Source organism: Roseovarius sp. TE539, assembly GCF_003298505.1.
Lineage (GTDB): Bacteria > Pseudomonadota > Alphaproteobacteria > Rhodobacterales > Rhodobacteraceae > Roseovarius.
Genome location: NZ_QNGB01000014.1, coordinates 1 through 55,860, shown reverse-complemented (window position 1 = coordinate 55,860; position 55,860 = coordinate 1). Strand labels below are relative to the sequence as shown.

General features: G+C 64.3%; 55 protein-coding genes, 1 tRNA gene and 1 pseudogene (1 of these 57 only partly in view). 33 read left to right on the top strand and 24 right to left on the bottom strand.

Annotated features, from left to right (window positions below):
- From DQW77_RS10585 to DQW77_RS10555, 7 genes are all read right to left on the bottom strand, one after another.
- Positions 1 to 228, bottom strand: partial view of a hypothetical protein gene (locus tag DQW77_RS10585; RefSeq protein WP_113258194.1) — the 5' portion only. 81 nt of this gene lie to the left of the window's left edge; only the first 228 of its 309 coding nucleotides appear in the window; the start codon lies at positions 226 to 228; the stop codon falls past the left edge of the window.
- A 54-nt stretch (positions 229 to 282) separates the two neighbouring features.
- Positions 283 to 834, bottom strand: a complete 552-nt coding sequence (locus DQW77_RS10580) for a sarcosine oxidase subunit gamma (RefSeq protein WP_258523819.1) — start codon at positions 832 to 834, stop codon at positions 283 to 285.
- A complete protein-coding gene (locus DQW77_RS10575) occupies positions 827 to 3,757 on the bottom strand; it encodes a sarcosine oxidase subunit alpha family protein (protein WP_113258192.1) in 2,931 nt (976 codons plus the stop codon). The genes DQW77_RS10580 and DQW77_RS10575 overlap by 8 nt, the downstream gene beginning before the upstream one ends.
- Complete coding sequence (locus DQW77_RS10570) at positions 3,754 to 4,050, bottom strand: sarcosine oxidase subunit delta (RefSeq protein ID WP_113258191.1); 297 nt, start codon at positions 4,048 to 4,050, stop codon at positions 3,754 to 3,756. Before DQW77_RS10570 ends, DQW77_RS10575 begins: the two co-directional genes overlap by 4 nt.
- Before the next feature lie 75 nt (positions 4,051 to 4,125).
- Entirely contained in the window at positions 4,126 to 5,379 is a 1,254-nt protein-coding gene (locus DQW77_RS10565; RefSeq protein WP_113258190.1) for a sarcosine oxidase subunit beta family protein, read from the bottom strand.
- Positions 5,380 to 5,525: 146 nt separating this feature from the next.
- Positions 5,526 to 6,209: a DUF6151 family protein gene (locus DQW77_RS10560; protein ID WP_258523818.1), complete on the bottom strand. Its 684-nt coding sequence runs from the start codon at positions 6,207 to 6,209 to the stop codon at positions 5,526 to 5,528.
- Complete coding sequence (locus DQW77_RS10555) at positions 6,130 to 7,560, bottom strand: Glu/Leu/Phe/Val dehydrogenase (protein ID WP_113258188.1); 1,431 nt, start codon at positions 7,558 to 7,560, stop codon at positions 6,130 to 6,132. Before DQW77_RS10555 ends, DQW77_RS10560 begins: the two co-directional genes overlap by 80 nt.
- Positions 7,561 to 7,906: 346 nt before the next feature.
- Between DQW77_RS10555 and DQW77_RS10550 the strand changes: the two genes are divergently transcribed.
- The 3 genes from DQW77_RS10550 to DQW77_RS10540 are packed head-to-tail and all read left to right on the top strand — an operon-like array spanning position 7,907 to position 10,780.
- Entirely contained in the window at positions 7,907 to 9,685 is a 1,779-nt protein-coding gene (locus tag DQW77_RS10550) for a pilus assembly protein TadG-related protein (RefSeq protein ID WP_258523817.1), read from the top strand.
- A complete protein-coding gene (locus tag DQW77_RS10545) occupies positions 9,682 to 10,218 on the top strand; it encodes a TadE/TadG family type IV pilus assembly protein (RefSeq protein WP_113258187.1) in 537 nt (178 codons plus the stop codon). Before DQW77_RS10550 ends, DQW77_RS10545 begins: the two co-directional genes overlap by 4 nt.
- A gap of 1 nt (position 10,219) precedes the next feature.
- Positions 10,220 to 10,780, top strand: coding sequence for a TadE/TadG family type IV pilus assembly protein (locus DQW77_RS10540; protein WP_113258186.1), 561 nt, complete (start codon positions 10,220 to 10,222; stop codon positions 10,778 to 10,780).
- Positions 10,781 to 10,799: 19 nt separating this feature from the next.
- Here the strand turns inward: DQW77_RS10540 and DQW77_RS10535 are convergent, their stop codons facing one another.
- Together DQW77_RS10535 and DQW77_RS10530 are read right to left on the bottom strand one after the other, a co-directional pair.
- Positions 10,800 to 11,270 carry a hypothetical protein gene (locus DQW77_RS10535; protein ID WP_113258185.1) on the bottom strand — a complete coding sequence of 157 codons (471 nt, stop codon included), beginning with the start codon at positions 11,268 to 11,270 and terminating at the stop codon, positions 10,800 to 10,802.
- A 55-nt stretch (positions 11,271 to 11,325) separates the two neighbouring features.
- Positions 11,326 to 12,270 (bottom strand): NAD(P)-dependent oxidoreductase, encoded by a 945-nt coding sequence (locus tag DQW77_RS10530; protein ID WP_113258184.1) that lies wholly within the window; start codon positions 12,268 to 12,270, stop codon positions 11,326 to 11,328.
- Between the two features lie 338 nt (positions 12,271 to 12,608).
- Between DQW77_RS10530 and murJ the strand changes: the two genes are divergently transcribed.
- The gene (murJ, locus tag DQW77_RS10525; protein ID WP_113258183.1) at positions 12,609 to 14,147 is read left to right on the top strand and encodes a murein biosynthesis integral membrane protein MurJ; all 1,539 of its coding nucleotides are present in this window, start codon (positions 12,609 to 12,611) and stop codon (positions 14,145 to 14,147) included.
- Positions 14,148 to 14,157: 10 nt separating this feature from the next.
- Here the strand turns inward: murJ and DQW77_RS10520 are convergent, their stop codons facing one another.
- On the bottom strand, positions 14,158 to 14,847 hold the full coding sequence (locus DQW77_RS10520) for a rhomboid family intramembrane serine protease (protein ID WP_258523816.1): 690 nt from the start codon (positions 14,845 to 14,847) through the stop codon (positions 14,158 to 14,160).
- 72 nt (positions 14,848 to 14,919) lie between these two features.
- On the opposite strand from DQW77_RS10520, the gene trpS reads away from it, so the two are divergent.
- Complete coding sequence (gene trpS / locus DQW77_RS10515; RefSeq protein WP_113258181.1) at positions 14,920 to 15,966, top strand: tryptophan--tRNA ligase; 1,047 nt, start codon at positions 14,920 to 14,922, stop codon at positions 15,964 to 15,966.
- An 82-nt stretch (positions 15,967 to 16,048) separates the two neighbouring features.
- On the opposite strand, the gene DQW77_RS10510 is transcribed toward trpS, so the two are convergent.
- On the bottom strand, positions 16,049 to 16,897 hold the full coding sequence (locus DQW77_RS10510; protein WP_113258180.1) for an HD domain-containing protein: 849 nt from the start codon (positions 16,895 to 16,897) through the stop codon (positions 16,049 to 16,051).
- A 246-nt stretch (positions 16,898 to 17,143) separates the two neighbouring features.
- On the opposite strand from DQW77_RS10510, the gene DQW77_RS10505 reads away from it, so the two are divergent.
- From DQW77_RS10505 to DQW77_RS10490, 4 genes are all read left to right on the top strand, one after another.
- A complete protein-coding gene (locus DQW77_RS10505; protein ID WP_113258179.1) occupies positions 17,144 to 17,725 on the top strand; it encodes a VOC family protein in 582 nt (193 codons plus the stop codon).
- A gap of 101 nt (positions 17,726 to 17,826) precedes the next feature.
- Positions 17,827 to 18,327: a VOC family protein gene (locus tag DQW77_RS10500; protein ID WP_113258178.1), complete on the top strand. Its 501-nt coding sequence runs from the start codon at positions 17,827 to 17,829 to the stop codon at positions 18,325 to 18,327.
- Positions 18,324 to 19,016, top strand: coding sequence for a sulfotransferase family protein (locus tag DQW77_RS10495; protein ID WP_220124959.1), 693 nt, complete (start codon positions 18,324 to 18,326; stop codon positions 19,014 to 19,016). The genes DQW77_RS10500 and DQW77_RS10495 overlap by 4 nt, the downstream gene beginning before the upstream one ends.
- A gap of 70 nt (positions 19,017 to 19,086) precedes the next feature.
- Entirely contained in the window at positions 19,087 to 19,950 is an 864-nt protein-coding gene (locus DQW77_RS10490; protein WP_113258177.1) for a branched-chain amino acid aminotransferase, read from the top strand.
- A 36-nt stretch (positions 19,951 to 19,986) separates the two neighbouring features.
- Here the strand turns inward: DQW77_RS10490 and ccrA are convergent, their stop codons facing one another.
- Entirely contained in the window at positions 19,987 to 21,276 is a 1,290-nt protein-coding gene (ccrA, locus tag DQW77_RS10485) for a crotonyl-CoA carboxylase/reductase (RefSeq protein ID WP_113258215.1), read from the bottom strand.
- A gap of 325 nt (positions 21,277 to 21,601) precedes the next feature.
- On the opposite strand from ccrA, the gene DQW77_RS10480 reads away from it, so the two are divergent.
- Positions 21,602 to 22,555 (top strand): calcium/sodium antiporter, encoded by a 954-nt coding sequence (locus DQW77_RS10480; RefSeq protein ID WP_113258176.1) that lies wholly within the window; start codon positions 21,602 to 21,604, stop codon positions 22,553 to 22,555.
- 89 nt (positions 22,556 to 22,644) lie between these two features.
- Here DQW77_RS10480 and DQW77_RS10475 read toward each other — a convergent pair whose 3' ends face one another.
- Positions 22,645 to 24,030 carry a 1-acyl-sn-glycerol-3-phosphate acyltransferase gene (locus tag DQW77_RS10475; RefSeq protein ID WP_113258175.1) on the bottom strand — a complete coding sequence of 462 codons (1,386 nt, stop codon included), beginning with the start codon at positions 24,028 to 24,030 and terminating at the stop codon, positions 22,645 to 22,647.
- Positions 24,031 to 24,165: 135 nt separating this feature from the next.
- Between DQW77_RS10475 and DQW77_RS10470 the strand changes: the two genes are divergently transcribed.
- The 4 genes from DQW77_RS10470 to deoD all read left to right on the top strand — a co-directional run bounded on the left by DQW77_RS10470 (position 24,166) and on the right by deoD (position 27,861).
- Positions 24,166 to 26,178 (top strand): protein meaA, encoded by a 2,013-nt coding sequence (locus DQW77_RS10470; RefSeq protein WP_113258174.1) that lies wholly within the window; start codon positions 24,166 to 24,168, stop codon positions 26,176 to 26,178.
- Positions 26,179 to 26,324: 146 nt separating this feature from the next.
- Positions 26,325 to 26,633 carry an H-NS family nucleoid-associated regulatory protein gene (locus DQW77_RS10465; protein ID WP_113258173.1) on the top strand — a complete coding sequence of 103 codons (309 nt, stop codon included), beginning with the start codon at positions 26,325 to 26,327 and terminating at the stop codon, positions 26,631 to 26,633.
- 77 nt (positions 26,634 to 26,710) lie between these two features.
- The gene (locus DQW77_RS10460) at positions 26,711 to 27,157 is read left to right on the top strand and encodes a GNAT family N-acetyltransferase (RefSeq protein ID WP_258523815.1); all 447 of its coding nucleotides are present in this window, start codon (positions 26,711 to 26,713) and stop codon (positions 27,155 to 27,157) included.
- Positions 27,154 to 27,861 (top strand): purine-nucleoside phosphorylase, encoded by a 708-nt coding sequence (gene deoD, locus DQW77_RS10455; RefSeq protein ID WP_113258171.1) that lies wholly within the window; start codon positions 27,154 to 27,156, stop codon positions 27,859 to 27,861. The genes DQW77_RS10460 and deoD overlap by 4 nt, the downstream gene beginning before the upstream one ends.
- Positions 27,862 to 27,957: 96 nt before the next feature.
- Here deoD and DQW77_RS10450 read toward each other — a convergent pair whose 3' ends face one another.
- Entirely contained in the window at positions 27,958 to 28,812 is an 855-nt protein-coding gene (locus DQW77_RS10450; protein ID WP_113258170.1) for a DUF1989 domain-containing protein, read from the bottom strand.
- An 8-nt stretch (positions 28,813 to 28,820) separates the two neighbouring features.
- Positions 28,821 to 29,033 (bottom strand): hypothetical protein, encoded by a 213-nt coding sequence (locus tag DQW77_RS10445; protein ID WP_113258214.1) that lies wholly within the window; start codon positions 29,031 to 29,033, stop codon positions 28,821 to 28,823.
- 603 nt (positions 29,034 to 29,636) lie between these two features.
- Here DQW77_RS10445 and sdhC point away from each other — a divergent pair.
- Genes sdhC through DQW77_RS10420 form a run of 5 tightly spaced genes read left to right on the top strand, consistent with a single transcriptional unit; the run spans position 29,637 to position 33,921 of the window.
- Complete coding sequence (gene sdhC, locus DQW77_RS10440) at positions 29,637 to 30,020, top strand: succinate dehydrogenase, cytochrome b556 subunit (protein ID WP_113258169.1); 384 nt, start codon at positions 29,637 to 29,639, stop codon at positions 30,018 to 30,020.
- Positions 30,021 to 30,033: 13 nt separating this feature from the next.
- Complete coding sequence (gene sdhD / locus DQW77_RS10435; protein ID WP_113258168.1) at positions 30,034 to 30,405, top strand: succinate dehydrogenase, hydrophobic membrane anchor protein; 372 nt, start codon at positions 30,034 to 30,036, stop codon at positions 30,403 to 30,405.
- A 13-nt stretch (positions 30,406 to 30,418) separates the two neighbouring features.
- A complete protein-coding gene (sdhA, locus tag DQW77_RS10430) occupies positions 30,419 to 32,224 on the top strand; it encodes a succinate dehydrogenase flavoprotein subunit (RefSeq protein WP_113258167.1) in 1,806 nt (601 codons plus the stop codon).
- Positions 32,225 to 32,273: 49 nt separating this feature from the next.
- Complete coding sequence (locus DQW77_RS10425; RefSeq protein WP_113258166.1) at positions 32,274 to 33,098, top strand: hypothetical protein; 825 nt, start codon at positions 32,274 to 32,276, stop codon at positions 33,096 to 33,098.
- A gap of 43 nt (positions 33,099 to 33,141) precedes the next feature.
- A complete protein-coding gene (locus tag DQW77_RS10420; RefSeq protein ID WP_113258165.1) occupies positions 33,142 to 33,921 on the top strand; it encodes a succinate dehydrogenase iron-sulfur subunit in 780 nt (259 codons plus the stop codon).
- A gap of 6 nt (positions 33,922 to 33,927) precedes the next feature.
- On the opposite strand, the gene DQW77_RS10415 is transcribed toward DQW77_RS10420, so the two are convergent.
- The 3 genes from DQW77_RS10415 to DQW77_RS18215 all read right to left on the bottom strand — a co-directional run bounded on the left by DQW77_RS10415 (position 33,928) and on the right by DQW77_RS18215 (position 35,447).
- Positions 33,928 to 34,326 carry a hypothetical protein gene (locus DQW77_RS10415; RefSeq protein WP_113258164.1) on the bottom strand — a complete coding sequence of 133 codons (399 nt, stop codon included), beginning with the start codon at positions 34,324 to 34,326 and terminating at the stop codon, positions 33,928 to 33,930.
- Between the two features lie 93 nt (positions 34,327 to 34,419).
- Entirely contained in the window at positions 34,420 to 35,298 is an 879-nt protein-coding gene (locus DQW77_RS10410; protein ID WP_113258163.1) for a DMT family transporter, read from the bottom strand.
- Positions 35,295 to 35,447, bottom strand: a complete 153-nt coding sequence (locus tag DQW77_RS18215; RefSeq protein WP_181711237.1) for a hypothetical protein — start codon at positions 35,445 to 35,447, stop codon at positions 35,295 to 35,297. The genes DQW77_RS10410 and DQW77_RS18215 overlap by 4 nt, the downstream gene beginning before the upstream one ends.
- Between DQW77_RS18215 and DQW77_RS10405 the strand changes: the two genes are divergently transcribed.
- Complete coding sequence (locus tag DQW77_RS10405) at positions 35,447 to 36,025, top strand: carboxymuconolactone decarboxylase family protein (protein WP_113258162.1); 579 nt, start codon at positions 35,447 to 35,449, stop codon at positions 36,023 to 36,025. The genes DQW77_RS18215 and DQW77_RS10405 overlap by 1 nt on opposite strands.
- 341 nt (positions 36,026 to 36,366) lie before the next feature.
- On the opposite strand, the gene DQW77_RS10400 is transcribed toward DQW77_RS10405, so the two are convergent.
- Positions 36,367 to 36,699 carry a hypothetical protein gene (locus DQW77_RS10400; protein WP_181711236.1) on the bottom strand — a complete coding sequence of 111 codons (333 nt, stop codon included), beginning with the start codon at positions 36,697 to 36,699 and terminating at the stop codon, positions 36,367 to 36,369.
- A 157-nt stretch (positions 36,700 to 36,856) separates the two neighbouring features.
- Here DQW77_RS10400 and DQW77_RS18505 point away from each other — a divergent pair.
- The 5 genes and pseudogenes from DQW77_RS18505 to DQW77_RS10380 form a co-directional block, all read left to right on the top strand.
- A pseudogene (locus tag DQW77_RS18505) lies at positions 36,857 to 37,189 on the top strand (DUF952 domain-containing protein); the annotation flags it as partial.
- Positions 37,190 to 37,261: 72 nt separating this feature from the next.
- Positions 37,262 to 37,618, top strand: coding sequence for a DUF1330 domain-containing protein (locus DQW77_RS18500; protein ID WP_309301313.1), 357 nt, complete (start codon positions 37,262 to 37,264; stop codon positions 37,616 to 37,618).
- On the top strand, positions 37,615 to 38,673 hold the full coding sequence (locus DQW77_RS10390; RefSeq protein WP_113258160.1) for a quinone-dependent dihydroorotate dehydrogenase: 1,059 nt from the start codon (positions 37,615 to 37,617) through the stop codon (positions 38,671 to 38,673). The genes DQW77_RS18500 and DQW77_RS10390 overlap by 4 nt, the downstream gene beginning before the upstream one ends.
- Before the next feature lie 121 nt (positions 38,674 to 38,794).
- The gene (locus DQW77_RS10385) at positions 38,795 to 40,429 is read left to right on the top strand and encodes a hypothetical protein (protein WP_113258159.1); all 1,635 of its coding nucleotides are present in this window, start codon (positions 38,795 to 38,797) and stop codon (positions 40,427 to 40,429) included.
- 194 nt (positions 40,430 to 40,623) lie between these two features.
- Positions 40,624 to 42,138, top strand: coding sequence for a YifB family Mg chelatase-like AAA ATPase (locus tag DQW77_RS10380; RefSeq protein WP_113258213.1), 1,515 nt, complete (start codon positions 40,624 to 40,626; stop codon positions 42,136 to 42,138).
- Here DQW77_RS10380 and DQW77_RS10375 read toward each other — a convergent pair.
- The 4 genes from DQW77_RS10375 to rsmI all read right to left on the bottom strand — a co-directional run bounded on the left by DQW77_RS10375 (position 42,125) and on the right by rsmI (position 45,399).
- Complete coding sequence (locus DQW77_RS10375) at positions 42,125 to 43,015, bottom strand: alpha/beta hydrolase (RefSeq protein WP_113258158.1); 891 nt, start codon at positions 43,013 to 43,015, stop codon at positions 42,125 to 42,127. The two genes, DQW77_RS10380 and DQW77_RS10375, sit on opposite strands and share 14 nt — an antisense overlap.
- Positions 43,012 to 43,947: a glutathione synthase gene (gene gshB / locus DQW77_RS10370; RefSeq protein ID WP_113258157.1), complete on the bottom strand. Its 936-nt coding sequence runs from the start codon at positions 43,945 to 43,947 to the stop codon at positions 43,012 to 43,014. The genes DQW77_RS10375 and gshB overlap by 4 nt, the downstream gene beginning before the upstream one ends.
- Positions 43,948 to 44,016: 69 nt before the next feature.
- Positions 44,017 to 44,436 (bottom strand): YraN family protein, encoded by a 420-nt coding sequence (locus DQW77_RS10365; RefSeq protein ID WP_113258212.1) that lies wholly within the window; start codon positions 44,434 to 44,436, stop codon positions 44,017 to 44,019.
- Positions 44,437 to 44,535: 99 nt separating this feature from the next.
- A complete protein-coding gene (rsmI, locus tag DQW77_RS10360; protein WP_113258156.1) occupies positions 44,536 to 45,399 on the bottom strand; it encodes a 16S rRNA (cytidine(1402)-2'-O)-methyltransferase in 864 nt (287 codons plus the stop codon).
- 89 nt (positions 45,400 to 45,488) lie between these two features.
- On the opposite strand from rsmI, the gene DQW77_RS10355 reads away from it, so the two are divergent.
- Both DQW77_RS10355 and DQW77_RS10350 read left to right on the top strand, forming a co-directional pair.
- Complete coding sequence (locus tag DQW77_RS10355; RefSeq protein ID WP_113258155.1) at positions 45,489 to 46,667, top strand: penicillin-binding protein activator; 1,179 nt, start codon at positions 45,489 to 45,491, stop codon at positions 46,665 to 46,667.
- Between the two features lie 56 nt (positions 46,668 to 46,723).
- Positions 46,724 to 49,489: a [protein-PII] uridylyltransferase gene (locus DQW77_RS10350; RefSeq protein ID WP_113258154.1), complete on the top strand. Its 2,766-nt coding sequence runs from the start codon at positions 46,724 to 46,726 to the stop codon at positions 49,487 to 49,489.
- 191 nt (positions 49,490 to 49,680) lie between these two features.
- Here DQW77_RS10350 and DQW77_RS10345 read toward each other — a convergent pair whose 3' ends face one another.
- Positions 49,681 to 50,268 (bottom strand): TetR/AcrR family transcriptional regulator, encoded by a 588-nt coding sequence (locus DQW77_RS10345; RefSeq protein WP_113258153.1) that lies wholly within the window; start codon positions 50,266 to 50,268, stop codon positions 49,681 to 49,683.
- A gap of 106 nt (positions 50,269 to 50,374) precedes the next feature.
- Here DQW77_RS10345 and DQW77_RS10340 point away from each other — a divergent pair, with 106 nt between their 5' ends.
- The 6 genes from DQW77_RS10340 (at position 50,375) to DQW77_RS10315 (ending at position 55,640) form a co-directional block, all read left to right on the top strand.
- Positions 50,375 to 50,674 (top strand): hypothetical protein, encoded by a 300-nt coding sequence (locus DQW77_RS10340; protein WP_113258152.1) that lies wholly within the window; start codon positions 50,375 to 50,377, stop codon positions 50,672 to 50,674.
- 94 nt (positions 50,675 to 50,768) lie between these two features.
- Positions 50,769 to 52,055, top strand: a complete 1,287-nt coding sequence (locus DQW77_RS10335) for a homoserine dehydrogenase (RefSeq protein WP_113258151.1) — start codon at positions 50,769 to 50,771, stop codon at positions 52,053 to 52,055.
- Positions 52,056 to 52,117: 62 nt separating this feature from the next.
- Positions 52,118 to 53,083, top strand: coding sequence for a class II fructose-bisphosphatase (gene glpX / locus DQW77_RS10330; protein WP_113258150.1), 966 nt, complete (start codon positions 52,118 to 52,120; stop codon positions 53,081 to 53,083).
- 78 nt (positions 53,084 to 53,161) lie between these two features.
- Positions 53,162 to 53,722 carry a cysteine hydrolase family protein gene (locus tag DQW77_RS10325; protein ID WP_113258149.1) on the top strand — a complete coding sequence of 187 codons (561 nt, stop codon included), beginning with the start codon at positions 53,162 to 53,164 and terminating at the stop codon, positions 53,720 to 53,722.
- Positions 53,719 to 55,476, top strand: a complete 1,758-nt coding sequence (gene recJ / locus DQW77_RS10320) for a single-stranded-DNA-specific exonuclease RecJ (RefSeq protein ID WP_113258148.1) — start codon at positions 53,719 to 53,721, stop codon at positions 55,474 to 55,476. The genes DQW77_RS10325 and recJ overlap by 4 nt, the downstream gene beginning before the upstream one ends.
- 89 nt (positions 55,477 to 55,565) lie before the next feature.
- Positions 55,566 to 55,640: transfer RNA gene (locus DQW77_RS10315), tRNA-Glu, on the top strand.
- Positions 55,641 to 55,860 lie beyond the last annotated feature (220 nt).

The window sequence follows — 55,860 nt, the reverse complement described above, 5'->3', positions numbered from 1 at the left end:
CCAGTCCACAAGCGGCTTGACCGAAGGCCTGAAACGCGCCTGCACCGCCGTTTCGCCGTCCGTGAGGGCCTCGGTGACAGCGGCCCTGGCTGTCCCCTTGCCACGCAGCGCAACCGCCTGTTCCACGATACCGGCCTGCGCCGCGCAACGCTCCTCGCGCTCGGCGTCCGTTTCGGCCAGCGCAGGCATTGCAGCAAGGCAAAAACCGAGAATTGCAAGACGGATCATGGCGGCACCTCCTGAAACCGGGCTGAAAGTCGGTCCTCTCGTGGCGGAGTGTTGTCAGCCTTCATGCCGCGCGGCAACCCCCTCCATCGCGACCTGCAGATCATGGGCGAGTGTTTGCGCGAAGGCCCGGAAAACCATGATCTGGTAACTCTGCCCACCCAGCCGCGTGATCGAGGCCATCATGTGCCTGAGATCGGTTCGCGCAGTGTGCCCGTTCTTGAAAACCCCATCGCGCAAGTCGATCGGAGTGAGGCGCATGAGAACCTCGCGGGCCTGCGGCCCCTGAAGCCGCGCCACGGCCCAGGCATCCGACTGATCGGTCAGCGCGGCATGCGCCGCCAGCGATGGATCAGGGGCCGGTCCGGCCAGAAGAATCATCCTTTGCCCGAACCAGATCGCCCGCGCGCCCTCGCGCCCGGTAATCCGGCCCGGCCCGGGCGCCGACATTCCATGCGCGGCCTTCAACGCCTCCGACAATGCCGCATCCTGCCCCCGCCAAGGCGCGATCGACGTCATGAATCCGCAATCGGCTTCGGTGACGGTCTGGTCCCCGACGGTCAGCGACAAAAGCCCCTGCAGGGGCGTCCTTGCGGCAAGTCTAGTCACGGGTGCGCCCTCCTTCAGGATCGAACTGCACCGGGGCCTGCACTTCGCAAAGTGTCTCCACCTCGCCGAGGTGGTCGACCATGCGCACCACCTCGCCATGCCGTGCCCGACCGTTTCGGAGAAATCCCAGCCCCAGGAAATGCCCGAAGGTGGGCGAGAACCCGACCGAGGTGATATAGCCCTGATCGTTCTCGCGCACGGCCGATGCATTCTTGTCGAACAGATGGGCACCGGCGATCAGCATCTTCACGGCCCCCACCGGCTTGAGTCCGACAAGTTGTTCGCGCTCCGGGTCGGTCAGCCCCGGCCGCTCGGCGGCGGCCTTGCCGATGCAGTCCTTGTTCGGACTCACCATACGCTCCATGCCGATGTCGAAGGCCGTGGTCCGCCCGTGGATCTCGGCATGGGTGATGAACCCCTTCTCGAGCCGCATCACATTGAGCGCCTCCATGCCGTAAGGTCCGCCGCCCATCCCTTCCGCACGCGAAACCAGATCGCGAAACAGGCTCTCGCCATAGCGCGCCGGCACTGCCAGTTCGTAGGCGTGCTCGCCCGAGAACGAGATGCGGAACAGGCGCCCTTCGATGCCACCGACACGCACCGGACCGCAGGCCATGAACGGCCAGGTCTGCCCGTCGATCGTATGGTCAAGCACCTCGTTGAGCAGGTCGCGTGATTTCGGTCCGGCCACGGCGAACTGTGCCCATTGCTCGGTGACCGAAACAAAGCGCACGTCGCAATCCGGCAGCAACCCCTGGTGGACGAATTCCAGGTGCCGCATCACCTCGCCGGCGGCGGCGGTGGTGGTGGTCATCAGGTAGTGCTGATCGCCCAGCCGCGCGGTGGTGCCGTCATCCATCACGTGCCCGTCCTCGCGCAGCATCAGCCCGTAGCGCACGCGCCCCGGCTTCAGCGTCGAGAAGGTGTTGGTGTAGACGAAATCAAGGAAACGGCCCGCGTCCGGCCCCTGGATGTCGATCTTGCCCAGAGTCGAGACATCGGCAATGCCCACGGCCTCCCGGACCAGGCGAACCTCGCGGTCGCAGGCCTGTCGCCAATGCGTCTCGCCCGGGGCGGGGAAATAGCTCGGCCGGTACCAAAGCCCCACCTCGATCATCGGGGCGCCTCGCCGCCGACTGGCCTTGTCCGAGGTTGTCAGCCGCTGCGGTGCGAACCCCTGCCCCTGCGCGCCCGCGCCAAGGGCCGCGATGCTGACCGGCACGTAGGGCGGCCGGAAGGTCGTGGTGCCGGTTTCGGGGATGCCGCGCCCGGTTGCGTCGGCCAGCACCGCAAGGGCGCCGATGTTGGAATTCTTGCCCTGGTCGGGGGCCATCCCCTGCGTGGTGTAGCGCTTCATGTGTTCGACAGAGCGGAAATTCTCCATCGCCGCTTGCCTGACGTCCTTCACGGTCACGTCGTTCTGGAAATCCAGCCAGGCACGGCCCTTGCCCGGTACATGCCAGAGCGGCGCCAGCCCACAGGGCGCGTCCTCGGCGCGGGGCACGTCCATATGCGGTGCACGACGGCCGAGATCCTTCAGCGCGTCAACTGCCGCACCGATACCGTCAACCAGGCAGGCACGGGTCGAAAATTCACCGCGGCAGGCGCCTGCCGGCCACATGCCGGGCACCGCCCCGTCGGCTGGCACGAACGCGGCAATGTCGGGTTTCCAGACCGGCCGCGCGTTGAGGTGACAGCTCAGATGCACCGCCGGGTTCCAACCACCGGATACGGCCAGGCACTCGGCCTGCAGCTTCTCGGTGCCGGCGGCCGTGGCGATGGTGATCGCCTCCAGACCGTGACGCCCATCGGTGTTGCAGACCTGTCCGCCGGGATAGAACGGCACGTCGAGACCGGTCCGGGCGTGATGTCGCGAGTCGACAAGGGCGCTCACATGAACGCCCGCGGCGATCAGATCCGCGGCGGTACGGTGTGCATCGTCGGAATTGCCGAACACCGCCACGTTGCGCCCCGTTGCGACGCGCCAGCGATTGACGTAAGCCCGCACCGCCGAGGCCGTCATCACACCGGGCCGGTCATTGTTGGCGAACGCCACGGGACGTTCGATGGCGCCCGTCGCAAGCACCGCGCGTCGCGCCACGATGCGCCAGAACGTCTCGAGGGGGGCGCCAGCGCGCGCCGCCACGTCCGGCGGCAACTTCTCCAGCGCCCCGTACGTGCCCTGGTCATGGGCGCCGGTGACGGTGGTGCGTGTCATGACCCGCGCATTGCCGGTCTCCAGCAACTCGTTGGTGATTTCTTCGGCCCATTCGCGCCCCGGCATGCCGTCGATCTCGTGGGTCTCGGCATTCAGCCGCCCCCCGGTGCGCACGTCTTCGTCGACCAGGATCACATCAGCACCGGCCCGCGCCGCCGTCAAAGCCGAGATCAGACCGGCAGGCCCCGCCCCGATCACCAGAAGATCGCAATGCGCGAAGGCCTTTTCGTAGACATCGCGATTGTGCTGTCCCGACAGTGCGCCAAGCCCCGCGGCCCGACGGATCAGTGGCTCGTAACCCCTTTCCCAGAAGGATTTCGGCCACATGAACGTCTTGTAGTAGAACCCGGCCCCCAGGAACGGCGCGGCCAGGTCGTTTATCGCCAGCAGATCCCGCTGCAGCGAGGGCCACCGGTTCTGGCTGCGTGCCTCCATCCCCTCGAAAAGTTCCAGCGCGGGGGCGCGGAGGTTGGGTTCCTGCGCGGCCCCGCTGCCAAGTGTGACAAGCGCGTTGGGTTCCTCGCTGCCGGCGGTCAGGATGCCGCGGGGACGATGATACTTGAACGACCGCCCGACCAACCGCACATCGTTGGCGAGAAGCGCCGAGGCCAGTGTATCACCTGCCAGGCCCTCGTAGCTGCGGCCGTCGAATCGGAAATTCAACCGCCTGTCCCGGTCAATGAGGCCCGCGCCCTCGATCCTCATTTCCGCACCCCCCCGCCACGTTTCCCGGCACCGCGGACAACGTCACTGGCCAGCCGGGTATCGAGCACCTCGTGGCTCACGGTGTTGCGGGTGACCACGATCCAGGCCGCACAGCCGGTTTCGTGATACCACAGATCGCGCGTCTCCCCCGCGGGATTGTCGCGCGTGTGGATATAATCATCCCAGGCAGCATCGCCCGCATCCGGGTCCGGCCGGTTCAGGGCCACTGCATCGCCCTTGTAATGGAACTCGCGCCGATCGCGCTCTCCGCATACGGGACAGGTGATCCTCATTGCCGCCCTCCTCGCCCCGTCGCGGGCTTCATCTTTCCGGAAATACTCATCATCCCGTCCTCCGCCTAGGGCGCCTCAATGCAGGTTGTGCTGGGCACCGGTGCCTTCCTCGTCCATGAGGCCGCGCCCGGTGAGGAAACGGTCCAGCCTGAACCGGGCCGCCGGTTCGTGATGCCGGCCTGTCGCCACCAGATGCGCCATGGAATAGCCCGACCCCGGCACCGCCTTGAACCCGCCGTAGCACCATCCGCCGTTGAAATAGAGCCCGTCAACGTCGGTGCGGTCGATGATCGGGCTGCCATCAGGGGTCATGTCCATGATTCCGCCCCAGCTGCGAAGAAGCTTGGCCTTGCCGATCATCGGCATCAGGGTCATGCCCGCCTCCATGACGTGCTCGGCCATCGGCAGATTGCCTCGGGCGGCATATGAAGCATGAAAATCCAGATCCCCCCCGAAGACCAGCCCGCCCTTGTCGGACTGGCTGATGTAGAAATGTCCCATCCCGAAGCTGACCACGTGGTCGATGCAGGGTTTCAGCCCCTCGGTCACGAAGGCCTGCAGGACATGGGATTCGATCGGAAGGCGCATGCCGGCCATGGCCGCCACCTGGCTGGAGCGTCCGGCGACGACAATCGCCACCTTGCCGGCCCGGATCGCGCCGCGGGTCGTCTGCACGCCCCTGACCTTTCCGGCGTCGATGTCGATGCCCGTCACTTCGCAATTCTGGATCAGGTCCACGCCGCGATCCGACGCGCCGCGGGCGAACCCCCATGCCACCGCGTCATGGCGCGCGGTGCCGGCCCGGCGCTGCAGCAGCCCGCCATAAATGGGAAAGCGCGTCTGCTCGTAGTCGAGATAGGGCAGGACGCGCCTGAGATCGTCCGGGGTCAGAAGGTCCGCATCGTCGCCCTGATTGCGGATCGCGTTGCCGCGCCGGATCGCCGCATCGCGCTGCGCGTCGTTGTGAAAAAGCGCGATCTGTCCGCGCTGCGAATGCATGACATTGTAGTTCAGATCCTGCTCCAGCCCCTCCCACAGCTTCAGGGAGTGCGAATAGAACTCCGAATTGCCCGGCAGGAAATAATTGGCACGGACGATCGTGGTGTTGCGCCCCACGTTTCCTCCGCCCAGATAACCTTTCTCGAGTACCGCGACATTGGTGATACCATGGTTGCGGGCAAGGTAGTAGGCCGTGGCAAGACCATGACCACCGCCACCGATGATCACCACGTCATAGGCATCCTTCGGCGTGGCGTCACGCCAGTGCGGAGTCCATCCCCGGTTGCCCGTCAGGCCTTCCTTGATAACGCGCAGTCCCGAAAAGCGCATTCAATGATCTCCCTGCTGGCCAGCGGCCCGCCCCCGCGGCGGCGCCGCGCGGAGTGAACCAACTCGCATCGGTGATAGCAATGGGGCATTGGCCCTCCACCGGATTTTTCGACAGCAAGAGATCCGGAAAAGCCTGTGAACCGGTGCTAACCCGGCCGCGCCTTGCGCCGCTCCTCCCGCGTGAGAACCCGAACCGGTGCATCGAGCCCGGAAAGCGGGTTGCGCGCGGCCCGTCGCGAAAGCCATGCCATGATCATCCGTGACATGATTCCGGCCCCGGTCCGGGCAAAGCCCTCGTCGCGGGCCGGCGCATCGGGCCCCCGGGCCGACGCGGTAAAGACACGCGCCCGCACCGGCCCGAGGCGTGACTCAAGTTCATCCGCCTGCCCGTCCGTGCCACCGGGCCGCAGCACGACCCCCAGAAAAGGCAGTGACAAGCGTGGCAGTGTGTTGAAAAGCGGCGTCCCGCAACAGCCCGCGTGCCATCGCATGAGTCCTTTCGGCGACAGTCTCAGGATGGCCAGGTGCCGCGCCCCGGCCAGGATCTCCAAGCGGTCCGGCGTGGTCTGGTAGATGTCAGTGCCGCCAGCCGGATCGAGCACATCTTCCGCCACCCCGAGAAAGCCCGCCGCGCTCTGGCAATCGGAACAGTAGCAGACGGCGCGCGCGCCGGCACTTTTTCCCGGCACATGCAGTCGGGCCGACACGGCCCCGCATGAGCAGGTCAGGCCGACCACGCCCGCCAAGAATTCAGAGTCCGAGCGCCCGATAGCTTGCCGCGACCTTGTCGATCGAGACCAGATAGGCCGCGGTCCGCAGGTCTTGCACATCCTCGCGCTCGTGCCAGACCTCGCGGATCTGCTGGTATGCGTTTCGCATCGTGTCATCCAGCCCCGAACGAACCAGTTCCAGTTCACCCGCCCCGCGCAGGTATTTCTGCTTGAAATCGGGCGACATGCCCCATGCATCGCCAAGATGTTCGTCGAGTTTCTCCAGTTCACCGACGATAAGTTCGTGGCGCGCCTCTTCCTGACGCCGGCCCATGCGACCGAAGCGGATATGGCTGAGGTTCTTGACCCATTCGAAGTAGGATACCGTCACACCGCCGGCGTTGGCATACATGTCCGGTATGATCACACAGCCTTTCTCGCGCAGGATTTCGTTGGCACCTGCCGTGACCGGGCCGTTGGCCGCCTCGATGATCAGCGGTGCCTTGATCCGCTCGGCATTCGATATGTTGATAACCCCCTCAAGGGCCGCGGGGATCAGGATGTCGCATTCGTTCTCGAGGTATTTCGAACCGTCGCGCACGTATCGTCCGGAAGGGTAGCCGTCCACGCCGCCATGCTTGGCGATCCATGCGCGCACATCATCCACATCCAGGCCGTCCTCGGACATCAGCCCGCCGTCGCGTTCGATGACAGCGGTAATCTTGCAGCCGTCCTGATCCGCAAGGAACTTGGCCGCGTGATAACCCACGTTGCCCAGCCCCTGCACGATCACGCGCTTTCCGTCCAGCGTGCCCTTCATTCCCGCCGCCTTCACGTCCTCCTTGTGGCGGAAAAATTCCTGCAGGGCGTATTGCACGCCGCGCCCCGTGGCCTCGGTCCGGCCGGCGATTCCGCCGGCATTGACGGGCTTGCCCGTCACACAGGCGCGGGCGTTGATGTCCGTGGTGTTCATGCGCCGGTACTGGTCGGCAATCCACGCCATCTCGCGTTCGCCTGTGCCCATGTCGGGCGCCGGCACGTTCTGGCTGGGATGGATGAGATCGCGCTTGGCCAGCTCATAAGCGAACCGGCGGGTGATCTGTTCCATCTCGTGCTCGTCCCACTCGCGGGGGTCCACGCACAACCCGCCCTTGGAGCCACCGAAAGGCGCTTCGACAAGAGCACACTTGTAGGTCATCAGCGCCGCCAGCGCCTCGACTTCATCCTGATTGACCGCCAGTGAATATCGGATGCCGCCCTTCACCGGCTCCATATGTTCCGAGTGGACACTGCGATAGCCGACGAAGGTATGAATCTGCCCGCGCAGCCGTACTCCGAAACGCACCGTATAGGTGGCATTGCAGACGCGGATCTTTTCCTCCAGCCCCGGCGGCAAGTCCATCAGCGCGACAGCGCGGTTGAACATCAGGTCCACACTTTCGCGGAAACTCGGCTCTTTCACTGCGTTCATCGTATTCCTCCCTTGACCGGCGCACAGCGCCGCCCGGCGGTTCGTTTCATTTTCGCCGGACTTGTGTGAGCATCGTTAAATGATGCGACAATTTTGTCCACCCATTGCCGTAATACTGCCGTATCGCATTGAAATTCATCATCCCGAACGCGGCATCTGACACCAGGGGGAAACAATCCGGCGCACGGCTCCGGATCATTGCCGGGACAACGTGAATCGCCGCAATTTCCCCAAATCCTGCCCTAATTTCGCCATAGCAAACGTTAATCTACGTTCTGCAAGTCCGGCCTGATCTTGCATCCGACTCACACGTTCGGGGGCATCAGAGGCCAGAGAGGTTACAGACGTGAGCATTGAAAAACGCCATACCACCGGACATTTCCCGGCAGCGGGCGGAGCGTTCCGCATATTGCGAAAGCACTCTGCCGCGTTCCTGCGTGGCGAGGACGGGGCGGTGATCGCCCTTACACTCTTTCTGCTCCTGCTGATGCTTGCCGCAGGCGGTCTGGCCATAGACACGATGCGCCACGAGATGAGCCGCGCCAAGCTTCAGAACACGCTGGACAGCGCGGTTCTGGCCGGGGCCGGCGCACCCTTCGGCTCGGACGCCAAGGCAATCGTCGAGGATTATTTTCTCAAGGCCAACATGGCCCAGTACCTGCACGAGATCGACGATGACGGCGAGGGCGAGGATGACATCATCACCACCCTCAATTCGACCAAGGTTTCGGCCAACGCCAGCATGCAGCTGAGTACCTACCTGATGAAACTTTCGGGCGTCAAGACGCTCGGCGCCGCGGCAGCCTCCACCGCGGAAATGCGGGTGCCCAAGCTCGAGGTGGCGCTGGTGCTCGACGTCTCCGGCTCGATGGGCAGCAACAACAAGCTCGGCAACCTCAAGACCGCGGCCAAGGATTTCGTATCCACAATCCTCGGGGCCTCGGAAATCGGCGACACGGTGGTTTCGGTGGTGCCCTTCAGCTGGTCCGTCACCCCGACCGAAACGATGTTCAACGCCCTAGCCGTGGACCAGACGCACACCTATTCAACCTGCCTGCGTTTCAAAACGAACGATTTCGGGCACGCCACGCTCACATCGGGCGCCTCGGCCACCAGCAACGGCGTGCCGGTGGACCAGATGGTGTATACCTCCCTTTACGGCGATTGGCAGGATCTGACATCCGGCTGGCGCTCCTGCTTCACCGACGACTACATGGAGATCCTGCCCTACTCGATCAGCGAATCGGACCTTCACAGCAAGATCGACGCGCTGCGCGCCGACGGCAACACCTCCGGCCACCAGGGCATGAACTGGGGCGCGGCGATGCTGGACCCGACATTCCGCACGGTCAGCAATAATCTTCGTTCCGCCAACGAGATGGACGGCTCTCTGGACGACGTGCCCGCCGACTACGACGAGCCCGAAACGCTCAAGGTCATCGTGATGATGGGCGACGGCCAGAACACCACATCTTACTTCTTCGACAAGAGTTCCCCGCAATACCGCGGCCCGAACTCCGATCTTTACCGCGTGACCCACCAGGAACAGGAATTCGACTACGCGTTCGACATCTACAACCCCTCGCGGGAATGGCACGAAGACTGGGTAGAGCAGTACTGCCACCTGTCCTGGCTCGAATGCGTCTATCGCGTGGACGGGCCGGTGGTTTCGTCCTACTACCTCCGCGATCCCAGCCCGGAACGCTACTATGACCTCGAAGATGACGACTGGATCTCGGCATCGGAATTCGACGACCTCGAGGACCAGAGCGGCTTCATCGACAAGGAACGTCTCGATTGGGAAGAAGCCTGGGGCATGATGTCGCCGCGCTTTTACGGCGAAACCACCGGCAACTGGGGCCCCTGGAACGATTACGTGAGTTCCGAAAGGCTGAACGGCGGGGAAAAGAACAGCCGGATGCTCGATACATGTGCCGCCACCAAGACCGAGGGCGTGGTCGTCTTCACCATCGGCTTCGAGATCAGTCGCGGAGGTACCGCTGAAACCGTGCTGGAAACCTGCGCCTCATCGCACGCGCATTACTACCGCGCCGACGGCATCAACATCACCGACGCCTTCAGCTCCATCGCCGCGAACGTCGTCAACCTGAGGCTGACTCAATGATCGCGCGCATCCGTAAAATGTTTTCAAGGCTCTGGGGCGACGAGGACGGCAGCTTCGCCATGGAGTTCATGCTGATCTTCCCGGTCTACCTGGCGCTGCTGGGGATGTCGCTGGAACTGAGTCTCATCACCCTGCGTCACACGATGCTGGAACGCGGGCTCGACATCGCCGTGCGTGACATCCGCCTCGGTACGGGGACCGCCCCCAAGCATGACGAGATCAAGGCCACGATCTGCGACCAGACCCTGATCATAGCCAATTGCAACAAGAACCTGCGGCTTGAAATGATGCCCACCGACATCCGCAGCCTCGGCGGGCTGCCCGATGGCACGGATTGCACCGATCAGGAGGAACCCACCAAGCCGGTCCGCCAGTTCACGCCGGGCCAGCAGAACCAGCTGATGCTGTTGCGGGCCTGCGTGAAATACGATCCGCTCTTTCCGACGTGGCGGCTGGGACGGGCACTCGACACCGATTCCAGCGGTCAAGCCGCGATCGTGTCTATGACCGCCTTCGTGCAGGAGCCGCTCTGACATGATCCTGAACCGCTTCATAAACCGCCTGCGGGGCTTCCGCGAGGATGACGAAGGCTCGATCATGATCGAAGCCGTGGTCACGCTGCCATTGCTGATCTGGGTGCTGGCCGCGACCTACGAGTTCTTCGAGGTCCACCGCTACAACAGCGCCAGAGACAAGGCAAGCTATACCGTCGCCGACATGATCTCGCGCGAGATGGGCACCGTCACGCCGACCTATATCGACAACACCAAGGAACTGTTCGACAGGATCACCAACGATGACGGTGTCAACCAGTTGCGCATATCCGTGATCAAGTACGATGCCGAGGACGACGAGTACTTCATCGGATGGTCACAGGTGCGCGGATCGGGCGCGATGACGCCGCTGCGCGACGCGGACGTCGAGAACGACCACGCGGAACTGCCCATCATGGATGACGGTGAAGAAGTCATCGTGATCGAATCGGTTTCGTCCTATCCATCCATCTTCGATGTCGGGATCGACGATATCACGGTTGGCACGAGGGTGGTCACCAGTCCCCGCTTTGCGCCGCAGATCCTTTTCGACGACGGCTGAGGGCGCATCACGGCAGACCTCATCGTTGTGCCAAAAGGGCGCCAAGAGCATCGGCCATTGCCTTCGTCTGTGCCCGCGAGGTGACGCCGCCCACCCCAATTCGCCGGCCCAGACACCACCACATGCCCGGCTCCCAGCGTGCGGGCACGGCCTGATCGAGCCTCAGGATGAATCCGTTCGAGGGTTTGAACGCGAACATGCCCCGATCCAGCGACCGGATCCGCCCGATCGGCGCGATGACACTGCCATCCCCGGCATGAAGCCCTTCATCGGTCAGGATCAGCCGGCCCGCCGTCGCACGCCGCATCCGTTCGCCCCCCCAAAGTGCCAGCAACCCGGTCAGGACGAGGAAAGCCTGCCAGACCGGGCCGGCGGGGGGATGTGCCAGTGCCAGCCAGATCAGAAGACCGCCCAGAAGCACCAGCGTGACCACGCCGAAAACGCGCCTCGGCGCCGATGCGCCGATAGTGATCAGCACCTGACCCTGCATTCGTTGTCTCCCTGTCGGCACCCTGTCCGCCATCCGCGTCCCTGGCGCCGTGCCGTCAACGGCGCGGATAAACCTCAGCACCCGCCTCTTCGGGCTCCTCATCGGACAGGATCGGGGGAAATCCCGGTGCTGTCACACTGCGTCCGGTCGCATCCTCCAGACGGCGAATGATGTTCGACGACCATTCCCGCGGACCATACCGGGCAATGCCATCCTGGAAAAGGTCTACGAGAAGCGGGTTCAGCTCCAGCGGCACGCCGGCACGGTCCGCGACGCCCTGAAACAGGCCGATATCCTTGGCGACAAGATCCATCGTGAAGGAAATATCACGGCTCCCGTTCAGGATCACCTGACTCTCGGTCTCGTGCACGAAGGAATTGCCCGAAGATATCCGTATCGCCTCGTAAGCGACATTGAGATCCATCCCGGCCGAGTCCGCAACCGAAAGCGCCTCGGCCACGGCCACCAGATTGGCTGTCGCCAGGAAATTGGTCAGCACTTTCAGGACGCTGGCACTGCCGAGTTCACCGGTATGCAGAACCCGCCGTCCCATGACGGTAAGAAGCGGGAGAATGCGGTCGAAAACCTCCCTGTCACAGCCGGCGAAAATGCTGATATTGCCCGTATCAGCCCGGTGGCACCCGCCGGAAACCGGACAATCCACAGCCGCGCCGCCACGCTCCGATACGAGCGCGCCAAGCCGCCGGACCTCGGTTTCATCGGTGGTCGACATTTCCATCCATATCTTGCCTGGGCCGATCTCGGGCAGCATCTCGTCCATCACCGCCGCGCTTGCCGCGGGGTTTGGCAGACACGTTATGACCACGTCGCAATCTCGCATCATTCGTGCCGGACTGGTGCCGGGTATCGCACCACGCGCCACGAACGTCTTGACGAGTTCGGGGTCCAGATCATGGACGCTTATTCCAATATCGTTGCGAAGCAGGCTGCCAGACAGCTTGCCGCCAACATTTCCCAGCCCTACGAAACCAACCTGCATATGCCTCTCCCTCAATCCGGCGCCGCAATCGGCGTCACCGTTTCGGGATTCGCCCGGGTTGTCACGCCCTTTCGCAATCCTTGCGGTTTAAAGGTTGTTGCATTCAATCCGAAACGGTCCGGAGACGGGCACGCGCCCACCCGGACGGGCGCGTGCCCGTCGCGGGTGCGCCGGGCGGGTGGCTCCGATCCGGCGCAACGTGCTCTTGTCCGAACCGCCAAAAGATCACTCAGCGGCACCTCCCTCGCGCGGACCGGCAAGGATCACCGAACTCTCCCTTCCACCGTCCGGTGCGATCCGCTACTTCTCGATCAGCCACCCCTGTCCGAGGCCGGTCCATGAAACCAATCCGTCTGCTCACGGGCGTGCTCACAGTCAGCTTCTGGACTCTGATGAGCCGGGTTCTGGGGTTTGTCCGCGACGTCCTGATCGCCAATTTCATCGGCCCTGGCCCGGTCATGGACGCTTTCGTGGCGGCATTCCGGCTGCCCAACATGTTCCGCCGTTTCTTCGCCGAAGGCGCTTTCAATGCTGCTTTCGTTCCGATGTTCTCCAAGCGGCTGGAGGCGGGTGAAGACGCCGAAGGCTTCGCGGGCCTGGCCTTCGGCGGGCTGGGCTTCGTGCTGCTGATCCTCACGGCGCTTGCGATGATCTTCATGCCGGCGCTGGTCTGGGCCACTGCCGAGGGCTTCGCGGGGGACGAACGCTTCGGCCTGGCGGTGGAGTTCGGCCGGATCGCCTTTCCCTACATCCTCTTCATCTCTCTGGCCGCGCTGCTTTCAGGAGCCCTGAACGCCGCGGGGCGTTTTGCCGCCGCCGCTGCCGCTCCCGTGCTTCTCAATGTTCTGCTGGTCAGCGCCATGACGGCCGCAGCCCTGACCACCGGGGCGGTCGCGCAGGCTCTGGTCTGGACCATCCCGATCGGAGGCGTGGCGCAGCTGGTGCTGGTCTGGATCGCCGCCGACAGGGCCGGTCTTCGCATCCGCCCCTCGCGCCCGCGCTGGACCCCAGAGATCGCAAGGCTGGTGCGTATCGCCATCCCCGCCGCCCTCGCCGGCGGGGTCATGCAGGTCAATCTTCTGGTCGGGCAGCTGGTGGCATCCAACTATGACAACGCGGTCAGCTGGCTCTATGCCGCCGACCGGCTCTACCAGCTGCCTCTCGGTGCGGTGGGGATCGCGGTCGGGATCGTCCTGCTGCCGGACCTGTCCCGCCGCCTCAAGGCCGCTGACGATACCGGCGCACGCGAGGCGCTGTCGCGGGCCACCGAGATTTCGCTGGCCCTCACCGTGCCGGCTGCCGTCGCGCTGGTGATCGTGCCGCTGCCGCTGGTCTCAGTCCTGTTCGAACGCGGTGCCTTCGGAAGCGACGACAGCGCCGCAACCGCGCTGGCGGCGGCAATCTATGGTGTCGGCCTGCCGGCCTTCGTGTTGCAGAAGATCCTTCAACCGCTCTACTTCGCACGCGAGGACACGCGCAGTCCGTTCCGCTATGCCGTCTTCGGGATGATCGTGAACGCGGTCGCGGCAGTCGGTCTTTCGGTGCTGATCGGATGGGCCGCCGCCGCCGTCGGCACGACCCTCGCAGGCTGGGCGATGGTGGGCCTGCTGGCCCGGGGGGCGCGACCGATGGGCGAAGTGGCACGCTTCGACGACAGGCTGAAGCGCCGGATATGGCGGATCATCGCCGCGGCCGCGTTGATGGGCGTGGTTCTTTGGATGCTCGTTCTGCCGCTTGCCCCTTTTTTCGCCCTGGCCGGACTGCGATGGATCGCGCTGCTCGTGCTCGTGGGCGCTGGTCTGGTCAGCTACTTCGGCGCCGGACACCTTCTGGGGGCGTTCCGGATGCACGAATTCCGCGAAGCGCTGCGCCGTTGAAGCCGGCGCGCTATCGGTGTCGAATCCGTTCGCGCAGGTTGCGCCAGCCGCCGGGCGCCACGAAGACCGACAAAGCGAACCCGGCCACGAAACCCGATACATCGGCGACCCAATTCGTATTGGCGCCGAAAAGAAGCCCGAAGGTCAGTTGCAGGCCCATGAGCACGCCGATCAGGGTGAAGGCGCGCAGCTTCTGCGCACCGGCCTGTCCCAGCTTCAACCACATGAGATAGGTGAATGCCCCGATCAGCCCGTAGACCCCCGGAAAAGCGCCCATCAGCCACGGTTGTGCCGGATTGAGCAGCCCGTAGACCACCGCCCCGGCCATTGCGGACAGGATGAATACCGCCAGCACCGCGAGCTGGCTGAACACGTCGCCCACGAACTTGCCCAGGGCCAGCAACAAGACCCCGGAAAACAGCGCGTGAGTGAAACCACCATGCAGGAAAGGGAAGCTCAGCAACCGCATGACATGCTCGAGGGGATAGATTCCATTCTGTATCATCCAGCTGAAGATATCACTGTTGAAGGCGTAGGTCTGAATCGCTTGCTGTCGCCAGCCGACGGCGCCGGGCCCGCCGATCAGGCCCCGGGCCCCGGCCGAGAAAGCAAGCTCGACTACGACGATCAGCAGAAACAGCGCCGCCACCACTGGCGGAAGCGGATTGACAGGGCTCTGGGGCCGGGGATCGTTCTGCATCTGGCTCTCCTTGACGGGGCAGTGGCCCATGGGTAAGCGAGGCAGGCACGGAATTCCAGACGGAGAAACAAAATGACCGAGGCGGGCACAGGTGCCGGCGGCGCCAAATTCGCACCTAGGGTCTTTTCGGGCATACAGCCCTCGGGCGACCTGCATCTCGGGAATTACCTCGGCGCCCTGAAGCGGTTTGCCGAAACGCAGGACGCGGGTGTCGAGTCGATCTATTGCATGGTCGACCTGCATGCCATCACTGTGTGGCAGGATCCTGCGGAGCTGCGCCATGCCACCCGGGAACTGGCAGCCGGGTTCATCGCCTCCGGCCTCGACCCCGATAAATCCATACTTTTCAATCAGAGTCAGGTGGCCGAACACACGCAGATGGCATGGGTCTTCAACTGCGTGGCGCGGATGGGCTGGATGAAGCGCATGACGCAGTTCAAGGACAAGGCCGGCAAGAACGCCGAGCAAGCGAGCCTGGGGTTGTTCGGGTATCCCGCGCTGATGGCGGCGGACATCCTTGTCTACCATGCGACCCATGTGCCCGTGGGCGAGGATCAGAAACAGCACCTGGAACTGACCCAGGAAATCGCCCGCAAGTTCAACCACGACTACGGGGTCGAATTCTTCCCTGTCACGGAACCGGTTATCGAAGGCACCGCGACCCGGGTGATGAACCTGCGCGACGGCACGAAGAAGATGTCCAAGTCCGATCCGTCGGACATGAGCCGCATCAACCTGACGGATGATGCCGATACGATCGCGAAAAAGATCCGCAAGGCCAAGACCGACCCCGAGCCGCTACCACTCGACGCCGACGGGTTGGCCGAGCGCCCGGAGGCCCGCAATCTGGTCAACATCTACGCCGCATTGGCCGACATGAGCCTCGATCAGGTCATGGCCGAGGCGGGCGGACAATCGTTTTCCGTATTCAAGCCGCGGCTCGCCGATCTGGCGGTGGACAGGATCGCCCCCATCTCGGCGGAGATGGGGCGCCTGATGGAAGATCCCGACGAGATCGACCGCACCCTGTCGGCCGGAGCCGCGCGCGCCCGTGCCATCGCCGCGCCGATCCTCCGCCGCACCTACGATATCCTGGGCATGGTCGGCGCCGGAGCATGACCTCCGCAAGCCCCTTGCGTGGTTGACTGATCCGCTCAGCATCGCAAACGCGACCGATGCAGGCAACACGCACCTGGCGGCCTCAGCCCGCGAACGGCCCGAGGATGGAAGTGCGCCGTTCAACCTGGAAAACCTGGTTGTAGAGCTGTGCCACCCATTGCTTGCCTTCCATCGTCTGCTCCAGGTGCCCGAGTGCCGGCTGGATCAAAGGCTGGACCTGCGACCAGAAGAAATCGGGATAGCGTTCCATCAGGTCCATAGGGTTCTCGTAGCCCAACTTCTCCGCGGCACCGGTCTCGGTGAATTCGTGAAAGAGCGCGTTTATCTTGCGATGATAAAAAGGATCAGCCATCTGCCCAATCAGGTCGGCCGCGCGCACCAGCGCGGCCTCGCTTCGGGTTTCGTGATATGCCGGATCATCGGGCACCGGAAAGCGGGTGTAATCGACAGCGCGCGCGATCCGCTCTTCGTCCACGGTCGCCGAAGGGCCGAAGCGGTGGCGCACGTATATCATGCCGCGGTCCACATGCCACGGCGTCAGCCATGCGTCCGACGCCCCGCGCGGCGGCGTGACGGTGTTTCCGTCGGCGTCGATCACGAGGCTGTCCGGCGTGTCGCCGGGGCAGGCACCGCGGGTGTAGCCTATATCGTGAACCAGCAACGCGAGGATGTAATGCAGCCAGTCTTCGGGTTGCAAAGCCTCCGAAAGAAGCCGTCCGCGCAGAATTTGCTGTCCGACCAGCGTCACCATCATCGTGTGTTCGGCATTGTGGTAAAGCGCGTCGGAATTGCTTTGCCGTTCCAGCCCCAGACGTGCGGCCCCCTTGAGGTAAGCGGCATGCTCGCGGACGCGGCCTGAGAAATATTCAAGGTAGGTTTCGGCCAGGTGATCGCCGAACGCGGCCGCTGTGACCGCCGTTGGATTGAACACGGTGTTACCCCCGTCATTGAGCCCGTTCGAAGGACCGAAATGAGACACTGTAAAACGTCTTGGTTGTTGAAAGGACAGAATGCCGCCCCGACCCCGCGATGGCAACGATTCGCTACCGTGCAATCCGGTCATCCCTGAAGGGACGGGCGTATCACGCGGCACCGCAAACCCGTGCCCGCCCAAGCGCAAGCCTTGCGCATGGAATGCCATCCTTTCCATAATCGCCCGAAATCAAGGGGGGATTCCATGCGCAAACTGCAAAGCCAGGGCCTACATCACGTGACGCTGACCGGAGCCGGACGCCAGACGTCCATCGACTTCTGGGAAGGGGTGCTCGGCATGCCGTTCGTTTTCGAACAGCCCAATCTCGACAACCCGGACGAGGGGCATCTCTATTTCGATCCGGGTGACGGACGTCTGATCACCATATTCACCGACGAAACCCGCAGCCGCGTACACCGCAGCACCCCGGCCGATCCGGGCTGCGTGCATCACCTTGCCTTCGCCGTGAGCCACGCAACGTTCAGTCAAACGGTCGAACGCCTCGATGAGCGCGGTATCCCACATTCCGGGCCCAAGGATCGCGGCTTCATGGATTCGATCTATTTTCGCGATCCCCTCGGACTGCTGATCGAGCTTGCCTGCTACAGATTCGAGCCGCCGACGGGCTGCACCCATGCGGACGTGATGATCGAAGCACACCGCCTGCGCACTGAACGGGGTGATCACAACATCGCCGAGATCCACCTCGCCGACGCCATCGAAAGCCTGATCTCGCACCGGGCGTCCAGCCTCTCGCGGGATCGTGGGCCAGCGGACCCCTACTGAGTTTCAGTGCGCCAGCGCACGAAGCCCTGTGAAATGTTCGCAATTGCGCGGAAAATAAATGTTCGCCTATCGTGGCGTGAAACACTTGCAAAGGCGGCGCCATGACCACCCCTGTCCATCCTGCGACCCGCATCGGCCATGTTCACCTGAAGGTGGCCGATCTCGACCGTGCCATCGCTTTCTATTCCGGCGTTCTGGGGTTCGCACTGCAACAGAAATTCGGCACCCGGGCGGCATTCCTGGCGGCCGGGGATTATCATCACCATATCGGCCTCAACACGTGGGAATCCCTGAACGGCACACCACCTCCCGAGGGCCATACCGGCTTGTTTCACACTGCTTTCCTTTATCCCGACCGCGCTCAACTTGCGGATGCACTGCGCCGCGTGGTCGATGCCGGCATACCTGTGGAAGGGGCCGCCGACCACGGCGTGAGCGAAGCCATCTACATTTCCGATCCGGACGGCAACGGCGTGGAACTCTACCGTGACCGCGCGCAGGCCGACTGGCCGCGCGACGCCGATGGAAATCTCGCCATGGTCAACGACCCGCTGGACCTGGAGGCGCTGCTGGCCGAGGCGCCGGCGCAGGCGCCGCGATGACCCCGACCTGCCCGACCGGGCGGGAACCGCCGCGCGAGGGGCCGCACCCGCAAGGGCACGCGATGAAGCCCGATATCCGGATCATCGGCGCGGGGTTCGGTCGCACGGGAACCGATTCGATGCGCGCGGCACTGGAAATCCTAGGCTTCGGCCCCTGCCACCACATGCGCACCCTGAACGAGGATCCCGGGCAACGGGATGCCTGGCGCCGGTTCATCGCCGGCGGTCCCGCCGACTGGAACAGCCTGCTTGGCGGGTACCGTTCCTGCCTCGACTGGCCATCGGCGCATTTCTGGCCCGAACTGATGACGGAGTTTCCCGACGCGAAGATCGTGCTGACATGGCGCACGCCCGAAAGCTGGTGGACGAGTTTCGAGAGAACCATCCTGCCGGTGCTGCAATCCGATCAGGAGGCCGGGACGGAAACAGCCGGGGGGATGCTGATCCCCCGCCAAGTCTTCTCGGGCAAGCCGATGCAGCGGGATCACGGCATCGCCGCCTACAAGGCCAATGTCGAAGCGGTGAAACGGCACGTCCCCGCCGACCGGCTGCTGATCCACGAGATCGGAAGCGGCTGGGCGCCTCTGTGTGAATTCCTGGGCACCGCGATTCCCGCCACGCCCTTCCCGAGGGACAACAGCACCGAGGAATTTCGCGCCACCGTCCACCGGCATCCGAAGGGGCCGTGATCCGCACGCTTGCTCTGGACCCTTCCGTGCGCCCGGCCTAACCTGCACCCGGATCAACGGGAGGGAAACCATGCCGACGGGCACGAATATCCGCACCTATTTCAACGGCGCCTGGCATGACGGCGACATCGCGGTGATGAACGCCGCCGATCACGGCATGTGGCTGGGCAGCAATGTCTTCGACGGAGCGCGTTACGCGCATGGCCTCACGCCGGACCTGGACCGGCATTGCGCCCGGGTCAACGCCTCCGCCGCGGCGCTGATGGTCACGCCCACCGTGACGACCGAGGAGATGGTCGCGATCATCCACGAGGGGCTGAAAGCCTACCCCGCGGACGCGGCCGTCTATATCCGGCCGATGTACTGGGCCATCGACGGGGGCATGTCCGCGATCGTGCCGAAGGAGGGCGGGGCCACCGGCTTCGCCATCAGCCTCGAGGAAATCCCGATGGCCGCGCCCGAGACCACGACCACCCTCTCCCGAACGCGGTTCCGCCGCCCCACGCTCGAGAACGCGGTGGTCAACGCCAAGGCGGCCTGCCTTTACCCCAACAACGCGAGGATGCTGGCCGAGGCCCGCGACAGGGGTTTCGGCAACGCCTTGGTGGCCGACGCCATGGGCAACGTGGCCGAAACCGCCACTGCCAACGTTTTTGCCGTGAAGGACGGCGAGGTGTTTACCCCGGTGCCCAACGGCACCTTCCTCGCCGGCATCACTCGCGCCCGGCATATCGAGAATCTGCGCGCGGACGGCACGGCCGTGCACGAAACCGTCATGACCTTCGAGGATTTTCATGACGCCGACGAGGTGTTCCTTTCGGGCAACATGATGAAGGTGACCCCGGTCAGCGCCTTCGAGGATACACATTACCAGATCGGGCCGGTCACCCGCCGGGTCCGCGATATGTACTGGGACTGGGCGGCGTCGGCCTGATCCGGGCCGGGCCGGGCCGCGCCGGTCTGTCTTCGCTCAGCCGCGTCCGGCCTCGACCACGTCCTCGACGGTGCGCAGCCCGGTGCGCGGGGCCTGCACGAGCACCGACATGTTGCCGGGCTTGTGCTCGTTGCGCAGCATCTTCATGTGCGCGCCCGGCACCTCGGCCCATGGGAACACCTCTGACATGCACGGATCGAGCCGTCGTTCGATCATCAAACGGTTCGCCGAACTGGCCTGTTTCAGATGCGCGAAATGGCTCCCCTGAAGACGCTTCTGGTGCATCCACATGTAGCGCACGTCAAAGGTGCAGTTGAAGCCGGTGGTGCCGGCGCAGATCACGACCATGCCGCCCTTCTTGCACACCAGCGCCGAAACCGGGAATGTCGCCTCGCCGGGATGCTCGAACACCATGTCGACACTCACGCCCTTGCCGGTAATGTCCCAGATCGCCTTGCCGAAGCGCCGCGCCTCCTTGAGCCAGGTGTTGTATTCCTCGGTATTGACCGTCGGCAGCTGGCCCCAGCACTTGAAATCGCGGCGATTGATCACGCCCTTGGCGCCCAGATCCATCACGAACTGGCGCTTGTCCTCGTCGCTGATCACCCCGATCGCGTTGGCCCCCGCGGTGTTGATGAGCTGGATCGCATAAGAGCCAAGGCCCCCCGAGGCGCCCCAGACCAGGACGTTCTGTCCCGGCTTCAGATCGTGCGGCTCGTGCCCGAAGAGCATCCGGTAGGCGGTGGCCAGCGTGAGCGTGTAGCAGGCGCTTTCCTCCCATGTCAGGTGACGCGGACGCGGCATCAGTTGCTGTGCCTGCACGCAGGTGAACTGTGCGAATGATCCGTCCGGCGTCTCGTAGCCCCAGATCCGCTGGGAGGGGCTGAACATCGGGTCACCGCCGTTGCATTCCTCGTCTTCGCCATCGTCCTGGTTGCAATGGATCACAACCTCGTCGCCGACCTTCCAGCGTGTCACCTTGTCACCAACCGCCCACACGATGCCCGAGGCGTCAGATCCGGCGATGTGAAACTCTGCCTTGTGCACGTCAAAGGGGCTGATCGGCTTGCCCAGCCCGGCCCAGACGCCGTTGTAGTTGACACCCGCCGCCATCACCAGGACCAGCACCTCGTGGCTGTCCGGGCGCGGCACGTCGACCACTTCAAGCTGCATGGATTTGTCCGGCTCTCCATGACGTTCGCGGCGGATCGCCCAGGCATGCATTTTCGCCGGCACGTAGCCCATCGGAGGCATTTCACCGACCTCGTAGAGATCCTTTTCGGGGGCCTCGTATTGGGCAATCCCGGTTTCCGTATCCAGAGCCATCATTAGCCTCCTTGTTCTCCAACCTGTTTCAAGCGCTTCTTGCCGCGATGCAGAATCGCCACATTCGCCCCGATCTATCCAGCTATGCGCAACAATGCAATGCGTTGCGGCCCCAATTTGTAATTTTATGACCGCGCAGTCGCAGAAAAACCACCATGCATGCGCGGCAACCCTCTGATCGAAGGCAACGCGCCGGGTGCAGCAACTTTCACGGGTCGCCACTTTTCGTCGGGTCAACAAGAGATTATCTCAGGGACGGGTGCCCGGCACCGTTTCCGAGTGTACAGACGCCCGCACAGACACACCAAATAGAGATTTTCAACGAATGAACACTGTCGTCCTGGTAATCGCCGGTCTTGCCGGGCTGGTCATTGGTGGTGAGATGCTGGTTCGCGGTGCAGTTTCCGCGGCCAGGTCCTTCAACGTTCCGCCAATGGTGATCGGCCTGACTTTGGTCGGCTTCGGGACCTCGACGCCCGAACTTGTCACGAGCCTTCAGGCCGCCTTGTCCGGCTCGCCCGGGATCGCCCTCGGAAATGTGATCGGAAGCAATATCGGAAACATACTGCTGATACTCGGCTTTACCGCTCTGCTGGCGCCGGTGGCAGTGGATGCTAGGGCGTTCCGGCGCGACGGACTTGTAATGATTGTTGCCACTCTCATGTGTCTTGCCGTGGTTCTGGTCGGCGATGCCGGACATCTGACAGGTGTCGTGTTCGTCCTGACCCTCCTTGCCTATCTGGCGTTCACGTTCTGGTCCGAGAAGGGCAAGACCAACTCGGCCGCCGCAGCGGTTTACGAAGCGGAGGCAGAAGCGGTGCCCGGGCCCGATCACGCGCTCGGGGCATCCCTTGCCATCACCTTGACCGGGCTCGTCTTCACGATTCTCGGCGCGCGGCTGCTGGTTTCCGGGGCTGTATCCATTGCTCAGGCCGCCGGCATTTCAGAGACGGTGATCGGCTTGACGATCGTGGCGATCGGCACTTCGATGCCGGAATTCGTCACATCCATCATCGCCGTACGCAAGGGGCAGGGTGACGTCGCCCTGGGCAACGTTCTTGGCAGCAACATTTTCAATATCCTTGGCATTCTTGGCATTACCGCGCTTGTTCAACCGATGGCCGTACCCCCCGAGATTATCCGCCTCGATATCTGGGTCATGTGTGCTGCGACCGTCCTGCTCCTGGTGTTTGCGCGAACCGGCTGGCATGTCGGGCGGCGGGAAGGCGGAGCAATGCTCGTCTGCTATCTGGGGTATCTCGCCTGGCTTCTCGGCTGATCGCGGGCTGGCAATGTCGTCAGGGCGTACGCTCATCCCTGCTGGAGCCCAGGTTTCCCACCTCATTTCACCGGGCCCGATCGTCGTGATCAAGCCTGGTGCTGCGGGTCTTTCGGGGTTTTGAAAAGATGCGCGATGGAGCCGGAATAGAATTCCAAAAGGGGGCGTGCTTCGTCGGGTACGGTGATCTGTCCCGCCTCTTCAAGGATGAGTCCGCGCACCCGCAGCCCGCGCAGGCCGACTTCCGTGGCATAGGCATTGTCGCCGCGCGGCAAATGGACATGCGCCTGCGGCAATTGCGCGGTCATCCGCACCAGCGCAGCCTCAACGTCATGCACGCCCATCGGAGCTTCGGAAGCCAGCAAAGCGCGGGCCACCATTGGTACCGGCAGCACCGGCACCTCCTCTCCGATCCGGCACATCAGCGCATTTGCCAGATCCTGCACCGATGCGCCGGGATTTTCGCGCCGGAACGTCGCCAAGGACATCGGTGCACCAAAACTCACCGCGGCATAGCCATATCGGTGGAACCGCCCGCGCAGCCGCTTCCATATCTGGCGCAGGATCCGCAGTGCCACAACGCTGATCCGGGCCCGGAAACGTCGGGTGCCCGCCTGTGCCGCGGCGATCAGTATCCGGTCCTCCAGCACCCTGTCGTAGTTCAGCGCCACCGGGACGAACACCACATCGCGACCTTCCAGCCCGCGCCCCTCCACGATGTATTTCAGAATGCCCAGTTTGGGCGGCTGCAATGCCCCGTTCAGGCTCAGCCCGCCTTCGGGAAAGACCGCCTGCGTCACCCCGCCCTCGGTCGCCAGATGAACATAGAGGGCCAGCACCCTGCGGTAGAGCGCGTCGCGCGCCTTGCGGCGAATGAAATACGCCCCCATGGACTTGAGCAAGCCGCTCAGCGGCCAGACCTGCGCCCACTCTCCCACTGCGTAACTCAACGCGGACCGGTCCGCGGCCAGCCATGTCACAAGAACATAATCCATGTTGGAGCGATGATTCATCACGAAGACCACCGTGGCATCGCGATCCACGGCATTCAGTGCCGACTCGTCGAAATGTCCGAGACGGACCCGGTAAAGTGCCTGGCTCAGCCACTTGGACAGTCGGATCGCCACGCCGAAATAGGCACTGGCCGAAAAGCCCGGCACGATCTCCCGCGCATAGCGGCGCGCCTGTTCGAAGGCCACGTTCTCGGGGATGCCTTCGGTTCTGGCATGTTCGGCTATCGCCCGGCTCACCTCGGGGTCGTAGATCAACCGCTGTATCATGTCGTAACGCCGGGCCAGCTTGAAAGGCTCGATGGGCCGGGCAAGCCTTTGGTTGAGGCGGGCGATCACACGTTCGGCCCGTTTGCGAAAGAACCAGCGCACCGAAGGCAACAGGAAATGCGACGCAAAGGTGACCGCCGCGAACGCCACCAGCAGGATCAGTGCCCAAAGCGGCATTTCGACCATCTTGCCCATCGGGGCACCAAAGCAGGCTTCGGTCCCCGGGTAAATGGCCCCATGCCGCAATGCAGCGAATTGACACCGGCACAATATTCCACTTATTAGTCCCGTGACGTAACAAAATTGCGCAACCGATTCACGAGGCCCACCATGTCGCAGAACCAGCAAGACCAGGACCGGGACGGCACGGCCGAGCGGCCAGAACGCAGGGCGGACCGGCCCTGGCTGATCCGGACCTATGCGGGCCACTCAACCGCGGCCGCCTCGAACGCGCTCTACCGCTCCAACCTGGCACGCGGACAGACGGGGCTTTCGGTGGCGTTCGATCTGCCCACGCAAACGGGTTATGACAGTGATCATGTCCTCAGCCGCGGCGAGGTTGGCAAAGTCGGGGTGCCGGTCTGCCATCTCGGCGACATGCGGACCCTTTTCGAAGAAATCCCCCTGGAGCAGATGAACACCTCGATGACGATCAACGCCACCGCGCCGTGGCTGCTCTCGCTCTATATCGCCGTGGCCGAGGAACAGGGCGCCGACATCTCCAGGCTTTCGGGCACCGTACAGAACGATCTGATCAAGGAATACCTTTCACGCGGCACATATATCTGCCCGCCCGAACCGTCGCTGCGGATGATCGGCGACGTGGCCGAGTATTGTTACAAGAACGTGCCCAAATGGAACCCGATGAATGTCTGCTCCTATCACTTGCAGGAGGCCGGCGCGACGCCGGAACAGGAACTGGCATTTGCGCTTGCCACCGCCACCGCAGTGCTGGACGAGCTGCGCCCTCGGGTGCCGGAGACGGATTTTCCGGTTCTGGCGGGCCGTATCTCGTTCTTCGTGAATGCAGGTATCCGCTTTGTCACCGAAATGTGCAAGATGCGCGCCTTCGTCGATCTCTGGGATGAGATCCTGCAAACCCGTTACGGTGTCGACGATCCGAAATTCCGCCGTTTTCGTTACGGCGTGCAGGTCAATTCACTGGGACTGACCGAACAGCAGCCCGAAAACAATGTCTACCGGATCCTCCTGGAAATGCTGGCGGTCACGCTCAGCAAGAAGGCACGTGCGCGCGCCGTGCAACTGCCCGCCTGGAACGAGGCCCTGGGCCTGCCCCGCCCGTGGGATCAGCAATGGTCGATGCGCATGCAGCAGATACTGGCCTACGAGACCGATCTTCTGGAATTCGAGGATCTCTTCGACGGCAACCCGGCAGTGGATGCCAAGGTCGAGGCGCTCAAGGACGGCGCCCGCCACGAACTGGCCAATCTCGACAGCATGGGCGGCGCGGTGTCTGCCATTGACTACATGAAATCGCGCCTCGTCGACAGCAACGCCGAGCGTCTTGGCGGGATCGAGCGGGGTGAAACCGTCGTCGTCGGCGTCAACCGCTGGACGGACTGCGAACCCAGCCCCCTGATGTCAGAGGATGGAGGCATCATGACCGTCGATCCACAGGTCGAGGCCGAACAGATCGCCCGGCTTGACGCCTGGCGGGACCAGCGCGACGAAACCGCCGTGGAGGCCGCGCTCCGGGCGCTGCGCAGCGCCGCTGCCGGCGGGCGCAACATCATGCCTGCCTCCATCGAGGCTGCCCGCGCCGGCGTCACGACGGGTGAATGGGCCGCTCAGATGCGGGCCGTGCATGGGGAATACAGGGGCCCCACCGGCGTTTCCTCCAGCCCTTCGAACCGCACCGAGGGCCTGGACGATCTCCGCGCAGCCGTGGATGCCGCCAGCGACCGCCTGGGCCGCCGCCTGAGGCTCCTGATGGGCAAACCGGGCCTCGACGGGCATTCCAACGGTGCCGAACAGATCGCGGTGCGCGCCCGGGACTGCGGCATGGATATCGGCTACGAGGGCATCCGTCTGACTCCTCAGGAAATCGTGACCGCCGCCACCGAGGACCGCCCGCACGTGATCGGCCTGTCGATCCTGTCGGGCAGTCACATGCCCCTGATCGAGGATCTGATGGCACGGCTGCGCGCCGCGGGCCTCCGCGACATCCCGGTCGTCGTTGGCGGTATCATCCCCGAGGATGACGCCGATCGGCTCAGGGCAATGGGCGTGGCGCGGGTCTACACGCCCAAGGATTTCGAATTGAACACCATCATGACCGATATCGTCGAGCTTGCCGATCCCGGTGCGGTCGCGGCACAATAGACACCCCTGATTTTCCCGCGCGATTTCGTCTCCGCGGTCGTGGAGGCGCCCGATCCATGCGTTGACTGTCTCAAAATGTAACTTGAATGATTCCCGGTTCTGGTCCAGTAAATCCTGATCGGAAAAAACCGGATTGGAAACACGCAATGAACATGGATCTGGACAAGATGTCGAAAGAAGAACTCCTGGCCCTGCGAAAGGATGTGGATCGGGCGTTGAAAACAGTCGAGAGCCGCCGAAAGGCGGAAGCCCTTCGTGCCGCGGAAGAAGCTGTCAAGGAATTTGGTTTTTCTCTCAATGATTTGCAGGCCACCAGCGGAAAAGGCCCGAAAGGCGCCCCGAAATACCGCAACCCCAACGATCCCACCCAGACCTGGACGGGTCGGGGCCGCAAGCCGAAATGGGTGAATGCGGCGCTCGAAAAGGGCATGTCGATCTCCGATCTGGAAATCTGACGCCGGGCATTCTCCCGAAGGACGAAACACGGCGACCGGACTTGCCTTCCGGCATCGCCCCGTTGATCGGAGGTTACGTGACGGAAATCGAAATCCACCCCCTGGCTCCGGAGGATCACGATGACTGGGTCGCGCTTTGGCGAGACTACCTGCATTTCTACGAAACCGAATTGCCGGCCGAAATCTTCGAAACCACCTTCGAACGTCTGACCTCCGCGGACCACCCCGAGCGCGCCGCGTTTGTCGCGCGCGTCGGCGGACGCATCGCGGGCTTGGTGCATTTCGTCTTCCATGCCCACAATTGGCGCATCGAGGACACCTGCTACCTACAGGATCTTTATACCGCGCCCGACATGCGCGGTCTCGGCGTGGGGCGTGCCCTGATCGAAGCGGTCTATGCCGCCGCCGACGCGAACGGCACCCCATCGGTTTACTGGCTGACGCAGGATTTCAACACGCCGGCACGTCGGCTCTACGACCGGGTCGGCAAACTCACCCCTTTCATCAAGTACGCCCGGCCATGAGCCTGCATGTCGGTGCCGCACCGGGCGATATCGCGGAAACCGTCCTATTGCCGGGCGACCCCAGACGAGCCGAGTGGGCCGCGGAACGCTTTCTCACCAATCCACGCCGCGTCAATGACCTGCGCGGGATGTCCGGCTTGACCGGCAGCTGGCAGGACACCCCGGTGACTATCCACGGCAGCGGCATGGGCATGCCCAGCCTCGCGATCTACGCCACCGAGTTGATCCGCGATCACGGCGCCCGGACCCTGATCCGTGTCGGCTCATGCGGTGGTATGCAGGCCGGTCTGGGACTGAATGACGTGATCCTCGCGATGACCGCCAGCAGCACAAATTCCCCTTCCTCGAGCCTCTTCCGGGAAATGCAGTTCGCCCCCTGCGCGGACTGGCCGCTCCTGCGTGCCGCCGTGCGCGCCGCCGAGTCGCGCGGGATCACCCCCCATGTGGGCGGCATCCACTCCACCGACAGCTTTTATGACGAACGCCCCGACCTGACCGAGCAACTCCGCCGCCACCGCACCCTGGCGGTCGAGATGGAAACCGCCGAACTCTATACCATCGCGGCCCGCCACGGCGTGCGGGCGCTCTCCATCCTCACGGTCAGCGACAATCTCGTCACCGGCGCCGCAATGCCACCCGCGGACCGCGAACAGGGATTGTCGGCGATGTTCGACATCGCCCTTGCCGCCGCCTTTGCCGGCTGACGCCCCCCGTTCATCTTTCCAGAAATACTCCCGCCGGAGGCCCTTGAAAGCCGTCCGGGAGGCAATTCCCGGCAGGGTCTTCACGGCCCTTCCCGATCAGGCGCCATCCCCGCGTCCGTGGCTGCGGTCATAGCCATTGACCGGCGGGCTCTGCCATCCTTCCAGCGCGCCCATGCGCGGCGCATGGATCTCGACCAGCAGCGGGTGACAGGCGGCCGCGTCGCTTGAATGCTCCGCCGAGCAGTCCCCACCGGGGCATGCGCTCAATGCACCCAGAAGGTCGATTTCGGCAAAGAACTCCAGATGGTCACCGGGGCGCACCGGGCTCGCCTTCATGAAATACTGCCCGGTGTCCCGGGTGAAACCGGTGCACATGAAAACGTTCAACACGTCATGCACATGGGCTTCGGCCGCCGTCAGCCCGGTGTCCAGCGTATCGGCCACCGCCCGTGTCAGGTTTGAATGGCAGCAGTGGTGATACTGGCTCCCGGCCAGCAGGTTGCCGGTATAGGGATCGCATCGGGTGCCGATCACGTCGTGAACCGCCCCGCCGAACCCGTCGATTCCGTACCAGTCCAGGGTGTCGGCAACGATCGTGGCCATCGGACGCAGATGCGGAAAACAGGACCACATCCTGTCGCCGGTGCTCAGGTGGGTGCCGTGCAGGGCCCGTGTCTTGCCTGAATGGAAGCGTTCCGACAGGTCATGCGCGTTCCACAGGTTGAGATCGCCCACCTGCGGCCCCTCCACGCTGGTGATGCGAAAGAACTGCCCGGCCCGGACCCGAAACGCGGCCGCCTCGCGCGGCGGCACGGTTACCTCGCCGACCCTTTCCGCATCGGCCCGCGCCGCGGCGTATAACGCAAGGTCGGGCTGCGGCAGCGTCTCGGTCGGGTAGCATATGACCGGGGGGACGGCACGGCGGGAATCGGCATCGGCTGGTTCGGACATGGGCCTCTCTACTTGTCTGGCGGCGTCTGGTCGGCCCGACAATCCAAAGGCGGTTTCCCGGTGCTTGTAAAGCCCTCCGCACCGCAGGCCATGCATCTGAACTTCTTCAGCCCGTCGCGGTCACCACGCCGGTCCTCGCGCCACCGGCAGGCCCGCGTCGCGGGGTTCGAGAATACCAGGACCAGAACGAAGGCCAGCAGCAGGCCCGCCACAACAATCATCGGTATCGCCCCCCGGTCCGATGCCGCGGCCACCACGGCCCAGCCGCCATATACCGTCCGTCCGCCGGGCGGGCAACCGCCACCACCAACGGCATCGTGACCCCAAAACCGGGCGCAAGATACCGTCTTTCCCGTGCGCCGGGCCGTCTGACCACCGTCATCAGCCCAATGACGGCACAGGCGCGCAACGGTCACGCTGGTGCTTGACGGACAACGTGACGGACCCGGACGATCGCGCCGGGTGCCGTGCACGGATGCATGGCCTTGCCACCGCCGTGCTGCACCCCGGGACCGGGGAAACATGCCGGCCGGCAGGGGCCGGGCAAAATTGTGATCACGGCCAGCACGTAACCCGAAAATACCGCACCCATGCAGGACAGGCTGCTGCGTGAAGTTGCCCTGCGGATATCCGGAAAGGCGCGCTTCCCTGTTGAAGTGAATTTGTGATCACGGCCTTTCCTACGTGATCACAAACTGGAATTTTCCGGAAAAATGGACCTGGATTGCGGCTTTTGGGGTGTGAAGGCGTGACATGCGCGCTAAAAGATTCCACGAGTGTCGTCGACGAGCAACCAGGGCGAGGCAGCAGAAGGGACAGACCCAATGGCAGACGTGAACAGGGGCAATCGCCCACTTTCGCCACATCTGACAATCTATCGTCCGCAAATGACATCGATAAGTTCGATCCTGACGCGGATTACCGGAAACGCGCTGATCGTCGCCGCGCTTCTGATCGTCTGGTGGCTTCTGGCCGCCGCGACCTCGGAGGCCTATTTTGCTACGGCGGACGCGGTTCTCACCTCCTGGTTCGGCGATATCGTGATGACCCTTTCATTGTGGGCGGTTTGGTATCATTACCTTGCCGGGCTACGCCATCTGCTCTGGGATTCAGGCCGTGGCCTGGAGCTTGCGACCGCCGAGAAGCTGGGCTGGGTCTGCGTCATCGGCTCGGTCATCCTGACCGTGATCACCATCGTCATCATCTGAAGCGAGGCAAGCCATGCGTTTTCTGACCGACCGCAAGCGCGCCGAAGGCAAGGGCGCGGCCCATGCCGGAACCGGGCATCACTGGCACATGATCGTCAGCGGCGTCGGCCTGGCACTCGTTGTGCCGGCCTTCCTCTACATTTTCGGAAGCACCCTCGGACAAGGTCGCGATGCAGTGCTCGAAACCTTTGCCCACCCGGCCGTTGCGATCCTTTCCGGCCTGGTGGTGGTTGTCGGCATGCAGCATTTCCGAAGCGGTGTGCAAACCCTTTTGGAGGATTACACCCACGGGTCCACCCGCAAGGTGACGATCGTCCTGGCCACCGCGCTGAGCTATGCCATCATGGCCACGGGGCTTTTCGCCCTTGCCAAGATCGCGCTTTGAGGAGCTGAATAACATGGCTGCATACGAATTCGAGACACATGATTACGATGTGGTGGTTGTCGGCGCCGGCGGGGCCGGTCTGCGTGCAACGCTGGGCATGGCCGAACAGGGCCTGCGCACCGCCTGCGTGACCAAGGTCTTTCCGACCCGGTCGCACACCGTGGCCGCTCAGGGCGGGATCGCGGCAAGTCTGTCCAACATGGGTCCGGACCACTGGCAATGGCACATGTACGACACGGTCAAGGGCTCGGACTGGCTGGGCGATACCGACGCCATGGAGTATCTTGCCCGCGAGGCGCCCAAGGCCGTTTACGAGCTGGAACATTATGGCGTGCCCTTCTCGCGGACCGAGGAAGGCAGGATCTATCAGCGCCCCTTCGGTGGCCACACAACCGAGTTCGGGGAAGGCCCGGCCGTGCAGCGCACCTGTGCCGCCGCGGACCGCACCGGCCACGCCATCCTGCACACGCTCTACGGGCAGAGCCTGAAGAACAATGCCGAGTTCTATATCGAGTATTTCGCGATTGACCTGATCATGTCCGATGATGGCGCCTGCACCGGCGTGGTGTGTTGGAAACTCGATGACGGGACGATCCATGTCTTCAACGCCAAGATGGTCGTGCTGGCCACCGGCGGCTACGGCCGGGCCTATTTCAGCGCGACCTCGGCGCATACCTGCACCGGCGACGGCGGCGGCATGGTGGCCCGCGCGGGATTGCCGCTTCAGGACATGGAATTCGTGCAGTTCCACCCCACCGGCATTTTCGGTGCCGGCTGCCTGATCACCGAGGGCGCGCGCGGCGAGGGTGGTTACCTGACCAATTCCGAGGGCGAACGCTTCATGGAACGCTACGCGCCACAATACAAGGATCTGGCACCACGCGATTATGTCAGCCGCTCGATGACCATGGAGATCCGCGAAGGCCGCGGCGTCGGGCCGAACGGGGACCATATACACCTCAACCTCAGCCACCTGCCTGCCGAGGCGCTCAACCTGCGCCTGCCGGGAATATCGGAGTCGGCAAAGATCTTTGCCGGGGTCGATGTCACCAAGGAACCGATCCCGGTGTTGCCCACGGTGCATTACAACATGGGCGGTGTGCCCACCAATTACTGGGGCGAGGTGCTCAACCCCACCGCCGAGGATCCCAACGCCATCGTTCCCGGGCTCATGGCCGTGGGCGAGGCCGGCTGCGCCAGCGTTCACGGCGCCAACCGGCTGGGCTCCAACTCGTTGATCGACCTCGTGGTGTTCGGCCGCGCCGCCGCGATCCGCGCCGGCCGCGTGGTGGATGCCGAAAGCGCAGTGCCGGAAACCAACAGTGCACAAGTGGACAAGGCCCTGGACCGCTTCGACGGGCTGCGCCATGCCGCGGGCAGCACACCCACGGCCGAACTTCGCCTCGAAATGCAGAAAACCATGCAGGAGGACGCCGCCGTCTTCCGGACCTCGAAAACCCTCGCTGCGGGGCTCGAGAAAATGACCGGCGTCGCGGCCAAGCTTGACGACCTGCACGTGACTGACCGTTCCATGATCTGGAACTCGGACCTGATGGAAACGCTGGAGCTGACCAATCTGATGCCCAACGCGCTGGCGACCATCGCCGGAGCCGAGGCGCGCAAGGAAAGTCGCGGCGCCCACGCCCACGAGGATTTCACCAAGCGCGATGACAAGAGCTGGCGCGTGCACACCGTGGCCCGCGTGGATGGCAACAGCGTCGACCTTGGCTATAGACCCATCATCGAGGATCCGTTGACCCCCGAAAAGGAGGGCGGAATCGCGATCAAGAAGATCGCTCCGAAGGAACGCACGTTCTGATGACCGCGACGCCCGTCATAGCTCGTGGTGGCTTGCGGAAAGTCCGGTGATGGCCGCGCCCCATGCCTCCCGCGCCGGACCGGCGCGACTGATCATCCATTGCGGTGTGCAGAAAACCGGCTCGACCTCTCTGCACCATTTCCTGGGTCGCAACCGGGCCGCACTGGAGGCGCGTGGAGTGCATGTTCTGACCCCGCTCAAGGGCACGCCCACGCGGGTTCTCGGTCGAACGGCGGCGCATTTCTCGGTCGATCCGACACGGGAAAACGAGGAGCTTCTGGAGAAGGCCGCCACCGAGCTGCGCAACAGCCTGCCGGCGTCCGGCACGTGCCTTGTCTCGCATGAAAACCTGCCCGGCGCGATGATCGGACGCGCCGGTGAGACGCGGCTCTATCCTCATGTCACCCGCATACTCGACACGATCGACCGCGCGATGGCGCCACTTGCGCCGGAATACGTCTTTTACACCCGCGATATGGCAGCCTGGAAAAAGAGCGTCTACAATCAGGCCGTCAAGACCGACAGCTACCCGCGCAGCGAGGCCGAGTTCCTGTGCGAGACCGAAAACTGCGGCAGCTGGGCCGATCTGGAATCGCGTCTTTCCACGCATCTGGGGGCCGCACGGCTGGCGATCTTCCGGCTGGAGGACGAACCCGATCCGGCACGCCCCGGTCAGCAGCTTCTGCATCATGCCGGCCTTGAGGGTTGCGACCTTGCCACGCTCAGCCCCGTTTCCGGAACCCGCAATCAGAGCCTGAACGCCGGGGCCCTTGAATTCATGCGACTTCTCAATACCCTCGATCTTAACCGGCAGGCCCGCACCAGGGTGGCCCGTCTCGTGACAAGAAACCAGCAACTCTTCGCCTCGGGCTAGGGGTCTCCCCCGCCCGCACGCGCCGCAGCAAAGGACGACAGACATGGTGGAACTCGCACTGCCCAAGAACTCCCGGATGACCCGTGGCAAGACCTGGCCCAAACCGGAGGGGGCCGGCAACATTCGCAAGTTCCAGATCTACCGCTGGAATCCCGACGATGGCGAAAACCCGCGGGTCGATACCTACTTCGTCGACATGGACACCTGCGGTCCGATGGTTCTGGACGCGCTGATCAAGATCAAGACCGAAATCGACCCGACCCTGACCTTCCGCCGGTCCTGCCGCGAGGGGATATGCGGCTCCTGTGCGATGAACATCGACGGTATCAATACGCTGGCCTGCATTTACGGTATGGACGAGGTCAAGGGCGACGTGAAGATTTACCCGTTGCCACACATGCCGGTTGTGAAGGATCTGATCCCGGACCTCACGCATTTCTATGCGCAGCACGCCTCGATCATGCCGTGGCTGGAGACGAAGACCAACGCCCCCGCCAAGGAATGGAAGCAGTCTATCGAGGACCGCGAGAAACTGGACGGCCTCTACGAGTGCGTGATGTGCGCCTGCTGCTCCACCGCCTGCCCCTCCTACTGGTGGAACGGTGACAAGTATCTCGGGCCCGCCGCACTGCTGCATGCCTATCGCTGGATCATCGACAGCCGCGACGAGGCGACAGGGGAGCGGCTGGACGATCTGGAGGATCCGTTCAAGCTCTACCGCTGCCACACGATCATGAACTGCACCAAGACCTGCCCGAAGGGCCTCAACCCGGCCAAGGCGATCTCAAAGATCAAGAAGATGATGGTCGAGCGTACGGTCTGAACGGGCTCACGATCGCCGGACGAAATCGCGGCGCAACTGCGCGATGGTCATGGCAACGGTCAGGACAACCAGGGCCGCCACCGCGTGATAGCCCAGAAACCAGACCTGCCCGGCCATCGGCTCGAATTCTGTCGAGGAAATGAAGATGCGCGCCGCGCGCCAGGTCACCCACAGCGCCGCGGCCAGGGACAGCCCGGCCCCGGCGGCCATCGCGCGGCCGGCCCCGGGGCGCCGCCGGCCCAGCCACAGCAACGCGGCCGCCAGGATGACCCCGGCCCCGCCGCCCACGAGCGTTGCCTGCATCTGCCAGAAGGGGTGCACCAGGCCGGCGGCAGCCATCGCCCCGCCCGACACCAGCGCCGCGAGCGCGGCCACGCCGCCAAGAAGTGCAAGAAACAGTGTCATTCCCTCGCCTCTCGGTCGATTTCCCTGCCCCGGAACTATCCGCTTTCCGATCCTGTCAAGACAAATGACATTCCCGCGAGCCGCTTGTCTGACTCAACTCCGTTCGGTCAGGATCAGGGCGACCCCGGCGAGCACCACGCCGCCACCCAACAGAACCTGCGGGCTGAGAATCTCACCCAGGAATACGGCCCCGCCCAGGACCGAAAAAATCGGCAGAAGCAAGAGAAATGGCGCCACCAGACTCACCGGGTTGCGCCGCACCAGCGTGTACCAGATACCATAGCCAAGCGCCGTCATCACCAGCCCCATGTACAGGACCGCCCCCCACACCACCGGCCCGGCACTGCGCAACGCGGCGACATGCCCGCTTTCGAACAGGCCCGACATCACGAAAAGCTGCGGCGCGGCCATTACCGCCACCCAGGCGGTCACGGTCAGCCCGTCGATGCCACGCAGCTGCCGGATCATCGCCTGGCCCACCGCCCATGTCGCGGCGCCTCCGATGACCAGCAGCACGGCGCCCCACTCCGCGGCGATGCGCGGCGCGCCCGTGATCTGCCAGACCCCGATGAAGGCGAGCGCGATCCCCGTCCACTTGCGCCATCCTGTCCGCTCACCCAGAACCAGCGCCCCGATCAGCGTCAGGAACGGCACTTCGAGTTGCACGATCAGCGCCGCCGCCCCTGCATCCAGCCGCACGAGCCCGGTATAGGTCAGGCTGTATTGCACCGCTGCCGAAATCAGCGCGATAAGGAAAAGTATCCGAAATTGCCCCGCCGGCACCCGCACGAACCAAACCAGCGCCAGCGCGGTCACCGTGAATCTGAGCGCCATGAGAAGGATCGGCGGAAAGTGCCCGATGGCCGCCTTGGCAAAAACCAGCCCCATACCCCAGGTCAGCGCAACGGCCACACCAAGTGCAAGGTCGATCCAGCCGAGGCCGGTCTTGGCGATGGGGTCCCGCACCGTCATCGGGCCATCCGATCATCCCGGCCACGCCCGGGCTGTTCCATCCCCGACATTCCTGCCTGTCGCAAATCGGCGATCACGCAAAGCTGAGTTGCGGCGCGCAGCGCCCTCGTGACAGGTTGCGGCGCGTTCATCTCCAAGAGGTAGTTCAATGCCATTCCTTCCAAGCCTGCCCGATCCGGCCCACCTGCGTGATCTTTACCGAATTTATCCCGAGAACGTACAACCGCTCATGGACTACCACGAAGGTCTTCTGCGCGGCGACGGCGCGCTCACCATAGCGGATCGCGAGTTGATCGCCACCTATGTTTCGGCGCTGAATGCCTGCCGGTTCTGCACCGGGTCACATCTTGTGTATGTGGAGGTATTCGGCCAGGACCCGGCACTGATCGAGGCGCTGCTTGACGATCCCGGCACGGCGCCGGTGGAGCCGGCGATGCGCCCGCTGCTGGCCTATGTGGCCAAGCTCAACACCCTGCCCTCGCGGCTGGTGGCCGCTGACGCGCAGTCCGTCTATGATGCCGGCTGGTCCGAGGCCGCGCTCTTTGAGGCGGTGCAGGTCTGTGCGCTGTTCAACATGATGAACAGGATCATCGAGGGGACCGGGATCAATTTCGATTACGCCGCCAACCCGGGGGCCCACCCCGCCCGCGGCAGCGCGCCGGGTGAGGCGGGCACCTCCTATACCGCCTTCGGCGCCAGCGTTACCGACACCGGGCCCGGGGCCTGAGCGAAACCGGCCCAGCGACGCGGCCGGGCGCGAACGCCCCCGGCAAGGGGCCGGGCGGGACTCCGCAATCGGTGCAAGCACCCATCCTGAGGTGCGTTCCATGGCCAGGCGTTCTTTCCGCCCCGGTCGGGGAGGGATGCAAAGGGCGGGTGATCATGACGCGAAAAGCGAGCCACGGCCAGATAGGGCCGCCCGCGCGCGTCTGCGCCCGCCGGTACAAGGTGAAAAGGGTTCCCGCACCGCCGGATACCCGGCCACCAAACCCGCGAGGAACGGTCCGGTATCATGGGCATCCGCGGCCACGGTCGCATCCATCGTCGATTGCGCTCCAACAGCCCGGATCACACGTGCATCTTCAGCGAACTCGTGATGCCCACTGTCATCGCGTCATAGCCGAGCCGATTCATCATCTCTGCGGCCAGTTGCCCCTTGTAGTGGTTGTAAAAAAGCGTGCCCTGGAACTGATCGCCCCCATCCAGCAGGAGGACGGCGTCTCCGGCCCTTGACCGTGCAGCCCGGATTGCCGTGATCAGCCTCGCCGAGCCGCCAAAGCATTCCTTCGCGTCCCGGGCTTTCTTGCCGCACGGGGAATCAAAGCGGTTCACCGGCTCGAACCGCGCATGAAAATCATTGGTGTGCAGGATGGTGAGGCGATCTTCTGCCCGGGTGCTCAATGCGCACAACATGAGTATCGCACCCAAGCAGACGGAACGCAGGATCATCACGGGGCCTTTCGGTGCTGTCGCGGGCTGTTGCGGGAATGGTGCCTTGGCCAAGCCGGCATGTCAAAGCGCGCTTGACCGTCCCGCCGACCCCGTGCATCACCCTGCCATGCTGATCTACAAGATATTCCGCCGCCAAGAATGGGAGGCCCTGCGCGACATCGGACGCACAAAGGGCGCACCGGTCGATCTGGCCGACGGGTTCATCCACTTCTCCACCGCCGAGCAGATCCCGGGCACCGCCGGCAAGCATTTCGCCGGCGCCGAGGGCCTGATGCTTGCTGCGGTGGAGGCTGACGGCCTTGGCACGGCCCTGATGTGGGAACCGTCGCGCGGCGGGGCGCTTTTTCCACATCTCTACCGGGATTTGCGGATTGCGGATCTCGAATGGATCCGGCCGCTGCCCCTTCTCGACGGCGCCCATGACATCCCCGAGGAGGTCAGCGGCCATGTCGATCCGACCCGTCCTGCCTTCGACGCGTTCAAATCGCTCGACCGCGACCGACCCGTCGAGATGCTCAATCTCGTGCGCCTGCGGACCCACGCGGCCTACCCGTCCGAGCACCCCCTCGCCGGCGAGGGCCTGGACGGGGCTGACGCCTACCGCCGATACAGCGCCGAAAGCGCCCCTGTTCTCAAGCGTGTCGGTGCTTCGATCGCGTGGCGCGGCGGGTTCGAGGCCACGCTGATCGGTCCGGCCTCGGAATCGTGGGATCACATCTTCGTTGCCCGCTACCCCACCGCGCACGCGTTTCTGGAGATGATCACCGATCCGGCCTATCGCGCCGCCGTCACCCATCGGCAAGCAGCGGTGCGAACGTCGCGGCTGATCCGCTGCCACCCCGCCGAGGCCGGGGATGCCTTCGGATGAGGTGGACCGAAAGCCTTGGCCTGTCGGCCCTGAGCCGGATGGACCCGGAAAATGCTCACAACGTGGCGCTTCTGGCGTTGCGCGCGGGCCTGGTCCCACTGCCCGGCCTGGTGACCTCGCCGCGGCTGCGCTGCCGGCTGGCGGGGCTGAACCTGTCCAATCCCGTCGGGCTCGCGGCCGGATTCGACAAGAACGCTGTCGCCCTTGCACCGCTGTCGCGCGCCGGTTTCGGATTCATCGAAGCCGGCGCCGTCACCCCCCGTCCACAATCCGGAAACCCGCGCCCCCGCCTCTTTCGCCTGCCCGAAGATCACGCGGTGATAAATCGCTTCGGCTTCAACAATGACGGGATGGAGGCAGTGGCCGCGCGTCTGACCAACCGACCCCGCGATGCGGTGATCGGGCTCAACCTTGGCGCCAACAAGGATAGCCCCGACCGGGCCGAGGATTTCGCCCGCGTGCTGGCCCGCTGCGGCACGAGACTGGATTTTGCCACCGTCAACGTCTCGTCACCCAACACCGAGAGTCTCCGCGATCTGCAGGGGCCTGCGGCACTGGCGAAACTGCTGGCCGGAGTGCTGGAAGCGCGCGACTGGCTGGCGACCCCGATCCCGATCTTTCTGAAGATCGCTCCGGACCTGTCGGATGCGGATCTTGCGGATATCGCCGGTGTCGCACAGGAGGCCGGGGTGAACGGCATCATCGCCACCAACACCACGTTGTCACGGGATGGGCTGAAGGACCGCGCGCGGGATCAGGCCGGCGGGCTGTCAGGGGCGCCACTTTTCGAACGTTCCACGCGGGTCATTGCGCGCCTGTCCCGGCTGACCGACGGCAAAATGCCGCTTGTCGGGGTGGGTGGCATCGCCTCCGCGGCAGACGCCTATGCCAAGATCCGTGCCGGAGCAAGCGCGGTCCAGCTTTATACCGCGCTCGGATACCGCGGGCTTTCGCTGGTTCCGGAAATCGCCCGCGGTCTCGATCGCCGGCTCGCTTCCGATGGGTTCGCCGATGTCACCGCCGCTGTCGGCACCCTCCGCGACGCATGGCTGTGACCGGAGGGCGGGGCCGCCACGGCCCCTCACAAGCGCGCTGCACGGGGTTGAAACCGGCACGCCATGCCCTTCCTGTAAAAGGCAGGGTACGGCCGGTTCGGACCGATCAGGGAGGTATCCGATGACGTTGGCCAAAAAGGCATATGGATGGCTCGACGCGGTGGTGTTCGACCTCGTGCGGGAATTGCGATGGTCCTTCCTGCCGCCGCTGATGGTGTATTTCGCCGCCGGGATTCAGGGGCTTACCGCAATCGTCGGCACGTTCTTCGTCAAGGAGTATCTGGGCCTGTCTGCCGCTTTTCTCGCCGGGCTCACCTTCTGGGCGGGTCTGCCCTGGGCGCTGAAGATGCCGATGGGCCATCTTGTGGATATCATCTGGCGATGGAAATGGATGCTTGTCTGGGTCGGCGCCGGTCTCATCGCGACATCGATGATCATCATGGTCCTGCTGATCAGCGATCCCGACATGATGGAGACGATCGCCCCGATCCCTGCCTGGTACGTGACAAGCGTGATCCTGGCGCCCTCGGGCTACGTGGTTCAGGACGCGGTGGCCGACGCCATGTCCGTCGAAGCGGTACCGCGCTTCGACGAAAACGGCGAACCGCTGGACGAAGAGCGTGCCCGCGAACTTCACACCACCATGCAGATGCTCGGACGGGTCGCGATAATCACCGGCGGCGTCGGCGTGTCGCTTCTGAATATCTACATGTTCTCCGGTGTCGAGAGTTTGACCCAGCCCGAAAAGGCCGAGGTTTATGCCGACATCTACCTCCTGGCTCTGGCAATCCCGGTGATTTCGGTTTCAGGCGTTATCCTGGCGGCACTACAGAAACGTCTGGCCGCACGTCGCCTGCGACAGCGCGGGGCGGACGCGAACGAAATCGCCCTGCTTTTCGAACGTCCCGGCGAACCAACCGAACCGAACCAGTGGTATTTCATCGGCGGCGGCGCTTTCGTGGCACTGTCGCTTGCCGTCGGGTTGTCCGGCATTCCTTTCAGTCAGGAAATCGTCTTCGCCGGGTCCTTCGCGATCATCGTCTTTCTCATGCGACAGCTCGTACAGTTCCTGCCGCCCGAAAAGGGCAGCGCGCTGATCGGCACCGCGGTGATCATCTTCGTTTTCCGCGCCGTGCCCCTGCCTGGCCCCGGCGCGACGTGGTTCAGCATCGACGAGTTGGGCTTCGATCAGCAATTCCTCTCGGTGCTGTCGCTCATCGCCTCGGTTCTCACGCTTGTGGGTATGTTCGTGTTGCGTCCGCTGATGGCGACACGGCCACTGACCTTCATCGTCATAATTCTGACCGTGGCGGGCGGCATCATGCTTCTGCCGAATATCGGGCTCTACTACGGATTCCACGAGATCACGGCACCGATGACCGCCGGTGTGGTCGACGCGCGTTTCATCGCGATCATCGACACCGCGATCGAGTCGCCGCTTGGACAGATCGCAATGATCCCGATGTTGGCATGGATCGCCCGCAACGCGCCCGCGAACCTCAAGGCCACCTTCTTCGCCGTGATGGCGTCGTTCATGAACCTCGCGCTTTCAGCCAGCAGCCTGGCCACGAAATACCTCAACCAGATCTTCACCATTACCCGCGAGGTCAGGGACCGCGACAGCGGACAGATCATGACACCCGCTGATTACTCGGAACTCGGGATGCTCCTTGTCACGGTTCTGACAATCACCGTCGCGGCGCCTCTCCTGGCTATCCTCGTGGTGCAGAAAAGCCCGCTCAAGACCCCGGATTGACCGCCTCGGCGACGGAGACATTCCAAAGCAAGGCGTGCCAGCCCGGCACGATGGCGCCGATACCAGACGGGCCGGCCCCGTTTCCGGGTGCGTGCGGGCAGCAGCGGGAAAGGGGCATTAACCATTCCTAAACCAGCCGCGCGTTAATGGTTAACGACACGGGTCGGCAGGGTCCGTCGGCAAGGGGAAAGATCATGGTCGCGCGCGCCTATACGGTGGCATTCGAAGGGGTGGAGGCGCGCCCGGTCGAGGTGCAATGCGCGGTGAACCCCGGTCTTCCGGCATTTTCCGTCGTCGGTTTGCCCGACAAGGCGGTCAGCGAGGCGCGGGACCGGGTGCGCACGGCGCTCAGCGCGATGGCCATCGCGCTGCCCTCCAAGCGCATCACCATCAACCTGAGTCCCGCCGATCTGCCCAAGGAGGGCAGCCATTTCGACCTGCCGATCGCGCTTGCCCTCCTGGCCGCGCTCGAGATCATTCCCGAGGACGCGGTCGAGGGCACCACCTCCCTTGGCGAGTTGTCACTCGACGGCACGTTGATACCTGTCGTTGGCGCCCTGCCCGCCGCGATGGCCGCCGCCGAAGACGCACGCACGCTCTTGTGCCCCCGTGCATCCGGGGCGGAGGCGGCCTGGGTCGGCGCCGCGCAGGTTCTGGGGGCGGGCACCCTGACGGATGTCGTGCGCCATTACACGGGACAATCGCCCCTGCCGCCCGCTGAACCGGGAGAGGTGACAGGCGATGCGGGCACACGCGACCTCTCCGACGTCAAGGGTCAGGAACGCGCCAAGCGCGCACTTGAAATCGCGGCCGCCGGGCGCCACCACCTGATGATGGTTGGCACCCCCGGTTCGGGCAAGTCCATGCTTGCCGCGCGCCTGCCCGGCATCCTGCCCCCTCTGAGTGCCGCCGAGGCGCTCGAGACCTCGATGATCCATTCTCTCGCGGGCCTTCTGGACGAAGGCGGGATCAGCCGCGCGCGCCCCTTCCGGGAACCGCACCATACCGCATCGATGGCTGCGATCGTCGGCGGCGGGCGGCGCGCCTCACCGGGGGAGATAAGCCTCGCGCATAACGGCGTGCTCTTCATGGACGAGTTTCCCGAATTTCCGCGCACCGTGCTGGAAACCCTGCGCCAGCCGATCGAGACCGGCGAAGTCATGGTCGCCCGCGCCAATGCACATGTGAAATATCCCTGCCGCTTCATGCTGGTGGCCGCCGCCAACCCCTGCAAATGCGGCTACCTGCCCGACCCCGCCCGCGCCTGCGCCCGCGCGCCCCAGTGCGGAGAGGATTACATGGGCCGTATCAGTGGCCCCTTGATGGACCGCTTCGATCTGCGTGTCGAGGTGCCCCCGGTCGCGTTTTCCGATCTCGACATGCCTGCCACGGGCGAAGACTCCATGACTGTGGCCGCGCGAATCGACGCCGCCCGAAACCACCAGACGGCCCGTTTCAGTGCATCACCGACACCGCGGCTGAATGCGGATTCCGAAGGCGCGGCGCTTGAGAAAATCGCCGCTCCCGACGCCGAAGGGCGGGCCCTGATCAACCGGGTCGCGGAACGCTTCGGGCTTTCGGCCCGTGGCTATCACCGGGTTCTGCGCGTGGCGCGCACCATCGCTGATCTCGATGGATCGGAAGATTTGCGCCAGCCCCACGTGGCCGAAGCGGTAAGCTTTCGCCTGCCCGCTCTCAGAGATGCCTGATCCAGGCCGCCGCTGTCCGCAGGCTCGTGCGGGCTTCGGGAAGGATATTATGGAAGATCGGCCAGACATGCGGCAAGTCGTGCTCGATCAAGCAAGAGACGTCTACGCCGCATTCGCGCAGCCGTTCGGCCAGTCGCCGGGTGTCGTCCAGGAGGATTTCGGTATCGCCTGCCGTCACCCAAACCGGCGGCGCACCGGTGAAATCGCCGAACAGCGGCGATGCGCGCGGATCGCGTGGATCATAGTCACCAAGATACAGCCCCACCATTTCCTCGGCACGGTCCGCGGGCAGCAGCGCGTCGGCACGCGCGTTACCGGATACACTCCGGCCCGAGAAGGTCAGATCGGTCAGCGGCGAGAACAACACGCAGCCGCGCGGTTTGGTCAGGCCCTGCCGCGTGATCTCCAGCAAGGCCGACAGGGCCAGCCCGCCACCGGCACTGTCACCTCCGATCACCACGCCGCCGGGACGTTCGGCCACCGCACGATAGGCGGCCACAACATCATCCACCGCCGCGGGAAAGGGATCTTCGGGTGCCTTTCGATAATCCGGCAGGCATGCGGGCAGGCCGCTGAACCGTGAAAGGGCGGCCAGCATCGCCCGATGGGTCCCGGGTGAGCCGAAAACGAAGGCACCCCCATGGAAATAGAGAAGCAGCGGCCCGGCATCCTCCGCAACGCCGCGGGCGCGCACCCATTGGGCCGGAATGCCCGCCACCGGCCGCGCCTCGAAGATCGTGCCGCGCGGGGCGTGGAAATAGAGCCGCGATTTCCGCTCGAATCCACGCCTCACCCGGATCGGATCCTCAACCCGGGCCAGGAACGGCTTCTCGACAAGCCGCAACCAGGTGTTGAGCAGGCCAGCGACGATGCTCACGCGCGCTTTTTCTCGATCGAGTTCCAGATCTGCCCGGCCACGTTGATGCCGTCGAATCGTTCGAGTTCCTGTATGCCTGTCGGTGACGTCACGTTTATCTCGGTCAGGTAGTCGCCGATCACGTCGATCCCGACGAACACCTGCCCCTTGTCGCGCAGCCGCGGACCAATCGCGGCGCAGATCTCGTGATCGCGGTCGGTCATCGTGACCTTCTCGGGCCGGCCACCCACATGCATGTTCGACCGGGTCTCGCCGGCACCGGGAATACGGTTGATGGCGCCGGCGGGCTTGCCATCCACGAGGATGACGCGTTTGTCGCCCCTGCTGATTTCGGGCAGGTATTTCTGCACGATAAGCGGCTCGCGCGAGAAGCCGGTGAACATTTCGTGCAGTGAGCTCAGATTGCGATCGGATTCAGCCAGGTGAAAGACACCGGCCCCGCCATTGCCGTAAAGCGGTTTCAGGATCACGTCGCCATAGCGGTCGCGGAACGCCCGGATGGTGGCCAGATCACGGGCGATGGTCGTGGGGGGCATCAACTCCGGAAAATCGAGGATCAGAAGCTTCTCGGGGAAGTTGCGCACCCAGAACGGATCATTGACAACCAGGGTTCCCGGCCCGAGCCGCTGAAGCAGATGGGTGGTGGTGATGTAATGCATGTCGAAGGGGGGATCCTGCCTGAGCCACACCACATCGAAATCCGCAAGATCAACGACCACCTCATCCCCGAGAGTGAAATGATCGCCCTTCACACGGCGCACGTTCAGGGACCGGCCTCGCGCGGTGATCCGGCCCTCATCATAGGCCAGCATGTCAGGCGTGTAGTAGAAAAGCTCATGGCCGCGCGCCTGCGCCTCCTCCGCCAGTCGGAACGTGCTGTCGGCATCAATGTCGACGGGTTCGATCGGGTCCATTTGAAAGGCAATCTTCATGGCTGCACCTGCGCCCCCGGTGATTTTCCTTGCCAGTCCTAAATGGTCCAAGCGGGCGACGGGCGCAATTCAGAAATGACCGAAGGCATTTTCCAGCACACGGACCACGCCCTGCCCGTTCACCACCGCCATATCGAACCGGACGTCGGCCAGCTGCCCTTCGGGCACATGGCCCAGGTACTCTGCCGCAGCGGCCCGGATGCGGCGCTTCTGCGTCGTTTGCAGCCGTTTCATGGCCTCCTCGAAACTGCGCGCTTTCTTGACTTCGCAGAAGATGTATATCCCGTCTCGGCACAGGATCAGGTCGATCTCGCCGCCCTGCCCGCGCCAGCGTCTTGCCAGCACTTCGGCACCGCCTGCAATGTATTCCGCCGCCACGGACCTCTCGGCGCAGTCGCCCGACAGCCAGGCACGCCGGCCGGCCCAGCTTCGTGGCGTCCCCGCCGGCACCCCGGCGTTGCTGAAATTCACCTCCCTGCGTGACGTCATGCCGTATCCATCATCCATCCCCTCATTCGCCGCGCCGCACCCCGGTCGGCCGGAGCCAGCTACGGTCCCGCCCTGCCACAAGGAGAGCACCTGCAAAGGTCAACCCTGATCATCCGCCAGCTTGAGGGCAAGCTGGTAGACCCGTCGCCGCGGCAGCCCCAGATCAGCCGACACGCGATCGGCCGCATCGCGCACCGAACGCGTCGCGAGGGCTTCGCTCAATCTCGCTTCTAGGTCGGAATCTTTAACGCTCAATGAATCCGGCCTGTCCACCAACACCACGATCTCGCCCTTGAGGGTGCGCTCGGCGCATTGCGCGGCCAGATCCTCAAGCGTGCCGCGCAGTACTTCCTCGAATTTCTTGGTCAGTTCGCGGCACAACGCCGCCTGCCGGTTGCCGCCCAGTACCGCCGCGGCGTCGCGCAGCATCGCCGCCGCACGCTTGGGCGATTCGAAAAAGATCAGTGTCGCCGGCACCGCGGCAAGTTCGGAAAGGGCGGTTTTCCGCCGGGAGACGGCGGCAGGCAGAAACCCCGCGAAAAGGAACCGGTCAGTAGGCAGGCCCGACAATGTCAGCGCGGCAATCGCCGCCGACGGTCCCGGCGCAGACACCACGGCATGGCCGCCGGCAACCGCCGCGCGCACAAGATCAAAACCCGGATCAGCCACCATCGGCGTACCCGCCTCGGCCGCGTAGACAACCGATTTTCCCGCCTCCAGCGCCGCCAGCAAACGCGGCCGTGCCCGGGGACCGTTGTGATCGTGATAGGCGATCATCGGTCGCTGGCCTGGCGCGATCCCGTGAAGTTCCATAAGGCGCCGCAAGCTGCGCGTGTCCTCGGCTGCGATGACCTCCGCGCCGGCAAGGATGTCCAGCGCCCTGAGCGTGATGTCCCGCGCAGCGCCGATCGGTGTCGCCACCAGGTACAATCCCGGTGCCAGCGCCTGTGTTTCTGGATTCATCACTGGACCCGCCCCGCATGACGTTTATTATCGCCTCCGATTGCGGGGGCGCCTTGGCGCACCTGCCGACAACGGAGTAGTACAAGCCCATGTTTGCCGTTTTGCCCACCGCCCGCAAGCTGTTAAGCCGCCTGACGATCCTGCTTGCCCTCACCTGGCTTGCAGCCTGTCAGCCGACCGGCCTGACCGGTACCGGCGGCGGCCCCTCGATCAACCCGTCCGCGCCAGTGCCGGTGGCGCTTCTGGTGCCGCACGGGGCGGCTGACGAAAACGAGCAGAAACTCGCCCGGGACCTGGAGAATGCCGCGCGCATGGCGGCCTCTGATCTTCAGGGCGTGCAGATCGACCTGCGTATTTATGGAACCGCGGGACAGCCTGAAAAGGCCCGCGAAGCAGCCCTTGCCGCCGTCTCCGACGGCGCACGGATCATCGTTGGTCCCCTTCACGCCGAAGCCGCCCGTGCCGCGGCCGCCGCGGCGGGGCGGGGTGTCAATGTGCTGGCCTTTTCGAACAATACCCGGATTGCCGGCGGCAACCTCTTCGTGCTCGGCCACACCTTCGAAAATTCCGCCCGCCGCCTGACCCGGTATGCCGTGAGCCGGGGCAAGTCGCGTTTCCTCGCGGTGCATGCCGAAAATCTCGCCGGTGATGTGGGACGCGCTGCGATCGAAACTGCGGTTCTGGATACCGGGGCGCAGCTTGTCGGCTCTGTCAGCCACGCTTTCAATCAGGATGACGTGATCGGCGCCGTGCCCCGAATCGTCGAGGAAGCCGAGGCAGGCGAGGCAGATGCCGTTTTCCTGGCGTCCAACACGGCCGGGGCGTTGCCGCTCTTCACCCAGATGCTTCCCGAAAGCGGGCTCGACCCCGACGAGGTGCAGTATATCGGGCTCACCCGCTGGGACAAACCGCCACAGACCCTGGCCCTGCCCGGCGTTCAGGGGGGCTGGTTCGCGTTGCCCGACCCGGCCAAGAGTGCCGCGTTCCAGGCCCGCTTCAAGGAGGCGCACGGGGCTGCGCCGCATGCCATTGCCGGTCTGGCCTATGACGGGATCGCCGCCATCGGCGCGCTTGTCAGGCAGGGCCGGCGCGATGCCCTCACGCATGGTGGCCTCACCCAGCCCGCCGGCTTCCAGGGGGTCGAAGGGGTTTTCCGCCTGCGTGCCGACGGCACCAACGAACGCGGGCTCGCGGTGGCCACCGTGATTGACCGGAAGGTCGAGGTGATCGACCCGGCGCCACAAGGCTTCGGCCGGAGCGGGTTCTGATCCGCGATTCCGGTCGCGCAAGCGTCGCCACAGCAAGAGACCGAGCCTGGAGACTCATGAAAGACCTTACCCGCGGTCCGGAAAATCTGATTTGCCCCGCCGCCGAGATCTTCGATGCCGACGCGATTCATGATCAATTGCAGGACGCCGCGCAAAGCCATGCAGGTGATGCGGCCGCGCTGCGCCGCGGAATCGTATCTGTTCTGGGCAACGCACTCGGGGAGGGACGCGCCGCCATCGCGAAAGGCTTCGCGGACAAGCCCTTCGCGGCCCGGCCGACCACCCGTGCCTATACCTGGCTGACGGATTGCGTGATCCTGACCGCACTCGACTGCGTCACCCGGCACATGCACCCGTTGCCCACGCCCACCGACTCCGAACGCATCGCGGTGCTTGCGGTCGGCGGATACGGGCGCGGCGAGATGGCACCGCATTCGGATGTGGACCTTCTGTTCCTTACCCCCTGGAAGATCACCCCCTGGGCCGAGAGTGTGATCGAGAGTATGCTCTATATACTTTGGGATCTGCGCCTCAAGGTGGGACATTCCAGCCGTACCATCGCCGATTGCCTGAGGCTGGGCGGCAGCGATTTCACCATACGCACCGCGCTCCTGGAGCACCGATTTCTCGCCGGCGATGCCGACCTGGCCGCAGAGCTGGATGCCAAGCTGCGCGACGACCTCTTCAAGGGAAGCGAGCGCGCCTTCATCGAGGCCAAGCTCGCAGAGCGCGACACAAGGCATGAAAAGCAAGGCCAGCGCTATGTGGTCGAACCCAATGTGAAGGAAGGCAAGGGCGGGCTGCGCGACCTGCAATCGCTGTTCTGGATCGCCAAGTACCTGCACCATGTCCGCCATGTGCGCGAGCTGGTGGAACTGGGCATGTTCACCGAAGAGGAGTTCGATACCTTCGCGCGGGCCGAAAGTTTCCTCTGGGCGGTGCGGTGCCATCTTCACCTGGTCACCGGGCGCCCCGGCGATCAGCTTACCTTCGACCTGCAGGTGGAGGTGGCCGAGCGTATGGGCTACCGCGATACGGCCGGACGCCGCGGGGTCGAACACTTCATGCAGGACTATTTCCGTCACGCGACCGCTGTGGGCGACCTGACCCGTATATTCCTCACCAAGCTGGAGGCCGCTCATGTCAAGTCGGAACCACTGTTGCAACGTCTCTTCCGTCGCAAGAAGAAGCTCAAACAGGGCTACACGGAAATCCACGGCCGTCTTGCGATCACGGATGACACCGCATTCCTGACGGACAGGCTGAACCTGTTGCGCATCTTCGAGGAAGGGCTGCGCACCGGCCTTTTGATCCACCCTGACGCGATGCGCCTCGTGACTGCCAATCTGAACCTGATCGACGACGCGCTGCGCAACGATGCCCGGGCGCAGAAACTTTTCCTCGATCTGCTCCTCAGGCATGGCAACCCGGAGCGGGCGCTGCGCCGCATGAACGAACTCGGGGTTTTGTCGGCCTTCATCCCGGAGTTCGAACCCGTGCGCGCGATGATGCAGTTCAACATGTATCACAGCTATACGGTGGACGAGCATATCATCCAGTGCATCAGCCACCTGTCGCGGATCGAACGCGGACGCCTCGAGGAGGAATTGCCCGTTGCCTCCTCAATACTCGGGGAGGGCGTGAACCGCAGGGTGCTCTACGTGGCGATGCTCCTGCATGATATCGGCAAGGGCCGTGACGAGGATCATTCCATTCTCGGTGCCCGGATCGCGCGCAAGGTGTCGATGCGGATGGGGCTGAAGCCCCGCGAAGTTGACACGGTGGAATGGCTGGTGCGCTATCATCTGCTGATGTCGGACATGGCCCAGAAACGTGATATCGCGGATCCCCGCACGGTGCGCGACTTTGCCAAGGCGGTCCAGACCAGGGAGAGGCTCGACCTTCTGTGTGTGCTTACCGTCTGCGATATTCGCGGCGTCGGACCGAACACCTGGAACAACTGGAAAGCCTCGCTGCTGCGTGCCCTGTACCGCCAGACCCGCCGGGCGCTGGAGGGCGGGCTGGAGGATCTGAACCGCGAACAGCGCGGCTCGGACGCCAAGCGCAACCTGCGCGAGGCCCTGTCAGACTGGGACGCGAAGGCGCTCAAGGCAGAGACCGCGCGCCACTATCCACCTTACTGGCAGGGGCTGCACGTCACGGCCCACGTGGTTTTTGCGCGGCTGTTGCGCGATCTGGAGGCCGACGAAATCGCCATTGATCTGGCCATAGACGAGGACCGTGACGCCACTCGCGCCTGTTTCGCGCTTGCCGATCATCCCGGCATCTTCGCACGTCTCGCCGGCGCCCTGGCGCTGGTCGGGGCGAACGTGGTCGATGCCCGCACTTATACTTCAAAGGATGGTTTCGCCACCGCGGCTTTCTGGATCCAGGATGCCGACGGCCACCCCTACGAAGCCGACCGTCTTCCGCGGCTCCGCGAGGTGATCCTCAAGACCCTGCGCGGCGAGGTCGTGGCCGCCACCGCCATCAAGGATCGCGACCGCATCCGCAAACGCGAGCGCGCTTTCCGGGTACCCACCCACATAACCTTCGACAACGAAGGCTCCGAAATCTACACGATCATAGAGGTCGATACCCGCGACCGCCCCGGGCTGCTCTACGATCTCGCCCGCACGCTGGCAAACGCGCATGTCTACATCAATTCCGCCGTCATCGCGACCTATGGTGAGCAGGTGGTGGATACCTTCTACGTCAAGGACATGTTCGGGCTGAAGTTCCATTCCGAAGCCAAGCAGAAGGCACTGGAACGCAAACTGCGCGAAGCGATCGAACAGGGCGTCGAACGCGCCACCGCCTGAGCCGGCAGGCGCGTTCTAGACTGCGTTGCACCGGGTCGGAGCCTCCCGCCCGTCGCACTTGCGACGGGCATGGCCCGCATGTGACCGCGCTGCGGATCCCAACGAACGAAGGGGGCGAGCCGATGCGCGACGCGATCCTCGAAGGGCGTCGGCGCATTGACCCCTGACCCCGGTTGACGGCCACGCGCAGATCACGCCGCGACCGCCTTGCGCACCATCGGCCAGTACACCTCCTCCACCTCTGGCAGGCTCAACCGGCCTTCGGGGCGGAACCAGGTGTTCACCCCTGTCAGCATCGCGATCAACGCCATCGCGGCGATCCTGGGTTCGCTTACGCCGAATACGCCGGACGTCACGCCGCGCCGCAGGATATCGGCCAGATGATCCTCGTAACGGCGTCGAAGCCCCTCTATGACCTCGAAATTCGCCGCCTCCAGGTTACGCAGTTCCATGTAAGAGATGAAGACGGCCTCGGGCCGTTCGGCATGGAACCGGATGTGAAACCGCGTAAACGTCTCGAGCGCCCTGACCGGCTGCGACGGCTGTGGCTGCGCCTCCAAAGCCTGCAGGAGCGTGTCCATGTGCTGTTTCATCAAGTCAAAAAGCAGGCTTTGCTTGTCGGGTGTGTAGTTGTAGAGCGCCCCTGCCTGCAAACCGACCTCCGTCGCGATGCGCCGCATTGATACCGCCGCGTATCCATGCCGCGCGAACAGGGCCAGCGCCGCCTCTCTGACGCGCGGTCCGGTGATATCGGAATGGGAGCCATGGGTGCGTGCCATCCGTCAGATTTAACTGAACGTATGTTCAGATCAAAGCCCCGCCTTGCCCCGGGGCGGGAATCAATGCGATGTATGTCGCGCAAGCAACTCCCGGAGTTAACGGCCCATGCCCCGATCGCTGCCCGCCCTCCTGATCTGCGTTGCGGTGCTCCTTGCGGGATGCACCAGGTTCCCCGAACTTGCGGGGACGATCGAACCACAAGCGCGGACGGCCGGCTACCCCTCGCTTCTGACCGTGGATGAACTCGCGGCCCTTTCCGCCGAGACCGGCGCGACCCCGGGCAAGACCACGGCCCCGGAAACCCCGGATGCGCGGATCGCGCGCCTGAAGGCCCGCGCGGCACGGCTGCGCGGCGGGGTGATCGACCAGGAGACCCGTGCCCGCATGGAGGCCGGCGTGGAGTAGCGCCACGGGCCGGAAAACCCGCGTTGCAAGGCCGGTCCGAACCCGTTACATCGCCATCCCATACCCCTGTTTCGCGGATGATCGGAGTTTATTGATGACCCAACCCTTGCGCCTCGGACTCGCCGGTTTGGGCACTGTCGGCACCGGCGTCGTGCGGATCGTGCGCCAGAAGGCCGACCTGCTTGCGGCCCGCGCTGGCCGGCCCGTCACGATCACCGCGGTTTCGGCCCGCACACGCGATACCGACCGGGGTGTGCCGCTTTCGGAATACGACTGGGAAGACGACCCGGTGGCGCTGGCACGGCGCGACGACGTCGACGTTCTGGTTGAACTGATGGGTGGCAGCGACGGGCCCGCCAAGGCGGCGACCGAGGCAGCGATCGCGGCAGGAAAAGATGTGGTTACCGCCAACAAGGCAATGCTGGCGCATCATGGTCAGGCCCTCGCCGAGGCCGCCGAGGCCGCCGGCCGGTTGATCCGGTTCGAGGGAGCGGTCGCCGGTGGCATCCCCGTGATCAAGGTCCTGACCGAGGGGTTGGCAGGCAACGACATCACCCGCGTCATGGGGGTTATGAACGGCACCTGCAACTACATCCTGACCCGCATGCAAGCGACCGGCCTGCCTTACGCGGACGTCTTCGAGGAGGCACGGCAACTGGGCTTTCTCGAGGCGGACCCGACGCTGGACGTGGGCGGAATCGACGCCGGTCACAAGCTTGCCCTGATGGCGGCCATCGCCTTTGGCTGCCGGGTGGACTTCGATGCTGTCGAACTGGAGGGGATCGAGCGCATCACCATCGAGGACATACGTCACGCCGCCGACATGGGATTCCGCATCAAGCTTCTGGGTGTCAGCCAGATGACCGGCCGCGGACTGGAACAACGCATGTCGCCCTGCCTGGTGCCCGCCGACAGCCCTCTGGGACAACTGGAAGGCGGTACCAACATGTGCGTGATCGAAGGTGACCGCGTGGAACAGATCGTGCTGCGCGGCCCCGGTGCCGGCGAAGGCCCGACCGCAAGCGCGGTGATGGGTGATGTCATGGACATCGCCCGCGGCATGCGCATTTCAACGTTCGGTCAGCCGGCCGCATCCCTGGCGCAGGCGCGTCCCGCCCAGGCCGCCACGCCCGCGCCTTTCTACCTGCGGATGGCCTTGCAGGACAAGCCGGGCGCATTGGCCAAGGTCGCCACCGTCCTGGGCGAGGCGGGCGTCTCGATCGACCGGATGCGACAGTACCGGCATGACGCCAGCACCGCGCCGGTGCTGATCGTGACGCACAAGACCACGCGCAATGCCCTTGACACCGCTCTGGTCGCGATGCGCAAGCTTGACGTCATGGCCTACGCCCCGGTCGCGCTGAGGATCGAAAGCGTCTGAGCCGCACTTGTACCGCCGCACATGCGCGGCTAGAGCTTCTTGAGGGATGGAGGGATTTTCGTATGGCCGAAACGATTGATTTCAATGACCGCATGCTTTCGCTTGGCCTGGCCCGCGTCTCGGAGGCCGCCGCTCTGGCCTGCGCCGACCTGATCGGGCGCGGCGACGAGAAGGCGGCGGACCAGGCGGCGGTCAACGCCATGCGCGAACAGCTCAACCTGCTCAATATCAAGGGCACGGTGGTCATCGGCGAGGGAGAGCGCGACGAGGCGCCGATGCTCTTCATCGGCGAGCAGGTGGGCCGCCGCGATGGCCCTGCCGTGGACATCGCGCTGGATCCTCTGGAAGGGACGACCCTGACGGCAAAGGCGATGCCCAATGCGCTGACGATCATCGCCATGGCCCCGCGCGGGACACTGCTCCATGCGCCGGATGTCTACATGGACAAGCTGGCCATCGGCCCGGGGTTTCCCGATGACGCCGTTTCCCTGGAGATGAGCCCCCGGGAACGGGTCGAGGCACTGGCCGACGCAAAGGGATGCAAACCCTCTCAGATCACTGTCTGCGTGCTGGAACGCCCCCGCCACCAGGAAATCATCGACGATATCCGCGGCACCGGCGCGGCTGTCTTCCTGATCACCGACGGCGATGTGGCTGCGGTCATGCACTGCGCGGAGTCGCGGCTGACGGGGATCGACATGTACATGGGGCTCGGAGGCGCGCCCGAAGGGGTATTGGCCGCCGGCGCACTCAAATGCATGGGAGGTCAGATGTGGGGACGCCTGACATTCCGCAACGACGACGAACGCACCCGCGCGGCCAATGCCGGCATTACCGATCTGGACCGGATCTACGCCCGTGACGACATGGTGACCGACCAGGTGATCATTGCCGCCACCGGGGTGACCGACGGGTCCGTGGTCGCGGGCGTCAAGCGGCGCCCCGGTTACGTCGAAACCGAGACGATGCTCATGCGCTCGCGCACCGGATCCCTGCGGCGGATGACCTATCGCAGCCGCCTGGAGTAGGGCCGGAACAGGCGCGGACCAACGGCGCAACACCAACGACCCCCCGGAGTATTTCGGGAAAGATGAAGAGGGGCCGCGATGGCCGGGTTGCTGCTCATCGACATTCAGACCGGGTTTGACGCCCCCCTGTGGGGCGCGCGCAACAATCCCCATGCCGAGGCGCAGGCCGCGCGGTTGCTTGCGCGATGGCGCGAGACGGATGCGCCGGTGATCCATGTCCGCCACCTCAGTACCGAGCCGCAAAGCCCGCTGTCGCGGGCCAACGGAGGCACCGATTTCAAGCCCGAGGTCCTGCCACGGAGCAGCGAACCTATATTCGAGAAATCCGTCAACGCGGCCTTTGTCGGGACAGCACTGGAAGCGCATCTGCGGCGGGAAGGGATCGGCAAGCTGGTGGTCTGCGGACTGACGACACCACACTGCGTGTCGAGCACCGTGAGAATGGCCGCCAATCTGGGCTTCCTCGTAACCCTGGCGCACGATGCCTGTGCCGCGTTCCCGGAAAATGCAGATACCAGCTGGAACAGATCCCTTTCGCCGCAATCGGCCACCTCCGTGCATGAGGCTGCGGTTTCGCAGCTTCACGGCGAGTTTGCCCGGGCCAGGAGCTGCGACCACATTCTGACTGCCGGATCATGAGCTTTCTCGGAGTTGACGCATCACTGACCGGACGGCGCTGGTGCGGGCCGTCGCCCGAAACCGACCGGATGGCGGAGGCGATCGCGCAGGATACCGGGTTGCCGCGCCCGCTGTGCCAGACGCTGGCGCGGCTGGGTGTCCCTCCCGCGGACGCCCGGGCATACCTGCAACCACAACTGCGCGATCTCATGCCGGACCCGCGTCGCCTTCTGGACATGGAAAATGCCGCCGCCCGTTTTCTTTGCGCTGTCACGAACCGCGAGCGTATCGCGATCTTCGCCGATTACGACGTGGATGGCGGCGCCAGCGCGGCCCTTCTCGTTGACTGGCTGCGGCAGATGGGCCGGACGGCCACGCTCTATGTACCGGACCGCATCGACGAGGGCTACGGCCCCAACGAGCCGGCCATGGCCGACCTGGCCGCACGGCACGATCTTATCCTGTGCGTCGATTGCGGAACCCTCAGCCATGCGGCAGTGGCCGCCGCGCAGGGCGCCGACGTGGTGATCCTTGACCATCATCTGGGCGGAGAGACCCTGCCCCGCGCCCTCGCCGTGGTCAATCCCAACCGCCAGGATGAAACCGGGGACCTTGCGCATCTGTGCGCCGCCGCGGTCGTGTTCCTGATGCTGGTCGAGGCCGGGCGCCAACTCCGGGAGGCCGGGCATCAGGGCCCCGACCTGATGGCGATGCTCGATCTGGTGGCCTTGGCGACAGTGGCCGACGTGGCCCCGCTCAAGGGCGTCAACCGCGCCTTCGTGCGCCAGGGTCTTAAGGTCATGGCCCGACGGGCACGGCCCGGACTCGTGGCGCTTGCGGACGTCGCGAAGCTCGACAGCGCGCCCGACAGCCACCACCTCGGGTTTCTGCTCGGGCCGCGGGTCAATGCCGGGGGCCGTATCGGACGTGCCGACCTTGGCGCGCGCCTGCTGGCCTGCGACGACCCCGATGAAGCCCGCGCGATGGCCGAGCGCCTGGAGACACTCAACTCCGAGCGCCGCGAGATCGAGGCGGGCGTACGCGCAGCGGCTCTTGCCCAGGCCGAGACGCGCGGACTGGAGGCTCCGCTTGTCTGGGCGGCCGGTGAAGGCTGGCACGCCGGGGTGGTGGGGATCGTCGCGGCGCGGCTCAAGGAGGCCACGAACCGGCCCGCCGTCGTCATCGGGCTGGACGGGGACGAGGGCAAGGGCTCCGGCCGGTCGGTGAGCGGCGTGGACCTTGGCGCCTGCGTGCAGAAACTCACCGCCGAAGGCTGGCTCATCAAGGGTGGCGGGCATCGCATGGCCGCGGGCCTGACGGTCTCGCGCGACAGGCTCGACGGTGCCATGATACGCCTTTCCGAACTGCTGGAACGGCAGGGCGCCGGCCGCACCGGACCTGCGGACCTGAAGATCGACGGTTTGCTCATGCCCGGTGCCGCGGATGTCGCGACCATAGAGCAGATCGAGGGGGCGGGTCCCTTCGGTGCCGGGGCACCCGCCCCGCGCTACGCGATCTCGGACCTGCGCGTCGGGTTCGCCCGGCGGGTGGGTGACAACCACCTGAAACTGCGCCTTGATGACGGCATCGGCACGCACCTCGATGCAATTGCCTTCGGCGCCTTCGAAACGGCCCTCGGACCCGCACTGGAAGACCATGGCGGCGCACGCTTCCACGTTGCCGGAAAGCTCGAAGTCAACACTTGGGGCGGACGCCGCACCGTACAATTGCGCCTGGAAGATGCCGCGCCTGCGAGGCCGGCCGGCGCGATCTGAAAGCCGGTAACCGTAGGAAGCGAATTTTGCACGAATCCCTCTTGCGTCATCGGCGGCTTTTGCCTAGGAAACGCCTCACGCTTGAACGTGGCCCGTTCGTCTATCGGTTAGGACGCCAGGTTTTCAACCTGGAAAGAGGGGTTCGATTCCCCTACGGGCTACCACTTCTTCCAGATTTTTGTTGTGTCCCATTTGGTTACTCCATCGTGTTGCTAACCTGATTGGGGTGGTTAGCAGATTTCGGATTTCTTTCGGTGTGACCTGCCCCCGCAAAACCGGGCCATTCAAAAGTAGAGTTTGTTCTCGTAACGTTCAAAGCGACGAGGAGAACAGACGATGCGCAAATCACGCTTCACCGAAGAACAGATTGTCGGGATCCTGCAG

Coding starts and splice junctions, on each gene's coding strand:
- gshB (WP_113258157.1), bottom strand. CDS start 43,947: ATGAAGATTGCCTTTCAAATGGACCCGATCGAACCCGTCGACATTGAT.
- DQW77_RS10495 (WP_220124959.1), top strand. CDS start 18,324: ATGACCCCGACCTGCCCGACCGGGCGGGAACCGCCGCGCGAGGGGCCG.
- DQW77_RS10365 (WP_113258212.1), bottom strand. CDS start 44,436: ATGACGTCACGCAGGGAGGTGAATTTCAGCAACGCCGGGGTGCCGGCG.
- sdhD (WP_113258168.1), top strand. CDS start 30,034: ATGCGTTTTCTGACCGACCGCAAGCGCGCCGAAGGCAAGGGCGCGGCC.
- sdhC (WP_113258169.1), top strand. CDS start 29,637: ATGGCAGACGTGAACAGGGGCAATCGCCCACTTTCGCCACATCTGACA.
- DQW77_RS10470 (WP_113258174.1), top strand. CDS start 24,166: ATGTCGCAGAACCAGCAAGACCAGGACCGGGACGGCACGGCCGAGCGG.
- DQW77_RS10385 (WP_113258159.1), top strand. CDS start 38,795: ATGACGTTGGCCAAAAAGGCATATGGATGGCTCGACGCGGTGGTGTTC.
- DQW77_RS10575 (WP_113258192.1), bottom strand. CDS start 3,757: ATGAGGATCGAGGGCGCGGGCCTCATTGACCGGGACAGGCGGTTGAAT.
- DQW77_RS10490 (WP_113258177.1), top strand. CDS start 19,087: ATGCCGACGGGCACGAATATCCGCACCTATTTCAACGGCGCCTGGCAT.
- DQW77_RS10500 (WP_113258178.1), top strand. CDS start 17,827: ATGACCACCCCTGTCCATCCTGCGACCCGCATCGGCCATGTTCACCTG.
- sdhA (WP_113258167.1), top strand. CDS start 30,419: ATGGCTGCATACGAATTCGAGACACATGATTACGATGTGGTGGTTGTC.
- DQW77_RS10445 (WP_113258214.1), bottom strand. CDS start 29,033: ATGATTGTTGTGGCGGGCCTGCTGCTGGCCTTCGTTCTGGTCCTGGTA.
- DQW77_RS10480 (WP_113258176.1), top strand. CDS start 21,602: ATGAACACTGTCGTCCTGGTAATCGCCGGTCTTGCCGGGCTGGTCATT.
- DQW77_RS10335 (WP_113258151.1), top strand. CDS start 50,769: ATGACCCAACCCTTGCGCCTCGGACTCGCCGGTTTGGGCACTGTCGGC.
- DQW77_RS10555 (WP_113258188.1), bottom strand. CDS start 7,560: ATGAACGCAGTGAAAGAGCCGAGTTTCCGCGAAAGTGTGGACCTGATG.
- DQW77_RS10545 (WP_113258187.1), top strand. CDS start 9,682: ATGATCGCGCGCATCCGTAAAATGTTTTCAAGGCTCTGGGGCGACGAG.
- DQW77_RS10410 (WP_113258163.1), bottom strand. CDS start 35,298: ATGACGGTGCGGGACCCCATCGCCAAGACCGGCCTCGGCTGGATCGAC.
- glpX (WP_113258150.1), top strand. CDS start 52,118: ATGGCCGAAACGATTGATTTCAATGACCGCATGCTTTCGCTTGGCCTG.
- DQW77_RS10340 (WP_113258152.1), top strand. CDS start 50,375: ATGCCCCGATCGCTGCCCGCCCTCCTGATCTGCGTTGCGGTGCTCCTT.
- trpS (WP_113258181.1), top strand. CDS start 14,920: ATGACCGAGGCGGGCACAGGTGCCGGCGGCGCCAAATTCGCACCTAGG.
- recJ (WP_113258148.1), top strand. CDS start 53,719: ATGAGCTTTCTCGGAGTTGACGCATCACTGACCGGACGGCGCTGGTGC.
- DQW77_RS10355 (WP_113258155.1), top strand. CDS start 45,489: ATGTTTGCCGTTTTGCCCACCGCCCGCAAGCTGTTAAGCCGCCTGACG.
- DQW77_RS10475 (WP_113258175.1), bottom strand. CDS start 24,030: ATGGGCAAGATGGTCGAAATGCCGCTTTGGGCACTGATCCTGCTGGTG.
- DQW77_RS10530 (WP_113258184.1), bottom strand. CDS start 12,270: ATGCAGGTTGGTTTCGTAGGGCTGGGAAATGTTGGCGGCAAGCTGTCT.
- ccrA (WP_113258215.1), bottom strand. CDS start 21,276: ATGGCTCTGGATACGGAAACCGGGATTGCCCAATACGAGGCCCCCGAA.
- DQW77_RS10520 (WP_258523816.1), bottom strand. CDS start 14,847: ATGCAGAACGATCCCCGGCCCCAGAGCCCTGTCAATCCGCTTCCGCCA.
- deoD (WP_113258171.1), top strand. CDS start 27,154: ATGAGCCTGCATGTCGGTGCCGCACCGGGCGATATCGCGGAAACCGTC.
- DQW77_RS10450 (WP_113258170.1), bottom strand. CDS start 28,812: ATGTCCGAACCAGCCGATGCCGATTCCCGCCGTGCCGTCCCCCCGGTC.
- DQW77_RS10420 (WP_113258165.1), top strand. CDS start 33,142: ATGGTGGAACTCGCACTGCCCAAGAACTCCCGGATGACCCGTGGCAAG.
- DQW77_RS10325 (WP_113258149.1), top strand. CDS start 53,162: ATGGCCGGGTTGCTGCTCATCGACATTCAGACCGGGTTTGACGCCCCC.
- DQW77_RS10565 (WP_113258190.1), bottom strand. CDS start 5,379: ATGCGCTTTTCGGGACTGCGCGTTATCAAGGAAGGCCTGACGGGCAAC.
- DQW77_RS10425 (WP_113258166.1), top strand. CDS start 32,274: ATGGCCGCGCCCCATGCCTCCCGCGCCGGACCGGCGCGACTGATCATC.
- DQW77_RS18500 (WP_309301313.1), top strand. CDS start 37,262: ATGCTCAATCTCGTGCGCCTGCGGACCCACGCGGCCTACCCGTCCGAG.
- DQW77_RS10345 (WP_113258153.1), bottom strand. CDS start 50,268: ATGGCACGCACCCATGGCTCCCATTCCGATATCACCGGACCGCGCGTC.
- murJ (WP_113258183.1), top strand. CDS start 12,609: ATGAAACCAATCCGTCTGCTCACGGGCGTGCTCACAGTCAGCTTCTGG.
- DQW77_RS10540 (WP_113258186.1), top strand. CDS start 10,220: ATGATCCTGAACCGCTTCATAAACCGCCTGCGGGGCTTCCGCGAGGAT.
- DQW77_RS10405 (WP_113258162.1), top strand. CDS start 35,447: ATGCCATTCCTTCCAAGCCTGCCCGATCCGGCCCACCTGCGTGATCTT.
- DQW77_RS10465 (WP_113258173.1), top strand. CDS start 26,325: ATGAACATGGATCTGGACAAGATGTCGAAAGAAGAACTCCTGGCCCTG.
- DQW77_RS10535 (WP_113258185.1), bottom strand. CDS start 11,270: ATGCAGGGTCAGGTGCTGATCACTATCGGCGCATCGGCGCCGAGGCGC.
- DQW77_RS10505 (WP_113258179.1), top strand. CDS start 17,144: ATGCGCAAACTGCAAAGCCAGGGCCTACATCACGTGACGCTGACCGGA.
- DQW77_RS10560 (WP_258523818.1), bottom strand. CDS start 6,209: ATGTGCAAGACCTGCGGACCGCGGCCTATCTGGTCTCGATCGACAAGG.
- DQW77_RS10350 (WP_113258154.1), top strand. CDS start 46,724: ATGAAAGACCTTACCCGCGGTCCGGAAAATCTGATTTGCCCCGCCGCC.
- DQW77_RS10570 (WP_113258191.1), bottom strand. CDS start 4,050: ATGAGGATCACCTGTCCCGTATGCGGAGAGCGCGATCGGCGCGAGTTC.
- rsmI (WP_113258156.1), bottom strand. CDS start 45,399: ATGAATCCAGAAACACAGGCGCTGGCACCGGGATTGTACCTGGTGGCG.
- DQW77_RS10380 (WP_113258213.1), top strand. CDS start 40,624: ATGGTCGCGCGCGCCTATACGGTGGCATTCGAAGGGGTGGAGGCGCGC.
- DQW77_RS10390 (WP_113258160.1), top strand. CDS start 37,615: ATGAGGTGGACCGAAAGCCTTGGCCTGTCGGCCCTGAGCCGGATGGAC.
- DQW77_RS10415 (WP_113258164.1), bottom strand. CDS start 34,326: ATGACACTGTTTCTTGCACTTCTTGGCGGCGTGGCCGCGCTCGCGGCG.